This window comes from Nostoc sp. DedQUE02 (assembly GCF_034531035.1).
GTDB lineage: Bacteria > Cyanobacteriota > Cyanobacteriia > Cyanobacteriales > Nostocaceae > Nostoc.
Window position 1 is genome coordinate 1 of the sequence record NZ_JAVRBY020000018.1, and the last position, 57,671, is coordinate 57,671.

Annotated in this window: 45 protein-coding genes and 1 pseudogene; 32 read left to right on the top strand and 14 right to left on the bottom strand. The window is 39.9% G+C overall.

The features are described from left to right. From RMX98_RS15980 to RMX98_RS15995, 4 genes and pseudogenes are all read right to left on the bottom strand, one after another. Window positions 1–727 (bottom strand): annotated as a pseudogene (locus tag RMX98_RS15980) (WD40 repeat domain-containing protein); the annotation flags it as partial. A 1-nt stretch (window position 728) separates the two neighbouring features. Next, window positions 729–2,327 (bottom strand): AAA family ATPase, encoded by a 1,599-nt coding sequence (locus RMX98_RS15985; protein ID WP_322679922.1) that lies wholly within the window; start codon window positions 2,325–2,327, stop codon window positions 729–731. A gap of 594 nt (window positions 2,328–2,921) precedes the next feature. After that, window positions 2,922–5,372 carry a phenylalanine--tRNA ligase subunit beta gene (pheT, locus tag RMX98_RS15990; RefSeq protein ID WP_322676346.1) on the bottom strand — a complete coding sequence of 817 codons (2,451 nt, stop codon included), beginning with the start codon at window positions 5,370–5,372 and terminating at the stop codon, window positions 2,922–2,924. Between the two features lie 818 nt (window positions 5,373–6,190). Next, a complete protein-coding gene (locus tag RMX98_RS15995; protein ID WP_322676345.1) occupies window positions 6,191–7,597 on the bottom strand; it encodes a response regulator in 1,407 nt (468 codons plus the stop codon). 750 nt (window positions 7,598–8,347) lie between these two features. Between RMX98_RS15995 and RMX98_RS16000 the strand changes: the two genes are divergently transcribed. The 24 genes from RMX98_RS16000 to RMX98_RS16115 all read left to right on the top strand — a co-directional run bounded on the left by RMX98_RS16000 (window position 8,348) and on the right by RMX98_RS16115 (window position 41,240). Next, entirely contained in the window at window positions 8,348–9,022 is a 675-nt protein-coding gene (locus RMX98_RS16000) for a vWA domain-containing protein (RefSeq protein ID WP_190894050.1), read from the top strand. A 48-nt stretch (window positions 9,023–9,070) separates the two neighbouring features. Next, window positions 9,071–9,853, top strand: coding sequence for a PP2C family serine/threonine-protein phosphatase (locus RMX98_RS16005; RefSeq protein ID WP_322676344.1), 783 nt, complete (start codon window positions 9,071–9,073; stop codon window positions 9,851–9,853). Window positions 9,854–9,910: 57 nt separating this feature from the next. Then, the gene (locus RMX98_RS16010) at window positions 9,911–12,079 is read left to right on the top strand and encodes a tetratricopeptide repeat protein (RefSeq protein WP_322676343.1); all 2,169 of its coding nucleotides are present in this window, start codon (window positions 9,911–9,913) and stop codon (window positions 12,077–12,079) included. A 329-nt stretch (window positions 12,080–12,408) separates the two neighbouring features. Beyond that, window positions 12,409–13,182, top strand: a complete 774-nt coding sequence (rfbF, locus tag RMX98_RS16015; RefSeq protein WP_322676342.1) for a glucose-1-phosphate cytidylyltransferase — start codon at window positions 12,409–12,411, stop codon at window positions 13,180–13,182. Window positions 13,183–13,326: 144 nt separating this feature from the next. Continuing rightward, window positions 13,327–14,541 (top strand): L-2-hydroxyglutarate oxidase, encoded by a 1,215-nt coding sequence (gene lhgO, locus RMX98_RS16020; RefSeq protein ID WP_322676341.1) that lies wholly within the window; start codon window positions 13,327–13,329, stop codon window positions 14,539–14,541. A 433-nt stretch (window positions 14,542–14,974) separates the two neighbouring features. After that, a complete protein-coding gene (locus RMX98_RS16025; protein ID WP_322676340.1) occupies window positions 14,975–16,003 on the top strand; it encodes an SDR family oxidoreductase in 1,029 nt (342 codons plus the stop codon). Window positions 16,004–16,185: 182 nt separating this feature from the next. After that, window positions 16,186–17,454, top strand: coding sequence for a class I SAM-dependent methyltransferase (locus RMX98_RS16030; RefSeq protein ID WP_322676339.1), 1,269 nt, complete (start codon window positions 16,186–16,188; stop codon window positions 17,452–17,454). Between the two features lie 202 nt (window positions 17,455–17,656). Beyond that, on the top strand, window positions 17,657–18,610 hold the full coding sequence (locus RMX98_RS16035; protein ID WP_322676338.1) for a glycosyltransferase family 2 protein: 954 nt from the start codon (window positions 17,657–17,659) through the stop codon (window positions 18,608–18,610). An 89-nt stretch (window positions 18,611–18,699) separates the two neighbouring features. Beyond that, window positions 18,700–19,707, top strand: coding sequence for a glycosyltransferase family 2 protein (locus tag RMX98_RS16040; RefSeq protein WP_322676337.1), 1,008 nt, complete (start codon window positions 18,700–18,702; stop codon window positions 19,705–19,707). Between the two features lie 50 nt (window positions 19,708–19,757). Beyond that, window positions 19,758–20,609: a phytanoyl-CoA dioxygenase gene (locus RMX98_RS16045; protein ID WP_322676336.1), complete on the top strand. Its 852-nt coding sequence runs from the start codon at window positions 19,758–19,760 to the stop codon at window positions 20,607–20,609. 156 nt (window positions 20,610–20,765) lie between these two features. Further along, on the top strand, window positions 20,766–21,323 hold the full coding sequence (gene rfbC / locus RMX98_RS16050) for a dTDP-4-dehydrorhamnose 3,5-epimerase (protein WP_322676335.1): 558 nt from the start codon (window positions 20,766–20,768) through the stop codon (window positions 21,321–21,323). A 294-nt stretch (window positions 21,324–21,617) separates the two neighbouring features. Continuing rightward, complete coding sequence (locus tag RMX98_RS16055) at window positions 21,618–22,856, top strand: glycosyltransferase (RefSeq protein ID WP_322676334.1); 1,239 nt, start codon at window positions 21,618–21,620, stop codon at window positions 22,854–22,856. A 185-nt stretch (window positions 22,857–23,041) separates the two neighbouring features. Continuing rightward, on the top strand, window positions 23,042–24,355 hold the full coding sequence (locus tag RMX98_RS16060) for an NAD(P)H-dependent oxidoreductase (protein ID WP_322676333.1): 1,314 nt from the start codon (window positions 23,042–23,044) through the stop codon (window positions 24,353–24,355). 405 nt (window positions 24,356–24,760) lie between these two features. After that, window positions 24,761–25,861, top strand: coding sequence for a glycosyltransferase (locus RMX98_RS16065; protein WP_322676332.1), 1,101 nt, complete (start codon window positions 24,761–24,763; stop codon window positions 25,859–25,861). A gap of 123 nt (window positions 25,862–25,984) precedes the next feature. Further along, window positions 25,985–28,210 (top strand): polysaccharide biosynthesis tyrosine autokinase, encoded by a 2,226-nt coding sequence (locus RMX98_RS16070; protein ID WP_322676331.1) that lies wholly within the window; start codon window positions 25,985–25,987, stop codon window positions 28,208–28,210. 624 nt (window positions 28,211–28,834) lie between these two features. Beyond that, window positions 28,835–29,563 (top strand): heterocyst development glycosyltransferase HepC, encoded by a 729-nt coding sequence (hepC, locus tag RMX98_RS16075; protein WP_322676330.1) that lies wholly within the window; start codon window positions 28,835–28,837, stop codon window positions 29,561–29,563. 209 nt (window positions 29,564–29,772) lie between these two features. Continuing rightward, window positions 29,773–31,623: a heterocyst formation ABC transporter subunit HepA gene (hepA, locus tag RMX98_RS16080; protein WP_322676329.1), complete on the top strand. Its 1,851-nt coding sequence runs from the start codon at window positions 29,773–29,775 to the stop codon at window positions 31,621–31,623. A gap of 311 nt (window positions 31,624–31,934) precedes the next feature. Continuing rightward, window positions 31,935–33,095 carry a glycosyltransferase family 4 protein gene (locus RMX98_RS16085; RefSeq protein WP_322676328.1) on the top strand — a complete coding sequence of 387 codons (1,161 nt, stop codon included), beginning with the start codon at window positions 31,935–31,937 and terminating at the stop codon, window positions 33,093–33,095. A 300-nt stretch (window positions 33,096–33,395) separates the two neighbouring features. Continuing rightward, the gene (locus RMX98_RS16090) at window positions 33,396–34,388 is read left to right on the top strand and encodes a glycosyltransferase family 2 protein (protein WP_322676327.1); all 993 of its coding nucleotides are present in this window, start codon (window positions 33,396–33,398) and stop codon (window positions 34,386–34,388) included. A 139-nt stretch (window positions 34,389–34,527) separates the two neighbouring features. After that, window positions 34,528–35,730: a glycosyltransferase family 4 protein gene (locus tag RMX98_RS16095; protein ID WP_322676326.1), complete on the top strand. Its 1,203-nt coding sequence runs from the start codon at window positions 34,528–34,530 to the stop codon at window positions 35,728–35,730. Then, window positions 35,648–36,604, top strand: coding sequence for a glycosyltransferase family 2 protein (locus RMX98_RS16100; RefSeq protein ID WP_322676325.1), 957 nt, complete (start codon window positions 35,648–35,650; stop codon window positions 36,602–36,604). Before RMX98_RS16095 ends, RMX98_RS16100 begins: the two co-directional genes overlap by 83 nt. Before the next feature lie 97 nt (window positions 36,605–36,701). Then, on the top strand, window positions 36,702–38,171 hold the full coding sequence (locus RMX98_RS16105) for an O-antigen ligase domain-containing protein (RefSeq protein WP_322676324.1): 1,470 nt from the start codon (window positions 36,702–36,704) through the stop codon (window positions 38,169–38,171). A gap of 130 nt (window positions 38,172–38,301) precedes the next feature. Then, window positions 38,302–39,435: a glycosyltransferase family 4 protein gene (locus RMX98_RS16110; protein ID WP_322676323.1), complete on the top strand. Its 1,134-nt coding sequence runs from the start codon at window positions 38,302–38,304 to the stop codon at window positions 39,433–39,435. 155 nt (window positions 39,436–39,590) lie between these two features. After that, complete coding sequence (locus tag RMX98_RS16115; RefSeq protein WP_322676322.1) at window positions 39,591–41,240, top strand: GMC family oxidoreductase; 1,650 nt, start codon at window positions 39,591–39,593, stop codon at window positions 41,238–41,240. Here RMX98_RS16115 and RMX98_RS16120 read toward each other — a convergent pair. From RMX98_RS16120 to RMX98_RS16145, 6 genes are all read right to left on the bottom strand, one after another. Then, the gene (locus RMX98_RS16120) at window positions 41,237–41,365 is read right to left on the bottom strand and encodes a hypothetical protein (protein ID WP_322676321.1); all 129 of its coding nucleotides are present in this window, start codon (window positions 41,363–41,365) and stop codon (window positions 41,237–41,239) included. The genes RMX98_RS16115 and RMX98_RS16120 overlap by 4 nt on opposite strands. Before the next feature lie 348 nt (window positions 41,366–41,713). After that, window positions 41,714–41,911, bottom strand: coding sequence for a type II toxin-antitoxin system HicA family toxin (locus tag RMX98_RS16125; protein ID WP_322676320.1), 198 nt, complete (start codon window positions 41,909–41,911; stop codon window positions 41,714–41,716). Next, window positions 41,912–42,157: a DUF1902 domain-containing protein gene (locus tag RMX98_RS16130; RefSeq protein ID WP_322676319.1), complete on the bottom strand. Its 246-nt coding sequence runs from the start codon at window positions 42,155–42,157 to the stop codon at window positions 41,912–41,914. A 249-nt stretch (window positions 42,158–42,406) separates the two neighbouring features. Continuing rightward, entirely contained in the window at window positions 42,407–44,014 is a 1,608-nt protein-coding gene (locus tag RMX98_RS16135) for a GIY-YIG nuclease family protein (RefSeq protein ID WP_322676318.1), read from the bottom strand. Window positions 44,015–44,091: 77 nt separating this feature from the next. Next, window positions 44,092–44,631 carry a DOMON-like domain-containing protein gene (locus tag RMX98_RS16140; RefSeq protein ID WP_322676317.1) on the bottom strand — a complete coding sequence of 180 codons (540 nt, stop codon included), beginning with the start codon at window positions 44,629–44,631 and terminating at the stop codon, window positions 44,092–44,094. Further along, entirely contained in the window at window positions 44,628–45,746 is a 1,119-nt protein-coding gene (locus RMX98_RS16145) for an aminoglycoside phosphotransferase family protein (protein ID WP_322676316.1), read from the bottom strand. Before RMX98_RS16145 ends, RMX98_RS16140 begins: the two co-directional genes overlap by 4 nt. A 465-nt stretch (window positions 45,747–46,211) precedes the next feature. Here RMX98_RS16145 and RMX98_RS16150 point away from each other — a divergent pair, with 465 nt between their 5' ends. Continuing rightward, complete coding sequence (locus tag RMX98_RS16150; protein WP_322676315.1) at window positions 46,212–46,568, top strand: DUF4288 domain-containing protein; 357 nt, start codon at window positions 46,212–46,214, stop codon at window positions 46,566–46,568. Window positions 46,569–46,675: 107 nt separating this feature from the next. Here the strand turns inward: RMX98_RS16150 and RMX98_RS16155 are convergent, their stop codons facing one another. The 3 genes from RMX98_RS16155 to RMX98_RS16165 form a co-directional block, all read right to left on the bottom strand. Next, entirely contained in the window at window positions 46,676–47,980 is a 1,305-nt protein-coding gene (locus RMX98_RS16155) for a Tudor-knot domain-containing protein (protein ID WP_322676314.1), read from the bottom strand. Between the two features lie 285 nt (window positions 47,981–48,265). Continuing rightward, window positions 48,266–48,586, bottom strand: coding sequence for a GIY-YIG nuclease family protein (locus RMX98_RS16160; protein WP_322676313.1), 321 nt, complete (start codon window positions 48,584–48,586; stop codon window positions 48,266–48,268). A 306-nt stretch (window positions 48,587–48,892) separates the two neighbouring features. Next, window positions 48,893–49,252 carry a hypothetical protein gene (locus RMX98_RS16165; protein ID WP_322676312.1) on the bottom strand — a complete coding sequence of 120 codons (360 nt, stop codon included), beginning with the start codon at window positions 49,250–49,252 and terminating at the stop codon, window positions 48,893–48,895. Window positions 49,253–49,584: 332 nt separating this feature from the next. Here RMX98_RS16165 and RMX98_RS16170 point away from each other — a divergent pair, with 332 nt between their 5' ends. Further along, on the top strand, window positions 49,585–49,827 hold the full coding sequence (locus RMX98_RS16170) for a hypothetical protein (protein ID WP_409881527.1): 243 nt from the start codon (window positions 49,585–49,587) through the stop codon (window positions 49,825–49,827). Window positions 49,828–49,922: 95 nt separating this feature from the next. Here the strand turns inward: RMX98_RS16170 and RMX98_RS16175 are convergent, their stop codons facing one another. Further along, window positions 49,923–52,928, bottom strand: coding sequence for a caspase family protein (locus tag RMX98_RS16175; RefSeq protein ID WP_409881529.1), 3,006 nt, complete (start codon window positions 52,926–52,928; stop codon window positions 49,923–49,925). A gap of 255 nt (window positions 52,929–53,183) precedes the next feature. Between RMX98_RS16175 and RMX98_RS16180 the strand changes: the two genes are divergently transcribed. The 6 genes from RMX98_RS16180 to RMX98_RS16205 all read left to right on the top strand — a co-directional run bounded on the left by RMX98_RS16180 (window position 53,184) and on the right by RMX98_RS16205 (window position 57,309). After that, window positions 53,184–53,798 (top strand): hypothetical protein, encoded by a 615-nt coding sequence (locus tag RMX98_RS16180; protein WP_322676309.1) that lies wholly within the window; start codon window positions 53,184–53,186, stop codon window positions 53,796–53,798. A 13-nt stretch (window positions 53,799–53,811) separates the two neighbouring features. Continuing rightward, window positions 53,812–54,051, top strand: a complete 240-nt coding sequence (locus RMX98_RS16185; RefSeq protein WP_322676308.1) for a hypothetical protein — start codon at window positions 53,812–53,814, stop codon at window positions 54,049–54,051. 411 nt (window positions 54,052–54,462) lie between these two features. Further along, window positions 54,463–55,134 carry a hypothetical protein gene (locus RMX98_RS16190; protein ID WP_322676307.1) on the top strand — a complete coding sequence of 224 codons (672 nt, stop codon included), beginning with the start codon at window positions 54,463–54,465 and terminating at the stop codon, window positions 55,132–55,134. Window positions 55,135–55,331: 197 nt separating this feature from the next. Further along, window positions 55,332–55,490: a hypothetical protein gene (locus RMX98_RS16195; RefSeq protein WP_322676306.1), complete on the top strand. Its 159-nt coding sequence runs from the start codon at window positions 55,332–55,334 to the stop codon at window positions 55,488–55,490. A gap of 387 nt (window positions 55,491–55,877) precedes the next feature. Beyond that, complete coding sequence (locus RMX98_RS16200) at window positions 55,878–56,363, top strand: hypothetical protein (RefSeq protein WP_322676305.1); 486 nt, start codon at window positions 55,878–55,880, stop codon at window positions 56,361–56,363. A gap of 118 nt (window positions 56,364–56,481) precedes the next feature. Beyond that, window positions 56,482–57,309 carry a P pilus assembly protein, chaperone PapD gene (locus RMX98_RS16205; RefSeq protein WP_322676304.1) on the top strand — a complete coding sequence of 276 codons (828 nt, stop codon included), beginning with the start codon at window positions 56,482–56,484 and terminating at the stop codon, window positions 57,307–57,309. Window positions 57,310–57,671: the final 362 nt, after the last annotated feature.

Genomic DNA, 57,671 nt, shown 5'->3' on the forward strand with positions numbered 1-57,671 from the left:
TCTCTACACGAGTCTCTTCCGATCTCTGTTTGAGGGTGTTGTCATGTGAAGCAGAAACGGCTGTTTTTCCATCTGGGGCGATGGCTACTGCACTTACCGAGTCGTTATGACCAGTTAGGGTAGAGATTTCCTTTCCTGTCTGTAGATCCCACTGTTTGAGGGTGTTGTCATGTGAAGCAGAAACGGCTGTTTTTCCATCTGGGGCGATGGCTACTGCACTTACCGAGCCGTTATGACCAGTCAGGGTACGTAGTAAGCTGCCGCCTGGAGTGGTTAAGCTGGCTGTAATGGGGCGAAATCTAGGAATTTCACTTTTACTTTGTGCTGCATCTGCCAAAATTTGCTGAATTTCTGGTTGGGGAAAACTCTGCAACCTTCCCCATAATTGTCCTACTAATTGGGTTTGGTCTTTATTCAAAACATGGGCTGATAACTGTAGCGCACGTTGAATGAATTTCAGGGTTTTGACTTGTTCGGTTTCTAGTTTTTCGTCTTCTTCTAACTTCTCTAATATTTCCGGTTCTTCAATTAAGGCATAATCCCTAACTAGGGCTTCTATTCCAAATTTGGAATATTGATTTTTTAAAGAAATAAAATCAAAATCAGTGAGAGTTTGATAATAAATTACTGAGTTCCCCGCCTTTAATTGTTTTTCAGGATACTGGCCTAGAAATAAACTTTTAAATTCATCAGTTTTTAAGGCTAATTTATTGGCAAGTCCGCCCATTTTATGCTATCTCCTTTGCCATATAATTAGCCATACTCTTATTAACCTCTCTAAACAGTTTTCGATTGTTATCGAATTTATCTTGTCCTTTGAGAAATTCCAGAAAACTACGATGATAAATACTATAGTAAGTTTTTCGTTCTTCTTCATGTACTTTCGGTGTTACATACTCAATCCAATCATTTAACACCGATTTCACATCATATTCATCCTCATCAAGAATTTCTGCAATCATATTTAGAGATATTGGCTCACCTCTTTCTACCAATATGTACAGTATTTTTACCTTCTTTTCATTGGATTCATTATCCATCCCTATCCGATTCCAATAACTCGTATAATAATCATGAAGACCTTGTGGTAATCCTTTTAAAGTTAAATCATTATATTTACCTTCAGAGATTCCGGGTAACAGATAGCGCAAATATATAAAATTATTTTCACTCTTTACAGCTATTTCCTGAGTAAAATTATCCTCTGAAATATTGCGCTCATTAATCCAAATTCTTAATTTATGATCGTTCTGCAAAAACAAGTAAATATACTCTTTGACATCTTCTCGATTCAAAACTGTAAAATCACTTTTTGTCAAATCTAATTCATCTACAGGAGTATCTGGAGACAAATTTAAACGTTTTGTTTTTTGGTTATAAGGTCTTCTAGTCAGTAAAAAATAGACTCCATCGGGAAGATTTTGTGGTAAATCTAAAAGATTACTATTTCCTTCTTGTTCTACTTCATCTAGTGCATCAACAACAATGACAAGTTTTTGTCCTTTTAGTTCTTCACTGGCTTTTTGCAATAAAGTCCTTAAATCGGCATTTTCAGCATTTTGGAGGGAATAACGCTTAATTAACTGTTGACGAATACTTGCTAAAAATTTTTCTGGTTTGTTGCGTCCTTCTGCGAAAACATTAAAATAACAAGGAACCTTAGTAGCTAAAACATATTTAGCAGCGATCGCACTTTTACCCATCCCTGCATCCCCAACCACAGTAAAATAACCTTTGGGTTGAGTGGTAAAGAATTTTTGAATAGCCTTGAACACAAAATCACGACCGCAAAATAAGCGAGTTTTTTCAAACATTAAGGCTTTAAACTCTTTGGGATAAACATCTAAATTCCAATCTGGATAAGGCTGATATCGTGATGCTCTCGTTTGTTTAGCGATTGTAATAAAAACTTCACCAAATTCTTCTAATTCACCCAAAAAGTTAATTTTAGCATCGATTATCTGGGTTTTTAGTTCGTTATTTTGATGAATAAATTCTTTTGTTTTATCTTTAAATTTAACAGGATCATTATTACTGTAAGCATCCCAAAAATAATCTTTAATTACTTTCTCTTTAAACAGGTTTAAAATTGCTTCTGGCTTAAATACTCCATATTTTACTAGAGCGTGAACATAAACAGTATCAACATCATCAGGAATTTGCGTAGGATTGAGTTTTAATTCTTGTAAAATTTTGATAACAGCTTCGTTTTTTTGAGCTTGTTTGATGATTAGTTGACCAGCTTGTAAAGCAGATTTTTGAATTTGAGGAGCATGTTTTTTAATTATGGGAGCAATCACTGAAGTAATAGCGATAAAATCTATCATAATTTATTACCGAAAAATTATTTTTTTACTAGTCGCATCGGAGCTAACTATACAGTTAATACTGTTGATTAGTAGTATGGATGTAATATTACTTATTTAAGTAACTGGGATTAGTGTTATTAGATGCGATCGCCTCCTCCCCGTCTACCCATACACAATTATTATTAAGGAGATTTTGAGTATTTTAACTGATTGACAAAAGGCAATTTATCTTAAAATCTCACCGATGGGCTACGCCTACGCATTTGCTATTTCGGCGTACCCATTTGTTATTTCGGCGTACTCATTTGTTATTTCGGCGTACTCATTTGCTATTTCGGAGTACTCATTTGCTATTTCGGCGTACTCATTTGTTATTTCGGCGTGCCCATAACGCACCCTACTGGCGAATGGCACTTACTTAAGGGAACTCCAAGAAATAAATTATCCAATATTGTGGGGTGGGCATTTTGCCCGCCCTATGGACTGGGCGGGCGAGACGCCCACCCCACAAGAATTAATTAGATATTTTTTTATTTGGAAGTTCCTAAGCGGGATTTAGATCCCCGACTTCTTCAAAAAGTCGGGGATCTGAGCACCAACTTTATATAACTTCTAACTTCTCAAGTTCACGCCGAATTTTTCCACCAAGGCTTCGCGGACTTTATTGTGTACTGGTTCAACTTCAGCCTCAGTCAAAGTACGATCGCTAGCCCGATAAATTAACCGGAATGCTAAACTCCGTTGTCCTTCGGGGACATTTTCACCCCGATATTCATCAAATAATTCCACAGATTCGAGCAAATCTTTACCCGCTTTGGTAATTACTTTTTCAATTTCGGAAACTGAGATTTTCACGGGTGCGAAAAAGGCGATGTCGCGATCGCTAGCTGGATAGGTAGAATAAGGCTGGAATGTGGGAATGAGAACTTCATCTTCTCCCAGAGAATCTAAAAGCACATCTAGATCCAACTGAAAAACATAAACGGAATCTGGTAAACCTTTTTCTCGCCGCAGTTGGGGATGGAGTTGCCCAAAAATGCCCAGTCTGTTACCCCGAATCCACAGGGAAGCGGTGCGTCCTGGATGTAAGCGATCGTCGCGGCGATCAGGTTGAAATTCGATTTGCAAACTCAGTTGCCGAAATACACTTTCTAAAATACCTTTGGCTTCAAACCAGGTGATGGGTTCTTCGCGTCCACTTTTTGACCATTTACCAAGGGTGCGATCGCCTCCGATAATTCCCGCCAGGGCTTCTGTTTCTTGCAAACCTTCTTCTTCTCGCCAGAAAATCTGCCCGATTTCAAAGCCGTTGAGCGCACCATTACCCTGCTCTAAATTATATTGAAAAGCATCAATTAATCCAGATATCAAATCGGTTCGCAGCGCTGAATATTCGACAAATAAGGGATTGGACAGGACTATATTTCTGTCTTCTCCTGGTTTGACTAAAGAATAGTGAATTAATTCTGTCAATCCTTCAGCCCGGAGGAAAGCTCGTAATTTGCGAATCACTTCCTCATCTAAAGGCAGATAGCCAGCTTCCGCTTTTTCTGGTAAGGTATCGCAGAATTTGTTGTAACCATAAAGACGGGCGATTTCTTCAATTAAATCAATTTCGCGCTCTAAGTCGCGGTAACGATAAGGCGGTACGGAAACTGACCACGTAGGTTGATGGCTGCTATCTTCTCTTGAAGAAGTTAACTGACATCCTAATGCAGTTAGGATGCGCTCAACGTCTTGTTTTTGCAGTTCACCTGTGTCTTCTCCTAAATCTATCGGCCCCAATATCTGATTAACTCGTTCTAAACGCAGGGTGATAGAACGACTCCAGGTAGACGGGTCGGGGCGGGTGTCGGCAATTTCTTGCTGGACTATAATTCCACTCGCTAATTCGCTAATTAAGGATAAGGCGCGGCGATTGGCTATTTCCAACTCAGCTCGGTTAATTCCCCGTTCGTATCTGCCAGAAGCCTCACTTCTTAACCCAACACTGCGGGAAGAACGGCGAATTGCCACGGAATCAAATAAAGCTGCTTCTAAAACTAGACTTTGAGTACCTTGATGGACTTCTGTTTCTTCTCCACCCATGACTCCCGCCAGGGCAACGGGTTTTTCGTTAGCGGTGATTAACAAATTTTGGGTTGATAGGGTGCGAGTTTGTCCATCCAGGGTTTTGAGCGATTCTCCATTATTGACGAAGCGAACACCAATTGTTAAATTTTCGCTATTTGCAACAGATTTTAGGCGATCGCCATCAAAGGCGTGCAGTGGTTGTCCCCATTCCAACAAAACGTAGTTAGTAATATCCACCACATTACTAATAGGACGTACCCCAGCCGCCCGCAAACGCTGTTGCAACCATTCGGGAGATGGAGCAATTTTCACCTGTTCAATTACCGTACCGATATATGCAGGACAAGCTTGGGTATCGGCAATTTTTAAAGCTAAATTTCCGGCATTTTTGGGAATAGATACTTCAGCAGGTTCAGGAATGCTCAACTTTCCACCAGTTAAAGCTGCTACTTCTCTGGCTACACCTACCATACTTAGGGCATCAGCGCGATTGGCAGTTGCAGTTAAGTCTAAAATTACATCATCTAAACCCAACAATGGACGCACATCACTACCCAACGGTAAATTTTCCTGGGTAAAAATATGGATTCCGTCTACATCGGTGGGCAAACCGAGTTCCTTTAAAGAACAAATCATCCCCTGAGATGGGACACCACGGAGTTTTGCAGGTTTAATTTTTAAATCAATTTTAGGTAAGTAAGTACCCGTAGTTGCCACAGGCACATAGATATCTGCCTTCACATTGGCAGCGCCACAGACAATATTTAAAGTTTCACCTGTACCGATATCCACTTGGCAAACACTCAATTTATCGGCATTGGGATGGGGTTGACGCTCAAGCACTTTGCCGATCACCACGCCATTTGCCCAAGTGCGGCGGTCTTCAATCTCTTCAACCTCAAACCCCGCCATTGTCAGGGTTTCGGCTAATTCTTCTGGACTAAGTTTTATCTCTACTAGTTCGCGCAGCCAATTTAGAGAAATACGCATGGAGTGTGCTTGTTTTAGGAATCGTCTTTTGCTCTTATTTTAGGGTGTCTACTAGCGATCGATGGCTACTCATCCCGCAAGGCGTACCCTTTCACTTGAACAATCCTACTACGTTAGACTGACAGAACAACCTTTGTTGCTAATCTTTTCTTGGTGTCTTAGCTTCTGTGAATGTGGGAGATATGTTTGAGGCAACTAGATACACTAGCCTGCTTATTGCCACGAGTTTTTTAATCCTGCAAAGAAGTTAACAGCATTAGCGATCGCAGAGCTTGAATCTTCAAAACTCGATCAAACCTGATAAATAATATTTTCTTAAATACACTACAAAAATTCTGCTTCACTCTTTTTGTAGTGTAATTGCATTGTATTGTAGTACTCAATAGAGGTAAATTTGCCCTGTTTAAGCCGAAAAATATTGCTAAAACTGCCTCGAAAGCATTCACCACAAAAATTATCGGGCAATTTTGCTGAAATCTGCCTGCACAATATCAAAAGAATGGCCAATCTAATCTAAATTTTGTTCATTTGCAATGTAAATCTTATTTTATTACGATTACAAACAACGACTCGATAAACGAACTTTAACTGATACCAATAATCCTGTTAAATCAACTGATCGGATCTGTTGGCGGTGACACAGTGCATTAATTGGTGTTAGTACCTCTTGTGCTAACTAAGCTTTAATTACCCTGTGTCCACTGTCTCTTAAAAAACTATTGATTAACTCCAACTGAGAAGGAGCATCTTCGACAACTCAAAATATTGCCATATTGATTTATCCTCACTACCTCAAAGTCGTTAGATTTATCGTTAATTTAAGCCAAATGCATGAAAACTATTTTCAGTAATTCGGCGCGGGTAAACGGTTTAGTCAGATATCCAGATGCCCCGACCAATTTCGCTTTTACTTTGTCTACAATTCCTTTACTCCCAGTGACAAAGATGATCGGAGTCTTTTTAAATATGGAATTATTTCGTATAATCCGACACAACTCATAACCATCAATTCCTAGCATATTTAAATCTAGCAAAATTAAGTCTGGTTTGTGCCTTATAATTGACAAAACAGCTTTTAGTGGATCATTGATAGTCACTACAGAAAAATTTTCATTTTCTAAGAAATAACTGATTTCTTTAAGAATTGTCGGGCTATCATCTACAGAAACAATTTTGTGGACTTTTTGTGCCGTTACAGTAGCAGCCGTTACTCTTTGGGAGGCAGAATTTATGTTATTTGATATTGTTGGTTCCTGAATGTTTTCTTCTAAAGGGCTAGAAATCTGTGGTAATTGCTGAACAGGGGCTATATTTTCTTCAGAAATACTTGGGTAAGAGTTAACACTAATAGTTGGTTTTTCTTTCGTGTCAACTAACTCTGGAATTAATTTTGAGAAAAGCGTAGGCGTAGCCGGTCGTAGAACTCGCTCTTCAAAAATCCTTGGTAATTTATCAAATGGTGGATCGGGTTCATGCAAGATAATCGTACCCTTAAGGATGTAAGGGTATAAATTGCGAGCCAATTGGATCTCATCTTGATTCAAAATTGCAGCTAGATGACACAGGCTAAAACCCTTCATCCAATTAGTTAAATCTGGCTGAAGTTTTGGTAAATCTTGGTTCTCAATTTTGCTGTTCATCAACAGGTATGGACGTTGATATGGAGAAGAAATTTGAGGAACAAAAGCCTGCCAACTCTGTAATCTTGCTTGGCAACGTTCTAAAATTTTTTCTACATCTAGGCGGCAAATTTTAGGCATTCTATTAAGTGGCTCTACTAATTCATAAGTACCTTCTTGAATGAGTAAAAATGATTCAATCACATCTTTAACTAATTCTTGAACCAGCACTGCTGCTTGTGTAGAATGTAGATGTTGTTGACTAACCAGCCAGGATATAGCCTGATATTCAGGAGGATGGCTTCTGGAATTATTTTCATCTTCGATTAACTGACTGTGTGAATCAGGTTCAAACATCAGCCTTACTTGAACACGAACCTCATTGCTAAGGAGCGGAATTTGGTGGCTAAGACGACGCAAATGGCGTTCTAGTCGATCAAAAGGTTCCACTGAATGGGTAGCGTAAGTTATTTTTCCCTGTTCTAAGTAAATCGCCCAAGAAACTGAATTACTCAATACTTGTAAATAAGTACTGTCGGAGCAATTGGATAATTGTCTTAATAAACTTAGAGGACGTAGTTTGGTGAATGTACCTGAGTTATTCATATTTTTCAAGTTTTTTGCGGAATCAACAACCGAACATTTGTAGATGAAAATATCAGCTATGAATTATTTTCTTCTTTGTAATATTTCTCTAAGCACAAATTATTTCTTTAAAAATATGTACATATATTAAAAACTATAAGTTTTATCACCAATTTGTTACATTGGGCACGTCCTACTTAATTTATCTTAAAAAACAAGGAGTGAGTAGGAATAAAAGCAAACCATTATCATGGCTAGATTAACAGTAGATGTTAGTTGCTTCTAGGCTTTACTCACCACTGACAACTCTTGGATGAAGACCTTAATAATGAAGTTTATTTATGCCCACTTACTTCTAGAGGTAAATTTGATTCTATGTTCGCGTAGTTACACTGCTATACTTCTAAAGTTAATGAGCTTAATTATGGTGAATAACTTTTCTTTAAAGGAACGATTCTTCTACATAAAATCTTTAAAAACTTATCTAGGAAAGTTTACGTATTTATTGTACTGTAGGTTTAAGGGATATAAATTTTTGGTAGATCCATTACAACAGGTAACGCTGGGTTTTGATAAACTCTTTTTTGCTAAACTAAACTGTACTCAAGTTCATCTTAAATATATAGAGAACTTCATGAAAATAATTTGTTTAATAAAGATTAGAGCATCTACCACTAGACACTATATTCTATAAGTCGCCGAAGCGGCTGGAATTATATACTCTGAGCAAAGGGAAATAAAGCTTTGAATTTTAACATAACACAAAAAGTTATGCATGATACATTAAGACTTGATGAAGTAGTAGAATTTGCTGAGAACCCAGAACCACGTTGTCCTTGTGTACTTTTACTAGACACATCTGGGTCGATGCAAGGAGATCCGATTGAAGCTTTAAATCAAGGTTTACTAAGCTTAAAGGATGAATTAGTCAAAAACTCCTTAGCTGCAAGACGGGTGGAAGTGGCGATCGTCACTTTTGATAGTAATATTAATGTAGTACAAGACTTTGTGACTGCCGATCAATTCAATCCGCCGATTTTGACAGCACAGGGCTTGACTACGATGGGTGCGGGAATTCATAAAGCTTTGGACATAATTCAAGAGCGGAAATCTCAGTATCGTGCCAATGGGATTGCTTACTATCGTCCTTGGGTATTTATGATTACGGATGGAGAACCACAAGGCGAGTTAGAGCATGTGGTAGAGCAAGCATCACAGCGCCTACAGGGAGATGAAGCAAACAAGCGTGTAGCATTTTTTACAGTGGGTGTAGAAAATGCGAATATGACGCGTTTAAATCAAATAACTGTACGTACTCCTCTAAAGCTCAAAGGATTAAATTTTATTGAGATGTTTGTTTGGCTCTCAACAAGTATGTCAGCTGTTTCTCATTCCCAAGTGGACGAACAGGTAGCACTACCGCCGATTGGTTGGGGGACTGTTTAATTAAAATTGCAGCTTGATGTTTACACAGCTGGCTGCTAGCAAAAATATATGAACATATCAAAACAGATTGCTCAATGGCGGATTGTGGCTGCGTCTGTATGTGGTACAAGTCACTTAAAAAACAATCAATTATGTCAGGATGCTCATCATTGGCAGATATTGTCAGATAATGTTTTAGTGGCGGCGGCGGCAGATGGCGCAGGTTCTGCAAGTCTTGGGAAGGTGGGAGCGATGGTTGCTGTGGAGACAGCAATAGAAAACATTTCCACTAAAGGGCTGACTCGAAAAAGTTTGAGTGATGATGCTTATGTGCGATCGCTTTTAAATGATGCCATATTAGCCGCCAAAAACGCTGTGGAAGCTGAGGCAGCTACTTCTGACAAACAGCCTCAAGATTTAGCAACTACCTTAATTATGCTGGTAGCCACACCAGAAGTTGTCGCTGTGGTACAGATAGGTGATGGTTTGGCAGTAGCAAAAGATCATCTGGGCAACCTACTGGCATTAACTATGCCTGATAGCGGTGAATACATCAACCAAACCACTTTTTTAACTTCGCCCAGCGCTTTAGAAACAGCGCAGATGAGATTATGGCGCACAGACATAGTAAATGTTGGTATCATCACCGACGGACTACAAATGCTGGCCTTAAATATGGTTGTTGGCGAACCTCACAAACCGTTCTTTTTTCCCCTGTTTGAATTTGTAGCCAATACCGAGGATAAGACAGTAGCCAAGGAGCAGTTAGTAAAATTTTTACGCTCAGAGCGGATTACGCAACGCACCGATGATGATTTAACACTTATTATAGCCGCATTCAACGACTCGTAAGCAATAAATCTACAGGTTTCACATCTTAAAATAACTCCCGTTAGCGGTAATTTCATTATGCAGGTACTACGTTGTTCCCCTAGAAAAGAAATCCTCAGTCTCAATGTCAGTTTGGGACGTGGCGGTGAAGCTTGCGTTTATGCAGTGCCATCCGATAACGACTTAGTGGCGAAGATTTATCACAAACCAACCACTGCCCATGCTGATAAACTCCAGGCGATGCTTGCCAACCCGCCAGAAAACCCTACAGCAAGTTTAGGGCATATCTCTATCGCTTGGCCAGAGGATTTATTACGGGCGGCAGATGGCAAAAATAGCGTTCTAGGGTTTTTGATGCCCCGTATTCAGGGGATGCGTCCAATCATCGACTTTTACAACCCCAGAACCCGTCGCCAACACTGCCCCCTATTCAACTATCAGTACCTGCTCCGCACGGCTCGTAACCTGGCGGCGGCTTTTGCAGCTTTGCACGCCAGTGGATATTGTATTGGTGATGTGAACGAGTCCAATATCCTCGTCAGTGACACCGCACTGGTGACTTTGATAGACACAGATTCTTTCCAAGTACCCGACTTAAATAATAATCTTGTCCATCGTTGCCTAGTAGGAAAACCAGAGTTTACGCCACCAGAACTACAGAATAAAACTTTTGCCCAGCACGATCGCGAAATCTCTCACGATTTATTTGGGTTAGCGGTGCTGGTATTTCAACTCTTAATGGAAGGCACGCACCCATTTTCGGGGATTTTTCAAGGTGCGATTGAACCACCACCCTACGAAGCTCGCATTGCATCGGGTCATTTCACTTACAGCCAAAAGCGCTACGTACCCTACCTGCCAACACCTATTGCACCCCCTTGGGAAATTCTTCATCCCAGCCTACAAGAACTATTCATTCGTTGTTTTGAAGAGGGTCACAGCAACCCCCAACTGCGTCCCAGTGCCCAAACTTGGCTCTCAGCCATCGCTGAAGCCGAAGATTCCCTGATTACCTGCACGACAAATCCCCAGCATCGCTACAACAACCACATGCGTAGCTGTCCGTGGTGTGAACGTACCGTGCGATTAGGTGGACGCGACCCCTTTCCATCACATCGGGCTATAGAAGCTAGAGAACATTTACAACCGCGAATCAAACCGAGAAAGCGCTACACTCAGACCCCGCATTTTCCACAGCGAGGGATGTCACCGCAGCTAGCTAATTATTGGCAACCAATAATTACCCCCAATGGTACATCTTATAAACCTTCCAAAAAATCAAAGTTGTACCCAATTATTTGTTGCTTACTAGGTTTTGGTTTATTGGGATATGCGGACTTAATGATTAAATTTACTCAGCCGTTGGTTTCCCAAAACGCTTACACCCAGCAAACAATCAAATCTCCCAAGACAAATAACAAACTCAGCTTCGCTGATTCTTATGAGCAAGGTTATATTGCTTATAAAGATCGAGACTATGACAAAGCAATTGTCAACTTTAGCGAAGCAATTGAACAAGAACCCACACATGCCAGAGCAATTGTAAATCGGGGCAATGCCCGCTATAACCTGAAAGACTACGAAGGAGCAGTAGTAGATTATAGCCAAGCTCTGAAAATCAATCCTAATCAAATCAAAGCTCTGGTAAATCGGGGCAATGCCCGCTATATGCTTGCTGAATATAGCAATGATCCTGATAAAGAATATAACCAAGCGATCGCAGATTATAATCGAGCCATCGGTCTGGATAATAATGAAATCGAAGCTTATATCAGACGAGGGATTGTCCGCGCCCAAATGGCCAAATACAGTGGAGAATCTCAACAAGCTTACAAAAAAGCGATCGCAGATTTTACTCACGCCATAAAACTTAATCTATCCAAAGCTGAAGCTTACTTTCAGCGAGGTGTTGTCTATTATCAAATTGCTCAATATAGCAGCAATTATGAGCAAGAATATAACCAAGCGATCGCTGACTTTAACCAAGCATTAACCCTAAGCCCCAGACTAGCAAAAGCATATCTCAAACGAGGTATGGTTCGCTATGAACTAGCGCAATATGGCGGTAGGGAATCTAACAAAAACCAGGCGAAAGCTGTCGAAGATATACAGGCATCTGCCAAAATATTTCTTGAGCAAGATGACATGGATAATTATCAACAAGCACTCAGTAATATGTGTGTAGTCATCGAAAACAAATGCGATCCTTTATTTCAAGGCTCAAGTAATAGGGAAAAAACTAACTAGAAACAAGTAAGTTTTGTTACTAGCATATTATTGGTTTGAATCGAAAAAAATCAAGCCTGACTAGGGTTAGCGCCAGCTAGCCCTAGTTATTTTATAGGTGATATTTTGCTTTTATTGATGTAATTTTTTTCTGTATTTATAGATATTCATAGAGCTTTTATATAGAAAAGATTTTAATTTATCTTACCTTTATAATTTCACCGGAAATTACAGTTAGATTATTGACGGAGAAACAGAAATCAGAAATACATTTTTCTCCCTTTAAGTGCATCCTCTTCATCTCGAAAAAGTCGAATAATCATATCCCTACAAATCTCCGAGGTAATTGCATGAAAGCGGTGATTTTGGCTGGAGGTCTTGGTACACGCCTCAGTGAAGAAACCAGTGTTAGACCCAAGCCGATGGTTGAAATTGGTGGTAAGCCAATTCTCTGGCACATAATGAAAACTTACTCAGCCCACGGCATTAATGACTTTATTATTTGTTGTGGTTACAAAGGTTACATAATTAAAGAGTATTTTGCTAACTACTTTTTACACATGTCAGATGTTACCTTTGATATGCGATTTAACCAGATGAACGTGCATTCTGGTTATGCTGAACCCTGGCGTGTCACCTTAGTCAATACGGGTGATAATACAATGACAGGCGGACGCTTAAAGCGAATCAGCGAACATCTTGGTAATGAAACTTTTTGCTTTACTTATGGCGATGGTGTCAGTAATATTAATATCACCGAGCTAGTTAACTTTCACAAACAACAAAATAGCTTAGGAACACTTACAGCCGTTCAGCCAGCCGGACGTTTTGGTGCTATTTCTTTAGGACATGAGCAAACCAAAATCACCAGCTTTCGGGAAAAACCAGAAGGTGATGGTGCTTGGATTAATGGCGGTTATTTTGTGTTAGAACCAGAAGTAATCAACTTAATTGCTGATGACTCTACGGTATGGGAACAAGAGCCATTAGAAAAGCTAGCTGATATGGAACAGCTATCAGCTTTCAAGCATGATGGATTTTGGCAACCAATGGATACTTTACGCGATAAAAACTATCTCGAAGGACTGTGGAAAAACAACCAAGCTCCTTGGAAGGTATGGTAAGGGGACTGGGGATTGGGAAGATTTGAATGAAGATTCATATCCAAACCAAATCTTACTCATATTTTCTTACCCAGTACCCAGTACCCAGTATCCAATCCCAAATAACTTTATAGATTTACTGTAATTTGAAGTGCGATAATACTAATGTATGATTTTGCGATTATCGGTGGGGGAATAGTTGGACTCTCGACAGCGTTGGCTTTAGGAAAACGCTATCCCAATGCGCGTATTTTAGTACTAGAAAAAGAGAGCCAATGGGCATTTCACCAAACTGGCAATAATAGCGGGGTGATTCATTCTGGTATTTACTACAAGCCAGGGAGTTTCAAAGCTAAATTTTGTCGTGATGGTTCTCGTTCAATGGTAGAATTTTGCCAAGAGCATGGAATTGACCATGAAGTTTGTGGTAAGGTAATTGTTGCAACTGAAAAACAAGAACTACCACGCTTAGAAAATCTCTACCAACGCGGCTTAGACAATGGCATAGGAGTCCAGAGAATCAGCCCCGAAGAAGTCAAGGAAATTGAACCTCACGTAAAATGTGTAGGTGGAATTCGGGTATTCTCAACTGGCATTGTTAATTACAAGCAAGTCTGTTTGAAATATGCCCAGCTAATTCAACAGCAGGGCGGGGATTTGCACCTGAATACAAAAGTCCTGAAAATCTCTCCAAGTGGTAAAAATCAGGTATTGGAAACAAACAAAGGTAACTTTGAAACCCGCTTTGTAATTAATTGTACTGGATTGCATAGCGATCGCACCGCCAAACTAGGTCAAGTTGAACCCCAAGCCAAAATTGTCCCATTCCGGGGAGAATATTACGAACTCACCCCAGAAAAACGCCATCTAGTCAAAACACTAATTTATCCAGTACCCAATCCAGATTTTCCCTTCCTGGGTGTCCACTTTACCCGGATGATTGATGGTAGCGTCCATGCAGGGCCAAACGCCGTTCTATCGCTCAAACGCGAAGGTTACAAAAAAACCGACTTTGATTTACGGGATTTTCTGGAAGTCATCACCTATCCCGGTTTTTGGAAGTTAGCAGCCAAACACGCTGATGAAGGCATCCAAGAAATCATTCGTTCCTTTAGCAAAGCAGCCTTCACCAGAAGTTTGCAAAAACTAATTCCCGAAGTCCAAGCAGAAGACTTAGTTCCCACCCATGCAGGAGTTCGCGCTCAAGCCTTAATGAACGATGGCAAGCTTGTAGACGACTTTTTGATTGTTTCTGGTCAAAACTCGATTCATGTTTGCAATGCTCCTTCTCCTGCGGCCACATCTTCTCTAGAAATCGGCAAAGCGCTTGTGGCAGAAATTCCCCAACTTTCGCATCTAGAAAGTGTAGTCACTGCATAGATATCATAGTTATTATTTCCGGGACTACTGAATTAAGGGATGAATCTTGTATAGTGGGCATCTTTGCCAACTTGGAAATACAAGGGACGGGTAAGATATCCATCCCACAAGAATAAAAGTGTAGTGCATCAATTAAGAACCGCTATATAGCGCTGCTACCCAATGGGTTAGTCGGCAAACTGTGTAATGAGTGTTAGCCGATATATAGATAGCGCTTCTGGGTTGAGTCTAATGACCTAACCCCCAACCTCTTCCCTACAAGGTAAGGGGAGCAAGATTCAAAGCCTCTCTCCGCTTCGGAGAGAGGTTTGAAGAGAGGTCAAGATTGCATACAAACGAAAAATATAGCGGTTCCCTCTTGGATGCAACACCCAATAGGGCGAACATCTGTGCGCCCCTAATTTAACTCATCAATACAAAGGAATTAACCACAATGAAAATATTAGTAACTGGCACAGAAGGCTATTTAGGTTCACTATTACCACCTCTGTTAATTGAACGGGGACATGAAGTTATTGGTCTAGATACCGGGTTCTATAAAGTTGGTTGGCTATACAACGCTAATGGGGTGACACCCAAAACCCTCAACAAAGATATCCGCAACATCACCCCTGATGATTTGGAAGGTATTGAAGCAATAGTTCACATGGCGGAACTCTCCAACGACCCAGCCGGACAATTAGCACCAAATATTACCTATGAAATTAATCATGTAGGTTCAGTTCGTCTAGCTAGTCTGGCTAAGGCTATGGGTGTGCGTCGCTTCGTATATATGTCTTCGTGCAGCGTCTACGGTGTTGCTACCGCAGGTGATGTCACAGAAGAATCCCCAGTTAATCCCCAAACAGCCTACGCAGAATGCAAAACTCTCGTAGAAAGAGATGTCGCACCACTTGCTGACGATGACTTCTCTCCCACCTTTATGCGGAATGCTACAGCCTTTGGTGCTTCTCCCAGAATGCGCTTTGATATTGTTTTAAACAACTTAGCAGGGTTGGCATGGACTAGCAAACAAATCAAAATGATTAGTGATGGTACACCTTGGCGGCCATTAGTCCACGCATTGGATATTTGCAAAGCAATAGTCTGCACCTTAGAAGCACCACGGGACATTGTACATAACCAAATCTTCAATGTCGGAGATACAGCGAATAATTATCGCGTCAAAGAAATCGCGGAAATTATTGCTGATATTTTCCCTGATTGTAAATTGTCCTTTGGTGATAATGGCGCAGATAACCGCAGCTATCGCGTATCCTTCGAGAAAATCAACACAATCCTACCTGGATTTAAATGTGATTGGAATGCCCAACTTGGTGCTCAACAGCTATTTGATTTATTTAGTCAAATACACATGGCTGAAGATACTTTCTTGTTTAGAGGATTTACTCGCTTAAAACAATTAGAGTATCTAATTCGTACCGAGCAAATTGACAAAAATTTCTTCTGGAATAAAAAGTAGCTATTGGCTATTAGTATGTAAATCAAGAATTTAATCATCTGGATTGTTCGGAGTTTATGCTTTAGCAATCAAGTGCAAACTCCGAACCCATGAAAGAGATATACATACTAATAGCAGCCCAAAAAAGTTTTTTTCGACTTATTTTCTCCATCAAATTATTTGCAATCAGTGAGTTGAAGTTTATGGCGATCGCAAAATGTCGTTTTAGTGGTCTACCTCTGCATCAAACCTTTATTGATCTAGGAATGTCACCTTTAGCCAATGCTTATCTTAGAGCAGAGCAGCTAAATAATGCCGAAAAATTTTATCCTCTCCACGCTTATGTCTCTGAAGACACTCTCTTAGTTCAATTAGAACAGTTTGAAACTCCAGATCACATTTTTAGTGACTATGCTTACTTTTCTTCCTATTCAGTAAGTTGGCTAAAACATGCCAAAGCCTACACCGATATGATGGTAGAAAAGTTTGGCTTTAATCATCATAATCAAGTTATTGAAATTGCTAGTAACGACGGCTACTTACTGCAATACTTTTTAGAAAAAGGAATCCCCGTTTTAGGAATAGAACCAGCCGCAAATATCGCCAAAGTTGCTGAAGACAGAGGAATTCCTAGTATCAACAAGTTTTTTGGAGTTGAAACTGCCAAAGAACTCGTGATACAAGGAAAACTAGCTGACCTTTTGATCGGTAATAATGTTTTAGCTCATGTACCGGATTTAAACGATTTCATCGCTGGGATGAAACTCATCCTCAAACCTAATGGCATTTTGACGATGGAGTTTCCTCACATTTTAAGACTGATTCAAGAAAATCAGTTTGATACGATTTATCATGAGCATTTTTCTTACTTCTCATTCCTGACTATCGAAAAGATTTTTGCAGCGCACAACTTGCAGCTTTTTGATGTAGAAGAATTATCAACTCATGGCGGTTCACTAAGAATTTATGCCAAACATGACTACGCCGATCATCTCAGTGTTAGTGACCGAGTTAGCCATTTGAAAGCCAAAGAAATTGCTGCTGGACTGCATCGCATAGAGACTTACATTACATTTGGAGAAAAAGTCAAAGAAACAAAGCATAAGCTATTAAGTTTCTTATTAACCGCGAAAGCAGAAGGTAAATCAATCGCTGGTTATGGCGCACCAGCTAAAGGCAATACATTACTTAATTACTGTGGAATTGGGAAAGATTTTATCGATTACACAGTAGATTGCAATCCCTATAAACAAGGTTTATTTCTACCTGGAACTCATATTCCTATCTTTGAGCCAGATAAAATACGTGAAACTAAACCAGATTATATCCTAATTTTACCTTGGAATCTTAAGGAGGAAGTTATGGAGCAAATGGCATTTATTGGTGAATGGGGCGGACAGTTTGTAGTGCCAATTCCTGAAGTAAAAATTTATCCCTGTCCTATTCCGGATAGACTTTTAATAGCGTCGTAATTACTAAATATAAGCAAAAGATGCCTTTTGTTACTAATTAGTTAATTATTGTGAGATTAGACAATATTTAACAAGTAATTAAAAGGCGTACATCTGATAAAATCTTTGTCCTTCAATCGCAAAAATTAAACTTAAAAGCAGCTTTGTAATTGCCAAGCTGCTGTTAATCGTGATTCTTGTTAACTAGAGCGTTGGTTTTAATATGAATAAACTGCTTACTATTGCCATTCCTACATTCAATCGTGCCCAGCTTTTAGACAAACAACTTACTTGGTTAGCCAAATCTATTAAAGGCTTTGAGTCTGACTGTGAAATTTTTATTTCTGATAATTGCTCCACAGATAATACCCAAGAAATAATTAAAAAGTGGCAGATAATTCTCAGCAATGTAAAATTTACGTCAAACAAAAATAGTGAAAATATCGGGGTAATGGGTAATATTGCTTGTTGTTTAAAAGCCCCAACTAGCAAATATGTTTGGACAATTGGAGATGACGATCCAATTCAGGAGAGAAGCTTAGATTATGTGTTAACAACACTAAAAAAACATTCAGATTTAGCATTAATGTTTTTAAACTTCTCCGGTCGTCAAAAACGAACAGGTCAACTTGTTGTAGAACGCTGGTTGAATAGCGATAACGATGAGTTAAGAGTTGATGGTAAAACTGTGTTTCAAAGTTATCTCAACGAAAATTTTGGTGGTGTACTTTTTATATCAGCAGCAATTTATCGCACAGATTTAGTACAACGCGCTTTACAAAAGTGGCCATCTGCTACTAGTAATTGGGCATCTCAAGCATATTGGACTGCATTTTGTGCTGCTCATGGAAGTGTGATCATCACTAAAGATACTTATTTAGAATGTACTATGGGCGCTAGTCTTTTGGATCTTGACCCAACATGGAACTTTAGAATGCGATATGCGTACATACCTGAAGTTTACATAAAACTACTAAAGGCAGGATATCCTCATAAATTTTGTCAGAAAATGATTTGGCAGAATTTTCACCAAAAAACTGACTTAAAAATTTTACTAGGTGCTTTAAAACGTTGGCCTTTCTTGACAATTAAGATATTTATTCCTTACCTACGCTTGTTAAGTATATCAGCTTGGACTATTCTTTTTCCACCCAAACAACTAGAGACTAGCCTGTAACTTAGTGTATTAATTGCCAAGTTACTGTTAACACTATTTCTTGGCGATAACTACTCATATATCAATTTGATTAATTCTTATTTCTTACCATGCATAAATTGTTGACCATTGCTATACCCACTTATAATCGTGCTGAATTACTTGATAAACAGTTAGCATGGTTAGCTCAAGCTATCAAAGGTTTTGAAAACGATTGTGAAATTTTAGTTTCTGATAATTGTTCAACAGATAATACTCAGGAAGTAATCCAAAAATGGCAATTAATACTTAGCAACATCACCTTTAAATCAAATAAAAATCCTCAGAATTTAGGCGTTGTCAAAAATATTATGTATTGCCTAAATTCTACAACAACAAAATATGTTTGGACAATTGGGGATGATGACCCAATTCAAGATAGAGCTATTGTTTATGTCTTTAACAAACTCAGACAACATGAAGATTTATCATTATTGTTCCTCAATTTTTCTGGACGCAACCAAATTACTGGTGAACCAGTTCATCCACCAACAATTGTTGGTAATCGCTGGTTTGATATAGATAGTGAAGATGCTGATGGCGATGGTAAAACTATATTTGAACATTGTTTTTCAAAAAGTATTGGTGCAGTCATTTTTCTGACTGCTACAATCTATCGTACTGATTTAGTAAAACGCGCTCTCCAACAATGGCAAGATGCTGAGAATAACTGGATATCTTTAGCATATTTAGCCGGATATTGTGCTGCTAATGGTCGTGTAATTGTCACTAAAGAAACTTATTTAGAATGTATTGTTGGCGTGAGTTATTGGCAGAAAGAACCAAAATCTGCACTATTAATGCAATACAAACATATACCCGAAGTGATTTTGAAATTGGAGCAAAGTGGATATTCTAAGCAGTTTTGTCGGCGGATGCTTTTGCAGAACGGTAAAGAAGTCAACTTGAAAGTTTTCTTGGGTGCTTTAAAAAGATGGCCTATGTCCGCGATTAAGACAGTAGTTCCATTTTTGGCTTTAGTTGGTTTATGTGCTTTTGATGTCATGGTTTCTAAAGAATTGAGTTTAGCAGAATCAAGTAAAATCTCTACTCAAGAAATGCGGGGCTATAAGCCATAAGCTACTAATTTATCGATAAATGTACATCGAAACTAGAAGGGATTTACAACATGTTTAGTGTAATTAAACGCAAAATATCTACACTATCTTCTGACCTTGAATATTACATAGCACGTTGGAAGCATAGCAGAAATCTGCCAGCATTGGAAGGGCGCGATCGCAACATCCTTAATGCTCTCAAAAAAGATGGCGTTTACGTCACAACACTGGCAGATTTAGGGTTTAACTCTAGCTCAGAACTGCTCAAAGCTGCTTACAATCAATTGTCTCAGATGGAAAATCCTAACAACGGCCATCTAGATGAAAAGTTACCACAAATTTCCACAGTTACAGGTTTACCAGAATTTTATGCCTGGGGGATGGAGAAAAGGCTGCTCAATATAATCGAAAATTATATTGGTCTTCCTATTGCTTTTCATGGTGTACATTTACGCAAGGATTTTCCTAGCAAACATCAGTTTGGTACACTGCTATGGCATAGCGATGCCGAAGATCGTCGCATTATCAAAATCTTTATTTACTTGAATGATGTAGCAGAAAAAACTGGGCCTTTTGAATATATTCCCCGTTCTTTAACTTCCTTATTTAGTTGGAATTATATTCAGCTTTCCTACAAACTTTGGAAGTCAGGCTATATGGGCATTGATGATGAAGAAGTAAAACCAGTTATCCCCAAATCAGCTTGGAAATCCTGTCCAGGCCCAGCAGGTACAGTCATTCTTGTAGATACGAAAAATGCTTTGCATCACGGCACAGTTCGCACAGAAGAACGGTCAGCACTATTCTTTTGTTACACCGCTAACCCTCCCGAAAGACCAGACCTCTGCACCCAATATTGGGATGATACTTATCCCAGAGCAGAGTTACGTTCTGCATCAGATGCAGTTAAAGTTTCGACTTAGTAGCCTTTCGTAGAGTGCCCGAAAGCAGGAACAATGTAACGCACTTTACGAGGTTGTAGGTTATTAAATCCACTTCATTACTGTTATTTTCTGGCGCAAATACTAAGCAGATAGCAAATATTTTCTTTACTCAACATTCATTTCAAAAGAATCACCATGATTTTCACCGAAACCGCACTTAAAGACGCATTCATTATTGACTTAGAAGAAAAGCCAGACCACCGTGGTTTTTTTGCTCGGTCTTTCTGCGCTCAAGAATTTGAAGCACACGGATTAAAGCCAACAGTTGCTCAATGTAACCTATCTTTTAACTACAAAAAAGGCACTATCCGAGGAATGCACTATCAAATTTTGCCAGCAGCAGAAACAAAATTAATTCGTTGTATTAAAGGTGCAATTTATGACGTAATTATTGATATGCGTCCAGAATCTCCCAGCTTTTTATCACACATTGGTGTAGAGCTAACCCCAGAAAACCGCCGCGCTTTGTATGTTCCAGAAATGTTTGCTCACGGCTATCAAGCACTCACAGATGAGACTGAAGTTGTATATCAAGTGGGTGAATTTTACACCCCAGGGTATGAAAGAGGTTTACGCTATGACGACCCATTCTTTAACATTGATTGGCCTCTAGATGTGACTGAAATCTCCGAGAAAGATTTAAATTGGCCTTTGCTGAGAATGATGACTGTTGGCGGTACAGCTTCCAGATAACTCTAGGCTATTTCTTTCTCTGAGCCTCTGCGCGATGCCAGTTGCGACAACGCTCTTAACACTGGCTCTCTATATGAGGTAAAAAATTGAAGAAGAATTCAGAAGTCAGAATTCAGCAGTCAGAATTAATCAGTCGGGGATTCAGACCGGCGCAGGAATTGAAGACCTCCAAATCTCCGATTTGGAGGGGGTTTTAGACCCGTTTATTCATCCGCTAAATCGATTCAGAATTCATACTGAATTCTGGCTCCTGACTTCTGAATTCTGTTTGATAATTAATTAAGGTAGAAATAAATGTCCAATAATATTCTATCTCGTGTAGGAAATACTATCTCTTTTATTTCCAAAAAAGTCCAAGCTCGTATCACTTATGCTAAGACCTTACAGGTTGTTTCCCTAAAACCTAAACAGCCTTCCAAAGGAAATGTACTTCTTTCTTATCGGATTGAACCATTTCTCATTAAACCAGGTCAGCCTGTCCCCAATGACCAGAGTTGGAACTGGGAATGTTTACTAATCGCCCAAACTTTTTTAGACTTGGGCTATAACGTTGATGTTATCCAATTCCACAATGATAAATTCGTTCCTCAAAAACACTACGCATTTTTCATTGATATCCGTCATCGTCTAGAAGCGCTTGCACCAAAACTGAATAAAGATTGCATTAAAATTTTTCACGTTGACATTGCTAATATGATTTTTCGCAATGCAGCAGAATGCAACAGACTTCTAGAACTTCAACAGCGTAGAGGAATCACTTTACGTCCACAGCGATTTGAAACGCCCAACTTGGGAATTGAATATGCCGATTACGCTACTGTATTGGGCAACAATTTCACAGTTGATACATTCAAATATGCTAACAAACCAATGTATCGTATTCCGATTTCTTCGTCATTCGTTTATCCTTCTTCTAAAGATAAAGATTTTGAAGCGGTAAGAAAGAATTTTATCTGGTTTGGTGGTAGTGCTTTAGTTCTTAAAGGATTAGACTTGGTTTTAGATGCCTTTGCCCAAATGCCGGAATACCATTTAACAGTTTGTGGCCCGGTAAGCAATGACAAAGAATTTGAGCAAGCTTTCTATAAAGAACTGTATGAAACACCCAATATCCATACCTATGGTTGGATTGATGTTAGCAGCCCTGACTTTTTAAAGATTACAAATAATTGTTTGGGACTTGTTTATCCTTCCGTTTCTGAGGGACAAGCAGGTGCAGTAATCACCAGCTTACAAGCCGGATTAATCCCGATTTTAAGCTATGAATCTGGTGTGGATGTTCATGATTTTGGTGTGATTTTTGATAATCTTTCTCTTGAAGAAATTAAAGCGAAGGTTATAAGTATTTCCAATTTGCCTGTTGAAGACCTAAAGTTGATGTCTCTGAAAGCATGGGAATATGCAAGAGCAAATCATACTAAAGAAAAGTTTGCCCAAGCCTACAGAAATGCTGTGGAGCAAATTATCGAAAATCACAGCCAGAAAAAACAGCCTGCTTCTATAACATCTAGCAAACAGCTAGTTAACACTTAGCCCTGACGATTAGAAATCACACGCCAGTTGCTCATGGGGGAAACCCCCATCGGACTTGGCAGAAGATGTTGCTAATCTTAATTCCCTATGAAAATGTACTTAATATTTAGCTGTAACAAATTATTAAGTGCAAAATTATCGAGAATTTGTAACACAACAAACAGTTCCAAAAAGGAGTTTAGTTCATGATTATTATCGATCGCGCCTTACAAGCCCGTGCAGCAGCAGGAAATCCTATCAAGGTGGGAATGATTGGTGCTGGTTTTATGGGTCGAGGAATTGCCAACCAAATTGTCAATTCAGTGCCAGGAATGGAGTTAGTTGCTATCTCCAATCGCCAGATTGGTGCAGCTAAACAAGCTTATTCGGAAGCAGGAATTGAAGATATTCAAGTTGTTGCAACTGTCAGCGAATTAGAAGATGCGATCGCTAACGGTAAGTATGCAGTCACAGAAGACGCAAAGTTACTGTGTCGGGCTGAAGGCATCGATGCATTAATCGAAGTCACAGGTGCAGTGGAATTTGGCGCTCAGATCGTTATGGAAGCGATCGCCCATTGCAAACATGTGATTATGATGAATGCCGAACTCGATGGCACTATTGGCCCCATACTGAAAGTGTATGCCGATAAAGCAGGTGTGATTCTCAGTGCTTGTGATGGCGACCAACCAGGGGTACAAATGAACCTCTACCGCTTTGTCAAAAGCATTGGTCTAACTCCCTTATTGTGCGGTAACATTAAAGGACTCCAAGACCCCTATCGCAATCCCACCACCCAGGAAGGATTTGCTAAACGTTGGGGTCAAAAGCCCCACATGGTGGCTAGCTTCGCCGACGGAACCAAAATTTCCTTTGAGCAAGCGATCGTTGCCAATGCCACAGGCATGAAAGTCGCCAAACGGGGAATGCTAGGATATGACTTCAACGGTTATGTCGATGAAATGGCCCATATATATGATGTTGAACAACTCAAAGAACTGGGCGGCATTGTCGATTATGTAGTTGGAGCAAAACCAGGCCCTGGCGTATATGTATTCGCCACTCACGACGACCCCAAGCAACAGCACTATCTCAACTTATATAAATTAGGCGAAGGCCCACTTTACAGCTTCTATACTCCTTATCACCTCTGTCATTTTGAAGTTCCCTTGTCCGTAGCGCGTGCCGTCTTATTCGGTGATGCCGTTATGTCTCCACTAGCAGGCCCGCTAGTAGATGTTGTCACCACTGCCAAAATCGACCTGAAAGCAGGAGAAACCTTAGATGGCATCGGCTACTACATGACCTACGGACAATGTGAAAATTCCGATATTGTCCAACAGCAAAATCTTCTACCAATCGGTTTAGCTGAAGGATGTCGCCTGAAACGAGATATTTCTAAGGATCAAGTCCTCACCTACGAGGATGTAGAATTACCAGAAGGCAGACTCTGCGACCAACTACGAGCCGAGCAAAACACCTATTTCGCTTCAGAAAAAATCTTAGTAGCGGTTGGATAATATCGGCTCCAAAAACATTTACCACAAATCAATTGGCTGTAGGGGTGTACAGCTGTACGCCCCTATATGTTTGTCGCCAGAATTTCATCAAGAGGATAGAAAGCTATACTGCGGGACACTAAAGTTGTTGATAGTAATACCAATTTTAAAAAAGAATGCGACAGATAAATACCAATACGGTTCGGTTAAAGGGGAAAGGGTAAAGGGGAATAAAAAACCTTTAACCCAAAGTCAGTACCCTTTTCCTCAAACCCTATTCTGAGTTCAAAATGCTTATCTGAACTGTATTGAGATAAATACGGACATACCTTTGTTCTGTCTAACTTTCTTAATTTTGAATTTTGAATTGGTACAACTTGCTGGGGAGCGTTTAAACAAACCCGATCGAAACTTTAGGTCAAATTCATGAAAATTGCTCTCGTCCATGATTATTTAACCCAGCGAGGTGGGGCAGAGCGTGTGTTTGAACTGCTTTGTAAGCGCTATCCTGAAGCAGATATTTTCACATCTTTGTACGATCCCCAAAAAACTATCGATCTAGGCGATCGCATAGTTAATACAACTTTCTTACAAAAGATTCCTGGTGCAGTAAAATATTTCCGGTCAATGGCTCCTCTATATTTTCCTGCTTTTCGTGCCTTGGATCTGCAAGACTACGATTTAATTATTAGCAGTAGCACAAGCTTCGCCAAAGCAGTGCGAAAAAATCCCAATGCCCGCCACATTTGTTTTTGCCATAATGTCACCCGTTTCTTATGGGATACAGCAACCTATTTAAGAGAGTACGGAGACTATAGATATTTTGCTCCTTTAATCGAACAAATATTTCAAGTAATGAGAAAGGTAGACCTGAAATATGCACAGGAACCTGACCTTTACATTGCTAATTCTAGTGTTGTTGCCCGCCGTATTGAAAATATTTATGGCAAAAAGGCAATGATGGTGAACTATCCAATTGATACTAGTAAATTTGTTTTTTCAGATATAAAAGATGAATATTATCTGGTCTCCGCCCGGATGATCAGTTATAAGCGACTTGATATAATAGTTGAAGCTTTTAATTGGTTAGGGTGGCGGTTATTAATATCTGGTGACGGCCCAGAACAAACACGCTTAAAATCCAAAGCATTACAAAATATTGTGTTCTTGGGACACGTAAGTGATAAAACCCGCAAAGACTTGTTTTCCAAAGCCAAGTCTATTATTGTCGCAGCCCTAGAAGACTACGGATTAGTACCAGTAGAGGCTAATGCTAGCGGCACACCAGTCATCGCTTATGGAGCCGGTGGAGTATTAGATACTCAAATCCCAGGTGAAACAGGAGTCTTTTTCAAAAGACAAACACCCGAATCCTTACAAGTTGCATTACTAGAAGCCAACGGCATTGCTTGGGATTACGATCGCATCCGTAATCATGCAGTAGCAAACTTCTCAGAGAATGCCTTCTTTGGTAAGGTTGAGCAAATTATTAACCAAGCTTGCGGTGTGCATCAATTATTCATTTGATTTCTGAATCTCTTTCCACTATAAGATTACCTATTTATTTTCTCTCTCTTAGCGGTTTGTAGAAAAAATAGGTATTCTTCGGAGAATCTCTTAGCGTAAATTTCGAAGACAAGGATAATAAAAGTGGTTCAAGCTAGTCTAAATCCTCAGATAACTCCCGCTTCTGAAAATGAACCAAGTTACGGACAAATGTTTGCCGTATTTGTGCGGAGATTTCCGTGGTTCTTAGCAGTATTAATTAGTTGTATCGCTATTGCCAGCATAGTAACTGTAAAGACAAAACCTACTTATAAAAGTTCTATGCAACTGCTAGTAGAACCTAACTATCAAGGTAAAACAGAAGGTGCTGGGGTAGACAATCAGTTTACTGACTCTAATGTGGTCATCGATACTGCCACTCAGCTTAACTTGATGCAAAGTTCAGGACTCATTCAAAAAGCAGTCGAGAAACTTCAATCTGATTATCCAGATATAACTTCAGGTGAAATTAAAGCTTCTTTGGTCTTAACTCAATTAAGGAGCAAAGAAGATAATGTCGCTACTAAAATCTTTCAAGTTGAATATACTGCTGGCGATCCAGAAAAGACCCAAAAAGTTTTGGGTGCGATTCGACAAGTTTATGTGGAATATAACAAACAACAACAGAATTCCCGGTTGCAAAAAGGTCTGCAAATTATTCGGGAACAATTAAGTAAAGCCAGTGAAGAAGTAAACGCGGCTGAGACAAATTTACAAAGGTTTCGTCGAAATCAGAACTTAATCGATCCAGAGTCACAGGCCAAAGCAATTGAGACAGCTTTGAATAATATTGCCCAAGAAAGACAGACAACTCGTGCCCAATATGGCGAAGCTTTGGCACGCCAAAAATCTTTGGAAGAACAACTTAACCGTTCTCCTCAAAATGCTCTAGTTGCTTCTCGTCTGAGTCAATCTACTCGCTATCAAGGCTTACTGAACGAAATCCAAAAAACAGAACTAGCACTAGCACAGGAACGCTTACGCTTTACCGATCAAACTCCGAGTGTGCAAAAGCTCAAAGAACAGCTTCAGAGCCAAAAAGAACTATTGCAACAAGAGGTAGGAAGAACTTTAGGCGGAAAGTCTGCTGGTGGAGTCAATTCGGGAGATTCTCTTCTTGAACGAGGACAACTCGGTGAAATTGATCTTAGTCTTGCTGGTCAGCTAGTGGAAACGCAGACCACTATAGTTGCTTTAACTGCTCGCGATCAAAGTTTGGCTCAAAAAGAAAACGAGCTGCGTTTTGAAATCAAACGCTTCCCGCCTCTGTTGGCTTATTACAATCGGATGCTACCGCAGTTGCAATTTAGTCGTGAAAGGTTAGAGCAACTTTTAAGAGCAGAACAGCAATTGCGGCAAGAACTTTCTAAGGGTGGATTTAATTGGGAAGTGGTTGAAGAACCCCAAAAAGGCGCACAATTAGGCCCCAATCTCCAGCAGAATTTGCTCTTAGGTGCTGTGGTTGGATTAATGTTAGGAGGCATTGCTGCCTTTATTCGGGAATCGGCTGACGATGCAGTTCACACCACTGCTGAGTTAGAGAAACAAATGGCCATGCCGTTGTTGGGAACAACCCCCAAGTTACCGCCAGCCAAGCCCAAAGAATCAATGATTAAGTTGCCTTTTGGTAAGCCAGAAGTTCTCGCCCCCTGGACGATTCAAGTATTGCAATCTCCACCGCGTTGGGAATCGCTGGATCTGATTTACAAAAACATTGAACTTTTAAATACTGTTACTAATTTAAAATCTTTGATGATCACTTCGGCTTTAGCCGATGAGGGTAAATCAGCTCTAGCGTTGGGTTTGGCAATGAGTGCTGCCCGTTTACACAAAAGGGTGTTATTAATTGATGCCAATTTACGCGCTCCCAGTCTGCACGAACAACTGAATCTCCCTAATGAACAGGGGCTTTCAACTTTACTGGCGAGTGATGTAACTCTACCCAATCAAATTAGTCTTCAATACTCTGGTTCCGCCTACATCGATATTTTGACTGCTGGCCCCAAACCTGCCGACCCAGCTAATCTATTGAGTTCCCCTCGGATGATGCAATTAATGGCAGCGTTTGAGGAAAACTATGATTTGGTACTCATAGATGCTCCGCCAGTTCTCGGTTTGGTGGATGCTATGCTTACTGCATCATCTTGTCGTAGCGTGGTCATGGTGGCAAGCATTGGTATTGTGACCCGAAGTCAGCTTAATCAAGCTACAGCCATGCTAAGTAAGTTAAATCTGATTGGGGTTGTAGCTAATGGAGTATCAAATAGTAGTAATTACGTACCTTATACCAAACAACAGCAATTAGCTCTACGTCAAGCTGTAGAAAAGTAGCTAGTACTGCTAGATGATAAATCCCCGATTTCTTAGAGAAGTCGGGGATTTTGCGTTTCGCATTTGTAATCAAAATTTCATTTTGTTGCAATCAGGAAGATTTCAGTATATTTATGCTATCTTTATTGGTTTTCAGAGAAATCACTAGCTCTTTAAAGAATAAATAAAGAATTTATTTGAGCGATCGCTATTTCTATATAGTCTTATATTCTAGAGATTAAAGCACCTTCACAAAGGCTAGAAGACAAGAGTGGACTGGTTTTTAAATCTCTCAACACAATGAACACTTCAGCGTAATTAAACGTAAATATAGATTCATGGGTAATTTCCCTCTACACTTTTCTACTGTCAGTAGTTCCCGGAAAATCATGATTTACCCATGAATGTTAATAGTAGCGGTGATTGCTACATATCTAATTAGTATCTATCTAATTCGTACATCTCTACACCAGCAGTATTCTGCACGATATATGCTTGGCTGAGTGGCAAATAGCAATAACATATTTTTGCCCTCAATTATCTCCAAATTTTTGGACTTACAACAAGATTCGGATTTGGGTCTTTGGCATTTATAGCCTTTGATAACGCCTCAGTAATTCACTTCTGTATTAACCCAAAGACATTATGACAACTTCAATAATTCCAACTCTACAAAATTTATATGATGTAACCCAGCCACATCAAGATAATCGTGGATATTGCACACTCCAGTGGCGACGAGGTAAGCTTTTGGTGAAGCAGCCTGGACGAATTAAACAACCATATCTACCTTCATTAAATAGTAAGCGATCGCTAGTAAAATGCTTACAACATTCCCCTGTAAGTTTAGTAAGTATAGATCCAAAACTGGGCGAATCTTTGCTAAAATTTTGGGCTGATGCATGTGAAGAAGCTCAAAAACCAATATTTCTAAGCATACCTGCTGGCAATAAACTATCTAACCAACCCTCAAGACAATTACAGCGACTAATTGATTGGATTGCTGCTTTTGTCTTGCTACTATTAGTAAGTCCAGTCATGCTGGGATTAATTGTATTAATGCAGGTTTACTCGCCAGAGTCACTTTTTTGTCGTGAGTGGCGTGTTGGAGAACGGGGTAAATTCTTTCGGACAATTAAGTTTTGCACAACTACAAAGCACAACATTACACCATTAGGGCGTTGGATGCATAAATATGGTCTTGAGAATCTGCCCCAGTTATTTAACGTGCTGCGGGGTGACATAAGTTTGACCGGTTCTGGTTATTGGACTTTGGAAGATGCAGCACAGCTAAATAAACTACCAGAAACTACAACTTCATGGGAAGTAGAACCACAATCTCACCTGTTACATCTCGATAGCCAAACACTGTAATTCATTTGTGCGGTAATTGATGATTTCATTTACCGCACTTAGGCTCAAACAAAAATTGCTCACGTAGAATCTATAGCATCAGTTAAGTATTTCTTCCTTTGCGGTTCATTAAGAAAAATACAATTACTTGGACAAACAGTTAATCCTTAACTGAACCGTATTGATTTATAGCGGTCTATCTACCTTGCCAAACTATTATTATAAAATCCATGAATTTCAAGCTTCCAGAACCACTCAGCAATCTGCTCAAAGCTACCAGCTTCTGGCAGGACAACTATTTGATATTGCGAGAATTTAAACACTTTCGCAAAATTGCAATTTTAGCTCTAATATTCTCAATTTTTGCCGCAACCTTTGAAGGTGTGAGTATTGGATTTTTGCTTTCATTTTTGCAAAGCTTAACTAGCCCAAATGCTCAACCTGTCCAAACAGGAATAGGCTGGTTTGATATTTGGATTTTGGGAGCTAAGACATCGGCAATTAATCGCTTATATCGTGTATCTTTACTAATTTTATTGAGTACTTGGTTACGTGCTACCTTCAATTATTTCTCTCAAGTCTATACGGAATTATCTCAACTACATCTAGCCGATCGCTTACGTAAGCAAATTTTTGAACAGCTACAATCTTTATCGCTAAGTTACTTTGCCAAAACTCGTTCTGGTGAATTAATTAACACAATTACTACAGAAATTGAAAGAATCAGACAGGGTTTCAGTGGCGGAGCATTTTTAGTAACTAGAGGACTAACAACCTTTGTTTACTTAATATCAATGGTCTTGATATCATGGCAACTTACATTAATATCAGCATTACTCTTTACACTTTTAGGTGTGGGGTTGTCAAATCTGAATGCTAGAGTCAGAGAATCAAGTTTTGGCATGACAACTGCTAATGCTAATTTTACATCAACAGCCATAGAATTTATTAATGGCATTCGCACAGTTCACACTTGTGGTACTCAAGAATTTGAGCGTCAGCGTTACTATAAAGCTAGTGACAAGGTAATAAGTACTACAACAAAAGTTGTGTTTACCTGGACACTTGTGAAGCCAATTGCCGAAGGGGTAGCGACTACGGTATTGATTGGAATGATTATTTTGGCTTTCACTAGCCTTGTCACCAATGGAACACTACAAGTTGCTTCTTTACTAACCTTTTTCTTTGTGTTATTTCGCTTTATACCCTTTGTTCAAGATATTAATGGTACTAGAGCATACCTCAGTACTTTACATGGTTCAGCAGACAATATTAAAAATCTGTTGACAAGTGATGAAAAATATTATTTTCAAAATGGCAAAATTGAATTTAAGGGATTAAAAAGATCGATAGATTTAGTATCTGTAGATTTTGGCTATGATGAAGAAAATTTAGTGCTGCATAATATTACCTTAACGATTGAAAAGGGAAAGATGACAGCATTAGTCGGTGCATCTGGTGCTGGGAAAACAACTCTTGCTGATTTAATTCCCCGATTTTATAATGCTACCGATGGATATATTTACATCGATGAAGTTGATGTACGACAGTTTGAAATCAACTCCTTACGTCGCAGAATAGCTGTTGTCAGTCAGGACACTTTTATCTTCAATGCTAACGTTTGGCAGAATATTTCTTACGGGACTCCAGATGCGACTAATGATGAAATTCAAGCAGCAGCTAAACTAGCTAATGCATTAGAATTTATTTTGGAAATGCCCGAAGGTTTTGATACCCAATTAGGAGATAGAGGTGTTAGGTTATCTGGAGGACAAAGACAGCGAATTGCTATCGCACGTGCTTTACTGCGGAACCCAGAAATTTTGATTTTAGACGAAGCAACCAGTGCCTTAGATTCGCTATCTGAGCGCTTAATTCAAGATTCATTAGAAAAGCTATCTGTAGGTAAAACAGTAATTGCGATCGCTCACCGTCTTTCTACTATTTCTAAGGCAGATAAAGTTGTAGTTTTAGAACAGGGACGGATAGTAGAGCAAGGTAAATATCAAGAACTCTTGGAACTCAAAGGTAAGCTTTGGAAATATCATCAAATGCAGTATGAGGTAAGGCAATCGGATTAGAAATCATATCCAATTAGCAAAATAATTGCAACATATTTATCGGCTGTACATCCCTACAGCCGTAAATCCCTAACTAGGTATCAGTAATTTTGCAAAATAATAAAACAAGAGAATCTTAAATACTTATTATTTCTATAGGAATCCGGTTTGATTATTGAAATCGCTTGGCTTAGTAGGCAATAGGCAAAAGGCAATAGGCAAGAGGATTTCAGAAGATTAAGGTATACCGAATTTTTTTCAAAAATCAAATATGAATCCTATAGACATAAGTATTTAAAATTAAGGGTTTATTCTTAACAATAGCAGAAAATATGTATCAGAAAATATTTGACAAAGACCTGATTTATCAATGCTCCAATTTCCATATCGGTGGAAGCGGAGGTGTTGAAACTTATTTAGGTTCTCTGTTTGAACATCGACCACCTGATGTTAGCGATCGCGTGATCAAATCACTGAAAAATATCGATCAAAGCCAGTTTAAATTGCTGCACATTCATAGTCCAGATTTGCTATTGCAGCTTACAGGCGAATGTCCTGCTATCTTCAGCGTTCATAATCACTCATTCTACTGTCCTAGTGGCACAAAGTATTTAGCAGACCAACAGACAATCTGCGATCGCAACTTTTCTTACTTAGGATGTACCTGGGGTAAATTAGCAGATAAATGTGGTAGCCGGAAACCGTTAATAACTCTTAAAGAACTTCAAACTACTCATCGGTTTTTAAATGTATTAAAAAAGATAAAAATCACTTTTATTGCTAATAGCGAATATGTCCGCCAAGAGTTAATTAAAAATGGTGTACCTCCAGAACAAGCTGTAACAATACACTGTGGAATCTCTATACCGCAAATAGCAACTTCACCCTTAAGCTTAGAAGTACATCAAAATCATAGAATTTTGTTTGCTGGACGGATTGTTTCTGATAAAGGTCTGGAATGGTTACTCAAAACCTTAATACATACAAACCCGAAAATTCAACTTGATATTGCAGGTGAAGGTTGGGAACGACCACGCTTAGAAAAGTTAGCAAATACCCTCGGATTGAATAAGCGGATCACTTGGCATGGTTGGTGCGATCGCGATAAATTAAATCAACTTTATCAACAGTGTTTTGCAGTTATCTTTCCCAGTGTTTGGCCTGAACCTGCTGGTCTGGTAACTCTAGAAGCATACTCTCGTTATCGACCTGTAATTGGTAGTGCAGTCGGTGGCATTCCAGAACATTTACGAGATGGAGAAACGGGTATTCTTGTTCCCGGTAATAATATCCAAAAGCTAGCTGATGCCATTAATGAGTTGTATGTAGATTATCAAAAATGCCGATACATGGGTGAACAAGGTCATGCTTTATTGATGAAGGAATTTACAATGGCTGCTCATGTAAATAATCTCAGAACAATTTATGCAAAAACAATAGCTGAATTCCCTTCTAAAGCTAAAAAAATATATAGCATCTGTCCAGCTAAATAAGCTTAGTTTGATTAAACCACCAAATGGTGCATCTTTTATCTATAAAGCAGGAGTCAGAATCCAGAATTCAGAATCCAGAATTCAGAATTCAGAATACTTTACCCATTAAAGGTATAAAGTTTTAGCTTGTTGAATATTTTAATTTTTTCGCCCACCAGGGACGAAAGCGCGTAGCGTCTCCAAGAGTTGTACGGTTTTAATCAATATTCATTAACCACTCGTACAGAATTCATGCTGTTAACGGTAGCGGAGCGTTTAGCCCATTCTGAATTCTTCTTATAAAATATAAAAGGAAAAAATATGTCATTGCATCAAGAATCTCAACAACCTTTAGTCAGCGTTATTATCCCTACCTATAATCGACCAGAGTATCTTAAGCAAGCGATCGCTAGTGCTATAAAACAAATTTATCAAAATATTGAAATTATTATTTCTGATAATTGTAGTTCAGAAAATCCCCAAGCGCTTGTCGCATCTTTTGGTGATTCACGCATTAGATTTTGGCGACATCAGCAAAATGTGGGTATGTTAGCTAATCAGCAGCATGGCTTTAAGATGGCACGAGGTAAATATGTTGCTAGTCTCCATGATGATGATATCTGGAATGAAAACTTTTTAGCAAAGCTTGTACCAATACTAGAAGCAAATCCTGAGTTAATTATCGCTTTTTGCGACCAATATATTATAGATGCTAATGGCATAATTAATGATGCTGGAACTGAAGAAAACACACGCGGCTATAAGCGAGATAAATTAACAAAAGGAATTCATCAACCTTTTTATAAAATTGGGTTGGTAGATAAAAGCATACCGACTGCTGCATCTTGTGTGATTCGCAATAATTCTGTGGATTGGGATAGTATTCCCCTAGAAGCTGGTGGGATGTGGGATTTATATTTAACTTACCTTTGTTGTATATCTGGTCGTGGCGCTTACTACTATCCAGAAAGATTGACGCAATATCGTGCCCATGAGCAAACTGATACTATGCTCAGTGGTAGTCGAGATGTGCAAGCAAAAATCCGTAAAGCTAAAAGCGAAATGTTTTGTTATCAAACCTTTATGGAAGATACTCGTCTAGAAGAATTTAGAACTTATTTTCAACAGAAATGGTTAGAAGCTAATACAACTTTGGGAATTGGTTTGCTACGAAGTGAACAGATAGCAGCAGCACGTCCTTATTTTTGGCAAACATTGAAACAACAAAAATTTAATGCCCGAACTCTGGCAGCACTTGGACTTAGTTTTACTCCGCGTTTTTTAGCAAGTAAGTTAATGAAAATATCAAAATAATTGAGGAATTGCATTTAAATTACAAAATTTATCTTTTAAACTATCCGCAGAAACACAGAGGACACAGAGAGAATAAAAATATTTTCAAGTTTAAGTTTACATGTTTTATGTGAGTTTATTTTACTAAGGAAGATATTGGATGAAAATTTGTATTGTTACTCATAAAATCAAAAAAGGTGATGGTCAGGGGCGAGTAAACTATGAGGTTGCTAATGAAGCAATTCGTCGTGGTCATAACTTGACATTATTAGCTAGTGAAGTTGCAACAGAACTAGAAAATAATAACCAAGTTAATTGGATTAAAATTCCTGTCAAAGGCTATCCTACAGAATTTGTACGTAATTTTATATTTGCCCAAAAAAGTGCAGATTGGTTACATAAACATCGCTCTGAAATTGATTTGGTGAAAGTCAATGGAGCAATTAATATGGCTGCGGCTGAGGTGAATGCTGTACATTTTGTCCACAGTTCATGGTTGCGATCGCCTGTTCATATTTCCCGCAACCGTCGCGATTTATATGGTTTCTACCAATGGCTGTTTACGGCTTTTAATGCCCGTTGGGAAAAGCAGGCTTTCCAAAAAGCACAGGTTGTGGTGGCTGTATCCGAAAAGGTAGCCCAGGAATTAGTTAACATTGGTGTACCGCGTTCTCGGATTCAGGTAATTGTCAATGGCGTTGATCTAGAAGAGTTTACCCCTGGTGAAAGCAATCGCCAAAAATTAGGTTTACCGGAGAATGTCACCTTAGCCCTATTCGCCGGAGACATCCGCACACCTAGAAAAAATTTAGATACAGTCCTAAACGCCTTGGTGAAAGTTCCCGATTTACATTTGGCGGTGGTAGGTCATATCGAAGGTAGTCCCTTTCCAGAACTAGCGGCTTCTTTGGGGTTGAGCGATCGCGTGCATTTTGTTGGATTTCGCCGTGATATCCCCGAAATTATGCGGTCAGTAGATTTATTTATTTTTCCTTCCCGATATGAAGCTTGTAGCCTCGTATTGTTAGAAGCACTTTCTTCAGGACTACCAGTAATTACTGCCACAGCTACCGGGGGTGCAGAGTTGGTGACACCAGAATGTGGCATTGTCTTACCCGACTCAAATGATATCGATGCTTTGGCTGTGGCGATGATGTCCTTGGTAAGCGATTCTGCTCTGATGCAACAGATGAGTCAAGCAGCTCGTTCTGTGGCAGAACAACATAGCTGGACTACTATGGCACAAATTTATGTGGATCTATTCGAGGAGTTAAGCAAGAATGCGGAACACAGTTCTGATACCGACTTATCGCCGTCCACAAGACCTCTCACGCTGCCTTTTGGCGCTACAGGAGCAAACTAAATCAGTTGCTCAGGTGATAGTGGTTGTCCGTGATACCGATGCAGAAACTTGGCAATTTCTTGCCCAATACACAGCGCACAATTTACCACTGCATACTGTGACAGTGACACAACCTGGTGTAGTCGCAGCCCTGAACGCCGGACTAGCAGCAGTGGAGGGCGATATTGTTTCCATTACTGATGATGATGCCGCACCTCACCCCGATTGGTTAGAGCGCATCGCTGCCTACTTTACCTGTGATAGTCGCCTCGGCGGTTTGGGAGGGCGTGATTGGATACACCACGGCAGCAAATTAGAAGACGAATCTCGTTTAGTAGTTGGACAGTTGCAATGGTTTGGGCGAGTCATTGGCAACCATCATCTGGGAGTGGGAGAACCCCGCGAAGTCGATATTCTCAAGGGCGTAAACATGAGTTTTCGTACCCAAGCAATCGGACAACTGCGCTTTGACGAGCGGATGCGTGGTACTGGAGCGCAAGTACATTTTGAAATGGCGTTTACTCTAACATTAAAGCGGGCTGGTTGGAAAATAATTTACGATCCTAACGTTGCTGTAGATCATTATCCAGCACAACGTTTTGACGAAGATCAGCGAAATAATTTTAATGAAATTGCCTTTATTAATTTAGTCCATAATGAAACCTTAGTTTTATTAGAGCATTTGCCATTTATGCACCGGATTGTATTTTTATTCTGGGCAGTATTCGTGGGTACATGCGATAGTTTGGGCTTAGTACAATGGCTGAGATTTTTACCTAGTCAAGGGCAGTTGGCAGGGAAAAAGTTATTAGCATCTTGGCGTGGACGTTGGCAGGGATATCAAGAATTCAAAATTCAAAATTCAAAATTCAAAATGAATTCAATTTCTTCTTAGTTCTAGTTACTAGGTTCTAACTGGAAATTAAGACGCGTGGGCTGCTGTCTCTAAAGAGCCAGCAATCCAAAATCTAAAATCCAAAATCCAAAATTGAATGAATTCTAAGCAGATACTTTTCAATAGTTTTCTTCTAAAAAACTATTCTCCCGAAGAGCGATCGCTACAGGGTTGGATGGCGATCGCAGGCTTTATATTACTGACTGTAGTTTGCTATTTTGCTGGTGCTACTGCCGCATTGCGCCTAATTTACCCGGTGACAGCTTTAGCAGTAGCGGTATTTTTATATTTGCGGCATCCCATTCTCTACGTCAGTTTTACCTGGTGGATCTGGTTTCTCACACCCTTAGCTACCCGCTTAGTTGACTATCGAGTGGGCTGGGACCCTACCCGTCAAATGCTCATAGCACCCTACTTAGTGGTGTTTGTCACCATAGCAACATTCTTCCGACACTTTCCCCGCGCTTCTCGTCAAGGGGCTTTGCCGTTTGTTTTGGCTTTTATCGGAGTGTTTTATGGCTTTCTCATCGGTCTGGTTTATAACCCACCTATCCCTGTAGCACGCGGTTTAATGGATTGGCTCAGTCCGGTTATCTTTGCTTTTCACCTATTTATCAACTGGCGGGATTATCCTAGTTATCGCCAAAACATTCAGCGAACATTCCTTTGGTGTGTGTTGATTTTAGGAACTTATGGCGTATATCAATTTGTGGTAGCTCCTGAGTGGGATAGGTACTGGCTAATACAATCAAAACTATTCATGAGTTCGGGAAATCCTGTACCTTTTGGGATGCGCGTCTGGAGTACATTGCACTCAGTCGGTCCCTTTGGTTCCGTTATGCAGGCTGGGTTACTGTTATTATTTACCAGTTCAGGAAGCTTAATTTTTCCGGCTTCGGCTGTTGGTTACTTATCTTTTTTATTGACACAAGCACGGACTAATTGGGGAGGCTGGTTATTTGGAATAATTATGATTATGGGTTCAGTCAAAGCCAAAATTCAAATGCGCTTAATTACCATAATTGTAGTCATGGCAATTTGCGTTGTGCCGTTGACAACCATCGAGCCAATTGCTGGGGTGGTAGCAACTCGCTTGGAAACTTTTTCTAATCTTCAAGAAGATGGCAGCTTTAAAGATAGATCGGGAAGTTATGACAAAAATCTTGGTTTAGCCCTTTCTAATGGTCTCGGTAACGGCTTAGGAAATATTTGGAAGGTCAACGAAAAAACTGGTCAAATTGAAGTAGTAGTAATTGACAGTGGCATCTTAGATATGTTTTTCACCCTTGGTTGGTTTGGAGCCATCTTTTATATGGGTGGATTAATTTTGTTAATTGTTAGTGTTAGCAGCTATGGTGAAGGTCGTTTCGATAGCTTTATCAGTGCTGCTCGTGCCATTGGAATCAGTTCTGCTTCACAGCTAGTTATTGGTAGCGGTATGTTGAGCGTAGCCGGGATGATTCTCTGGGGATTTTTAGCTATGGCGATGGCAGGACATAAGTACTATGGCAATCCTCAAATGCTCTCCAATATTCCTAACTTCTCTAAGAAGTCAAGAATCTTTTGAAAGAGGCAGGAGGCAGGTGGTCACTTCGACTACGCGGAAATCGAGCGAAGTCGAGATTCAGTGACCTACTACCTTCTGCCTCTTGCCTTCCTCGATAAATCTTACAACTTAAATAGGACTGATATAAATTATGAAAGTAATTATTGTAATGCCACTAGCCGAGCAACGAGGCGGCGGTGAAATGATGCTTTGGGATTTGGTGCAGCAGGGACGTAATGCTGGTGTCGAATGGCTGGTGATATTTTTAGAAGACGGCCCGATGGTCGAACAAGTAAAGTCCCTTGGTATTGATGCGCGAGTTGTGGAAAGTGGACGTTTACGCCAAATTCACCGTTTTATTGGTGCTGTTTTGCGGATAGCTGCGATCGCTCGTCGCGAACGTGCAGATATAATTGTCAATTGGATGTGGATCACGCATATATCTGGAGGTTTGGCAGCACTGTTGGCGGGCTTGCCTGCTGTATGGTATCAACTAGAAGTACCTAGCGATAAAACTTGGTTGGTACGAATCGCAACTTTAATCCCTGCGCGGGCAATTATCACTCTCTCCCAAGATGGCAAGCAAGCACAGGCAGAAATTTGGCCCCACAGACCAACACCTTTGGTTTATCCTGGTGTTGCACTAGATCGATTTGAGCCTAATGCTTTACCAACTCCAGAAGAAGCACGGCGCAAACTCGGCTTACCTTTACACGGGCCGTTGATTGGAATTGTGGGACGATTGCAACGATGGAAAGGAATGCACGTATTGGTGCAAGCGATGCCCAAAATCTTACAGAAGTATCCCGATGCTCATTGTGTTGTGGTTGGCGGTAAGCACGATTTAGAACCAGACTATGAAGACTTTTTAAAAGCAGAAATTACAAACTTGGGCTTGAAAGAGCAAGTAATTATGGCTGGACTACAGCGTAATATCCCGGAGTGGGTGCAGGCGATGGATGTATTTGTTCATGCATCAGATAAAGAGCCGTTTGGGATTGTGATTATTGAGGCGATGGCGTTGGGTAAACCTGTAATTGCTGGTAATGCAGGCGGGCCGACAGAGATTATTACCGATGGCATGAATGGACTATTAACACCTTACGGCGATGCGGAGCAATTAGCGATCGCAATTCTCCGCTATCTTGACGAGCAAGAATTTGCCCGCAGTGCCGGAGTAGCTGCCAGACAACGCGCCTTAGATTTTTCAACGCAGAATTATGCCCAAAATTTTATTAATACAATTCGTTCTGTAATGCCTAGTCCTCTATCGCAAAAGTTTTGATAGGTTTGTAGTAAGCACTTTAGTGCTTAAAAATCCAGGACTAAAGTCCTTACTACAAACGCATTTACGCCTCATAATTAATGCGAGAAATCATTATAAAACTCTCTGCACGTCTGCGTGAGACAAAAAATATTTATGCAAAAGGAATTAAATCAATGTTGATTGATAGCCGCAAATTACCAATAGATGAAATTATCAATACTGAAGTTTGTATAGTTGGTGCTGGCCCAGCAGGAATTACACTTGCACGAGAACTAATTGGGCAAGATTTTCGAGTTTGCTTACTAGAAAGTGGTGATATTGAATTTAATCAAGAGACTGCATCTCTTGGTGAAGGTGAAACGGTTGGAGATCCTTTTCCACCACTGCAAGATATGCGCCATCGTCAATTTGGTGGACTGGCTAATGTCTGGAATATTGAAATAAATAAAAATCAACTTGGTCTGAGGCATGTACCATTAGACGAAATAGATTTTGAAAAAAGAGATTGGGTTCCATATAGTGGCTGGCCTTTTAGCAAATCTCATCTGAATCCCTTTTATGAGCGCGCTCAAGCAGTCTGTAAACTCGGTTCTTTTGCTTATGAAGCTGAAGCTTGGGAAAATGCTCAATCTCCTCGGACACATTTCACAAGCGACCGAGTTACTACCAGTATGTTTCAGTTTGGCCCACGCGATATTTTCACCAATGAATATCGTCACCAAATTAATCAATCTCCAAATATCACTACATTCCTTAACGCCAATGTGGTAGAAATTGAGGCAGATGAGGTAGCCAAGACGGTGAAACGTGTGCAAGTAGCGTGTTTATCTGGTAATAAATTTTGGGTGACTGCAAAAGTATTTATTTTCGCCGCAGGTGGTATTGAGAACGCACGTTTATTGCTGCTATCAAACCGAATTCAAAAGAATGGATTAGGCAATCAACATGATTTAGTGGGTAGGTTCTTTATGGATCATCCTTTTATCCGTTGTGGTATGCTTGTTCCGCAAAATCGCAAAATCTTTAATTCGATGGCTTTGTATGACTTACGTCGGGTGAATAATGTCACCGTGATGGGAAAATTTGCACTGACGGAACAAGTGATGCGCCGCGAAAAATTACTAAATATGACGGCGTTGTTATATCCCAGAGATGAAAGGTTTAGATCGGCGGCAAAGGCTTCTGCAAAAATTATATTCTCTTCAGTTCGACAAAGACAGTTACCTAAGAATGTTCTTCAACATTTGCAAAATGTTATTACGAATATTGATGATTTAGTTACTGATTGGTATAAGTATAATGTCAAAAAAGAATATTTGTTCCCGGATTTGAGTCATGGAGGATGGTCTGAGCATGAAGGTAATGAACAGAAATATACAAAGTTTGAAGTTCTCAGCCAAACTGAACAAACCCCAAATCCAGATAATCGGGTAACACTCAGTAATCAACTAGATAAACTTGGTTGTCCTCAAGCAAAATTAATTAATCATTGGAGCGAAATAGATATTTGCAGTGTGAAGCGATCGCAGTTAGTATTTGCACAAGAGTTTGCGAGTGCAGGGCTGGGTGAGTTGCAGATTGAATTGGATGGAGATCGGCCAGTTGCTTCGCTGAGTACCCATCATAATATGGGAACAACGCGTATGCATCACGACCCAAAACAAGGAGTAGTCGATGCAAATTGTCAAGTTCATGGCATCTCTAATTTATTTATGGCAGGTAGCTCTGTTTTTCCTACAGGAGGCTATGCTAATCCGACGCTTACCATTATCGCCTTGGCAATTCGATTAGCTGACCATCTGAAAGCTGAATTGTCTCACTAAGTATAACTTTGCGTAAAATCGTTACGTTTTAGATGTAGCGATCGCAATTCTCCGCTATCTTGACGAGCAAGAATTTGCCCGAAGTGTCGGAGTAGCTGCCAGACAACGCGCCTTAGATTTTTCAACGCAGAATTATGCTCAGAATTTGGCGTTGCTGAATTGAAGTATGAATCTAGATGTAGAGACGTAGCAGTGCTACGTCTATACAAGGATTTTGGTATTATGCAAAATCGTTTTCATATATGGAATCAGCAACGCCCAGAATTTTATTAGTGCAATTCGTTCTGCAATACCAAGTGTTTCATCTGCTGATTGAAACAGTAAACTTTTTACAAAAGTCAATTTTATGAAACAGATTCACACTGATTAATTATCTATGTGCATCTGTGGTTAAAAATAATAAAAGTGTCAAGCGATCGCTACTCTCAAAAACTTGTACAGTATTCAGGCTCTCGACACACAAATTATTAAAATTAGAACGCTTTAGACAGTCCGGCTTGTTTCAAAACTGCGTTAGCTGTATGGCGTGACTTGATAGAGCTATCTACCACAAAACGGCGGTCTGTAATTGGACTATACCAAATTTCATGATCTCCCTTTCCTTGCCTTTCAAAGTAGCAACCAGCTTCCGAAAGCATCTTTTTCAACTCAGGAGTTAAAGACACACCCATTTATGAAGCCACCTCTATTAACTCTTGTCGATGGCTGGTTAATTCAAAGCTAATAGAACCCACATAATCAGAAGGTACAATTTGATTCAGGACAAGGAGTTCTGGTATTATCTGTCTGAGCTTTTGCGTAAGAGACTCAATCGTAGAAGCTTCTGTTACCAATCCTGGCACGTTTTCACTAGTTGCAACCCAAACTTCTGCATCTTTATCCCAAAATGCATCAATCTTCAATGTGTTTTGTGTCATGATCAAGAGCTAGATACGAATTTACGGCGGTAATTCAAGTTTAAAACAATTTAATAGCTGCTGCCGTGAAGTAGTATAGCATTATCGAGTTAAACGTAGCTAAATGCTTATTTTAGCTATGGGTAATGCACTAACAAGTTAATAACTCCAAATCAATGCGATCGCAATCTAGTTTTAAAACACTAAACTACAGACGAGTAAATGGATAGCACTCGCTTTTCTCACTTTTTAAGTGCAATATGCTATTAGCTAACTACGCACAGACTCTGATTTAAAAGAAAATCTGAGTTTAGGTATTCCACTTTCCTGTAAACGATTTTTAATAATATCTATAACTTGTTTATATGCAATACCATTATTACAACCGAATGGAATATTGCTTTTCCACTTTCCATTTAGTGTAATCGTCATTATAGCAGGTACTAACACTCTTCTTGCAGAAAAATAGTGTTTATTTACATACCCTTCATTTTCCTGAAGCTTGACTTTAGTAAAATCTGAAAGGTAGGGTTCTAGCAATAACCAAAATGCTCGGTCTACTTTAGCTGCGAGGTAAACTTCTTGATAAGGGCAGTCTACTACATTTTGCAATTGGTATACCTGACCTTTATCTCCTAGTATTAAGCTGGAGGAATGACCTGGTTTACGGAGATCCCCGTACATAAAAGATTTGACATAGACAGTCATTCTTCTATCATAATTACTGTCAACATAGTTTTCATCTTTTGGTATGGTTTCTAGGTATTTGTTAACTTTATAGCAATTTAAATCAACATCACGCTGTGTTAACAATTCAATCAAGTATTTTTTCTTTGCAGCAAGGTTGGCTAATCTAGCAGAAAGACCAATATAGCTCTCTTCTGAAAGATTGTCATTTTTTATAGTTTTACTTACTGGTGGCAAAATTTGCAGTTTTTGTGTATTGATATTTTCGTTAAATAGCAATTTAACAATATCTTTTTTATATGGGAATAATCGTTCTATTGCCTGATGATAAAGTTTATAGTATGGATAAGTTTGGTTTTCTGAAGGAGCATATATTCCCACAACACTTAATAGACACTGAGACTTAAGTAAAACTAAAGAGCTTTCATTTACCACCCTAATATTCACTCCAGCTAATTGAGCCAATTTATAACCTTGAATATATTTAAATATTTCTTCATGAGCTTTGTATACTTCGACAGCAAAGCCATTAACTAAAAGTCTTCTTAGAAAAAAAATACCGAACTTTTCATCTTTAGCTTGACCTTTACAAGCCCAGTTATCTGAATAGTTAGGGCGTTGCTTGAATACCTGTTTTAAAAAACGATTAACAGACCGCCAATCCTTAGTAAATTCTTCCAACTCTTTTAAATTTATACAAACGTGTATTACACTCAGGGGCAATACAGCTTTCTGAACTCTCCAATTATCTCGCCAATATATAGAATCGTTAATCAGCTTAGGATCTTGTTTTCGTGGGGGTTCCACACCTAGTACAAAACTATATGGTGCAAGGATAGTTAGCGTTTCTCGTAATAGTGTTTCTGTTGGATGTAGTTTCTTTATTTTAATTTTAGTTCCGTTCAGTTGCGGATTATACTCATTAATACGCTGTCGTTCTATAGCATTAAGATGTGATTCAGCAATCAATTCATAGTATATAACAAATTGCTTCTTTCGCTGTTTTTGTAGCTGATACAGTCTGTGATGACTATCACCTGCCCAACGATTACGTAAATTTTTAGCCTGCCCTACGTACCAAACAATAAATTGTTCATCTAATACGTAATATATTCCTGATTGTTCAGGAAGTAGCTCTCTGTTTTTTATATTTGTATGAGGGAGCTGTAAGATATGTTCGTCTGCTTTCATATTTACCTTCTGTAGTTACTAAGGCAAACCTCTACAGCTAGTATTCCCAATTTTGCAAGCTACAGTAATAATATCTTTCACAACTTAATCATAAAACTATCCCGCAAATGAAAATCAGCCTCTGCGCCTAGATGAGTTAACGCCCAGTAAGTCACCGAACCACCTCTATCTTTAACAACAGTAGTAATGCCAATTTCAATTTCTTGGTTTGCCGAGATAATTTTATCCAAATCGACATCTAACGCAAGTGCAAAACCATCGGCTTGATTATGAACGCTAAACGGTAGGTTTTCAAAAGCTGTTTCTTCTTGCATTCCTTGACGGTATCCATCCAAGCGATACACATTCCAGTGTCCGGCGGGGGAGAGGTTAAATTCCCAATACCGTTGAGAATCTTTGATGCCAAGAAAGAACTCAAAGCAAGTGTCTTCCCATAATTTATGCTTGCGTAATGGTGTGTTTGATGGGAGAAAAATTGCAATTTCTTTTAAATCACCTTCAAGCATATAGCGGATGGCAAGTTGATTACCATTTCGCGTAATATTGCCTGAAATTTTCAAATTAGGCAGTGATTCATTAGAAGGAAAGGGTTGTAGAGAAAATGTCTGGTTGCTCATTTCATATCTTCAATAATTTTACGAATCTGCGTTTCTTGAGATTCAATACTTTCGGTAAGCTTAAACTGGACGATCGCTCTTGCTAAGTTATGTTCTGGGTGCTTAACTTTGAAGTAAACATTCCCTGCTAAATAATCAGCAAAAAATCTCAGTCCTAGTTCAAAAGTAATTAGACGAATAGCATCATAGATGTATGCATAATCATTTTCGGTCAGAAATGCCTTAGCCACAGCAAGATAACCCTGGAGGATTTCTTGACACAGATCGGTATCAAAATAAATACTTTCCCAATTCTCGGTTTCTTCGCCAGCCGGATTACAACCCGATCGCAAACAATCACCAATATCGTAATGTACTAAGCCAGGTTTTACGGTGTCGAGGTCGATGACGCTAACGGCTTGCTGGGTAACAATGTCAAACATCACGTTATTGATTTTTGGATCGCCGTGCATCAGACGCAGAGGTAGCTTGCCTTCAGCTTTGGCATTTTCTAGGATATGTGCAAAGGTTTGGCGATCGCTAACAAACTGTAAACAATAATTAACTTCCAAAGATTGACGTACACTAGTTTTCGCCAAAACTTCCTCGTAATGCTGGAGATAAAACGGTGTAATATGGAACCCTTCGAGGGTATCAGCAAGTTTTTCTGCTGGCAAATCGCTGATTAGATTGTGAAACATTCCCAAGGCATAACCGATTTCTTTGGCGTGTGAGCGATCGCGCATACTATCAAAAGACTGGGAGCCTTCAATAAAGCTAATTGCCCGCCAAAATGAGCCATCTGCATCCTTACAGTGGTCTTGAGCGTTTTTGGTCAACAGAACGCGTGGCACTTCCCAGCGACGATTCAGGGGGATATCCTGCAACCTTTTTTGAACGTGTTCAGTTAAGGTACGCATATTTTGCATAATCAGTTGTGGCTGACGAAACACCTGTGTGTTAATGCGTTGCAGGACAAAATGTTGTTCCTTTGAGGAATCTTGAGTTGCTAAAAAAGTGTCATTTATATTACCACTGCCAAAAGCTTTAACGCCTGTAACCTTTCCCAGTTGTGCGAATTGGTTAGCGATCGCCACCAGATTCTCTGCGACCTGTGTATTGAATTCTTCTATCATATTTTTGATCTGTCCTACTCCTCATATACATTGCATCAAGGCAATAGGGGATATCGTAGCGCAAGTGTCAAGATAATTCGTAATTAAAAAGGGTTAGTTTCCTGATGCTACAAAAACCTCTACCCAACCCACTGGTCGGTCTTTTCGTTGTGGGGTTGGTTCTGCAACCGATGGCTAGCCATTCCCAGACTGTAACATATTCATTGAATGCAAATTTATTTAAGCTGTCCTTGGTAATAAGTCAAGTTAGACCAGGTGGGAGTTGTGAAGCAAACGACAACTTAAGTTTATTTGCTGATACTTTTATTAGTACCTGCTGCAAAGCATCAATTAGACGGGAGTTTCCCAGTCAGTATTTAAACTCTTATTTAGAAGACATCAAAAATGATAAATCAGCCCCCGGTAAAAGGGCTTGGAAGTTATTGAATGATGGTAGATTCAAGAAGTAGTCTTGGAGGAAATTGGATGAAACCCGAAAGTGCAGAGCAAACGGAATCCTTCTACATTGCCGTAATTCTTTATGAATCATCCTCCGATGCACCAGATTATCAACCGTTGTACCAAGAATGCTTTGTTTTGCTCAAATCTAGTTCTTTAGAAAAAGCCAAAGAGAAGGCTATAAATTATGCTAAAAAAGAAGAAGGAAGCTATAAAAATGAGGATGGAGAAACTATTACCTGGTCTTTGAAAAAGGTAATAGACGTGAATTCAGTGTTAGATGATGGCTTTGAATCGGCTAGTGATGGTATTGACTTATACGCTAGACATTTTCGTAATTATGAGGCTTATCATTTATTTGAACCATTCTTATCTCAACATTAATAGGACTAGTGGTCTGTCGTATTAATTCTGTAGGGCTGCTAGATACCCGACTTCTTCAAGAAATCGGGTATCTCATAGCACTCGTTGAACTCACGTTCATTCAACAATTAGGAAATCTCATCGCTATCAACCCACTCGTCATAAGATGAGTCATAACCAACGTAGTGAACAAAATATTGCTGACCTTGGATTTGCTCAATCGTTGCAGAATACCAAGCCTCTTGGTCATCATCCCAACATTTTACCTTTTGACCTACTGCATATCCATTATCATCAGTGGAGCGCAGATCGCGAGTCCGAATGTCATCTTCGCCTACCCACTCGTCATAAGATGAACCGTAACCAAGGTAATGAATAAAGAATTGGTCATCTTGGATTTTCTCAATGGTTCCCTGATACCAATCTTCCTCATCATTATCCCAAACTTCTACTGTTTTGCTTATTTCATACTGATTTTTATCTGATTTAACAGCAGATGAAACATCTTGAATCGGCTTTTGTTCTTCTTGTTTAATTTCCTCTTTTACTAGAGTGTATGCTTGCAAAATCAAACTGCGAGCGACAGTTTGAATTCCTGTATGCTCGTAGTAATTGGTAGTTTGATCTAGAAATGCTGCAACAAAATCTAAATTATCATCAGCAATCTGAATAAAATTACCCAGATTACTAGAAATTGATTGCGGAGTGATGCCTGTCTTGGATACTAAATTATTCATCCAGCCTTGCACGGAGTTGAAACCCTGACTGATAAAACCAACTTTATCAGAAGGATTACTACCTGGAAGAAAGTTATTAACGGCTAGGAAAACCGGATTTTGAGTTATTGCACTAGCATCAGTGCCACTAATCACTCCATGAATTTTATTGAGGAAATCGGGGCCTAAGGGTAGAATTCCATCTAGACAAACTAGAGCCACCATCCGCATTAGGGATGCATTTTGATAGTTGTTAGCAAGGGAATTAGCAAACTCTTGGGGATTAGGTTGAGGAATGCCATTTAGTTTGCAAAAGGCAATGATTTCGACAGCAATTTTTAATACTAAGTCAATGGATTGAGTGACATCAGCTTTGGGAGTAATTTTGCCTAAAAAAGAAAGAAAGCCAATTTTCTCACTAACTTTATTTGCTAAAGCTGCGGCTGCCATAGCTGTGTCTGCCTTATCAATTGTTTGATAAAGTTTGATTGCAAACTGGTAGCCTTGTTGAGGATCTTCGTATAAATTAGCGGCGCGATCGCGGATTTTCTGGATTACCTTAGCATCGGTTTCTCCAGTAATAGTGCGAATACTATTGTTAAACCCTGTCAAATTGCTCCATTCACCTGGTGCCACATAATCAAGAGCCTTTAAAACTTTGACAGTGATATTGTCAGTCGGTAACTCGTCAACCAACTGAATAATTGATTTATCCATCAGCCGCTCCTCAAAACTCCAGATATCGTTACAACACGGTTTAGATCAGCCCACATCCAGCGCTGGGCAATTACTGAACCGTATTTATAGAGTTCCCCTAGCTAACCAAAAAATAACGATGTTAGTAAGAAGCGTTACACCTAAATATATTGATGTGCAACTTAAATGCGTAACAACTTACCCGATCCGCTCCCTTCGACTCTGCTCCCTGAGCGAAGTCGAAGGGAGCGTTCTTGTGATGGTTGAGGGAAGTAATGCACTGAGCGGCTGGTGAGCAGAGTCAAACTATACCGAAGTGTCAAAGCTAGTCAATCTACTGTAATGAGTTTCATTTTGACATTCGGCTAACTTATGCAATAAATTTGTATCTCCTGAAATCAAAGCTTGCTTTTTTTTTCGACTCCAACCTTGCACCTGTTTCTCACGCTCAAAAGCATCCACCACGGACTGATAATACTCGCAAAAAACTAGCTTCACAGGCAACCGTTTTGCCGTGTGGTTTGCGCCCTGACCTTGTTGATGTTGCCACAGCCGCCGCTCAAGATTTGTTGTACTACCCGTGTAGTAACTACCATCGGCACATTCAAGAATGTAGATATAAGCCATAACTTGATTTGCGCGATCGCTTTCTATTAGAAAAAGTTTTCCTTAAGTGAAGTGTTCCCTTCGACTTCGCTCAGGGAACAATTTATTTACTAGTTAAATAAAAAACTGCTGACTAAACTAAGTCGAAACTTAAGCTAACCGTTCCCTGAGCGACTTGTACTGAGTTTCGACTACGCTCAACTACCGCGTAGTCGAAGTAAGTCGAAGCTTAAGCCAACCGTTCCCTGAGCGACTTGTACTGAGCGTAGTCGAAGTAAGTCGAAGGGAACTTCAAAAGTCGAAGGGAACTTGGTTTAATTGCACTACTTACTTTGCCAAACCCACACTTTGACGCACACTCCGCTTGCGATCGCTTTTCCGAGTACCTCCAGCCATCTGATACTCATGGCTATTATTACCAAATTTATAAGCAATCCCATTTAAGATTTTTTCAGAATAGTCTGCTAAATCTTGTTCATTTTCAATGATTTGGGTTCGTAATACATCAATAGTAGAGAGAGTGGTGTTGTATGCTTCTAAAGATTTTCTCAGGCTGGCAATTTTTTCAGTATAATCTTTGACTGTTAATCCTTCTCCAACATCAAGAGTTGGACTAATAGATTTAATGCTTGCTAAACGTACTTCAGCTTTGCCAAGAGTACGTGAGTTGCGTTTTAGTCTCGCCATATTTAATACTCATTTTCCAATTTACTGATAACTCTATAGTGGACAATTTTGGAAAAGGTTGTCATACGTAAAATTGTTGATTTTTGAGAAAAAACCTCAGTTATAGCAGAAGTTACTATAGCGGTTCTCAGTTTAGTACGGTACAGACCTAACCCCCAACCCCTTCCCTTCTAGGGAAGGGGAGTAAGATTCAAAGCCTCTCTCCTTTTAGGAGAGAGGTTTGGAGAGAGGTCAAAACTGTACTGCACCCAAGCGAGAACCGCTATACAAGCTACGCAAAACACGGAAACGTGAAGGCGGAAGTTGCTCCAAGGTACGCAAAACACGGAAACGTGAAGACGGAAGCTGCTACAGGGTACGCGAAACACGGAAACGTGAAGACGGAAGTTGCTGCAACGATCGCAGAAGTTGTTACAAGGTACGTAAAACACGGAAACGTGAAGACAGAAGTTGCTGCAACGATCGCGGAAGTTGCTACAGAGAACATAAACAGCGATCGCCCCAGAAGTTTCCCGAAAGTGCGATCGCCATTTTGTCATCGCGCATCATCAAAACCTGTGCGATTGTCGCAGTAGCAGTAATTGATTTCTCTAAACAAAACGTTCCCTGAGCAAAACGTTCCCTGAGCGGACTTGTACTGAGCGTAGCCGAAGTAGTCGAAGGGAACATTCTAATCGCTCTTAGTACCAACACCATCGCAGAGGTGCTTGTCGCTCACATTGGGATTTGATTGTAAATAACCACGTAGCCTGTTGCAACTGTAGACGATTAAATCATCTAGGTTATTTAGGTACTGCCAGACTTTCACGGTATTGTCAAAACTAGCAGAAGCGATGGTCTTGCCATCGGGGCTAAATGCTACGCTATTGACCCCAGAGCTATGCCCTTTGAAGGTGGTGATTTCTTTTGCTGTTGCCGCATCCCAGACTTTCACGGTTTTGTCCAAACTAGCAGAAGCGATGGTCTTGCCATCGGGGCTAAATGCTACGCTATAGACCGCATCGCTATGCCCTTTGAAGGTGGTGATTTCTTTAGCTGTTGCCGCATCCCAGACTTTCACGGTTTTGTCCAAACTTGCAGAAGCGATGGTCTTGCCATCGGGGCTAAATGCTACGCTATAGACCGCTTCGCTATGCCCTTCTAAGCGGTTTCTCTCTTGAGTATTGTAAATTCCTCGCTGTAGTGCCAATATAGCTTGTTGGTTAGCCTCTTGTTCTAAATTGGCATTTTTAATTGGTCTACCTAAAATTTGTCTACCTGACTGTGTAGCTGCAATCATAGCCTCAAGTTGCCTGTCAGAAAGTAGAGCAGTCTCTGAACTTTGCGCCAAAGCAATGGTAGTTTGTTGTGTTGCTTCCTTAGCTTTGTTCTGAGCGTTCCACCATTGATAACCCGCAAAGATAGCTACTCCAGCTAACCCCATACTAAACAAAGTGACAACTCGATTTTGCCGCCGTGCTGCTGCCAACTTTTCTTGTTGGCGTTCTTTTTCTTCCCGCTCAAGGCGATTTCGCAGTTCTTGACTCTCCTGAATGTACTCCTCGGCCACCCCATTCAGCATTTGCCAATCACCAAATCTAGTTAAATATGCTTCTGCTACTGCTAACCTGTCATCTTTCCTCAGAAACCCTGGCTTTTTCTCATTCCGCTCCCATTCTTGGGCTTCCGCTTCTATCTGTCGCTCAATGGCTATACCCAACTTATATTCCTCTTTCCAACCCCGCAACATTTGCCAATGGCGGATAAGGGCCTCGTGGACAACATCTAAAATTACATCCTGGGAATCCGGCTCATCTGTCTTCGTAATTAATCGTGCATCTTTATCGGCTAACTTCTCACTCACCTGTTGCAAAAGTTCCAAGGAATGATGAGAATTAACCAACTCGCCCAAACGCACGCGCCGCCGGACATCTGTGGTTTCTCCCATTTGCGTCAATTCCAGAAAAATCCGCCGCGCCACAGTTTTTTCTGTTGCTGAAAGACTTTCGTAAACTGCATCGGCGCGTTTTTGTAGCGTTCCTTCCACCCCGCCTAAATCCTCATAAGTTTTCAGGCTGAGAACCTCATCGCCTTGATTTTTTGACTCACGCCACAATTCTGTCAAGGTATATTGCAGCAAAGGCAAACTTCCGGGGTAATCCTCAACATCATTAATTAGTTGCTGTTTTAATCTTCCCTCTATGCCTAAACCTACCCAATCAGCCGGTTTAGTAATCGCTTCTTCAATTTCCTGACGGTTGAGGTGTTCGACGTTGATGTAAGGTTTATGGATTCTGCTGGCAAATTTGGGATATTCTCGCCATCTCCCGCGAAAATCCGATCGCATCCCAATGAAAATATAGAGATTATCCGTACAATCAATTAATTCCCGCAAACAGTCAAAGAATTCTTGACGCTGGCTGTCATCGCACATGGTAAAGCATTCTTCAAACTGGTCGATAATCAAAATGACTGGTGTGTTTAATGCTTTTAACCCCTCGCCGATAACATGGGCAATATAGCGGTTCTCACTTTGTTGCAATACAGTCCCAAGCCCACCCCGCATTTGCTGACGTAAACGCTCCCCTCCCTGTTCACGGGGAGGGGTTAGGGGTGGGGTTGATGTTGTCTCTGGATCGGAAAGATTAGGCAAGGAAAGTGCCAAAGCCTCCTGTAAACTGTTAACAGGAGATTCTTTCGGCGTAAACGGTGTAATATAAGCCCAGCGATCGCTCCCTGGAATATCTTGCCCTAACTTCAACTGGTATAATAACCCAGCCCGTAATAGAGATGATTTCCCACTACCGGAAGCACCTAAAACAGCAATCAGGCGATGCTTATCTGTTACCTGTTTAATCAACTGCCTAGTTAGCGCACTCCGCCCATAAAAAACCTCAGCATCTTCCTTTGTCTCCTTAAAATACGACAAAGAACGATAAGGACACTTATCCTGAAAGCTTTTTTGAGAAAACTTAGTAGTCAGCAGAATTGCTCGTGTAGAATTGGCAATTAACGGACGCTGGGCTGTATCCGGCATTCGACTGATAATGAAATCTGCCAATTTGTGGCTATTAACGATCCCATCTGCGTCATTTTCCGGGTTCAATCCTGCGAGTAACGCCTGCGTCAACAACCCCTGCCTGTGGGGAATTTCCACACCAGTTTCATAAGAACGGGTTGCAGTAATAAAACAGTAGTCTTTATCTGTGGGAATAAAGTTCAACAATTCACCGCTATAGCAGCAATCAAGCCAAACAACGACTCGTTTCGTCTGACTTATTTGCAACTGCTCACCCAACCAACTTAAAGGAATACCATAGATTTCTGCTTCAGGTAAAACATCACTGGTAGCTAGAAATACTTCTTCTTTGCCTGCCACAGTTCTGCACCACCCATGTCCTGAAAAGAAGAATAACGCTGTTTCTGGGCTGGGGTTAGGAGGAGGAGGATTGAAAAGATTAGCTATGGCCTCTCTTAATTCTTGCACCTTTACCGCCCCTTGGCGATCGATTTTGCTTTCTCCCTTCGGGTTTAAAGTTCTAGGTAAAAACTGAGCGCGAAAAGGTCTATAACCGTATTGTTCTAATTGTTGGGCAATTTTCTCAGCATCTTCTGCTGCTGCTGTTAGCGGCTTTAGGGTGGTGTACTCTGGGTAATAATTAATTCCAATAACAATAGCCGCCCATTCCGATGCCATTTTTATTACCTAGCTAACCATTAGAGCTTTTTGTCGAACTGTAGGCTTCATCAGCACACAGCTTTAATACCTAATCCACAGCATTCTTTAGCTTCTACGGAAAATAACTAAAAAACCGTGCAATCAAATATCTTAGGTTTACGCAATAGAAGGTATAATAAGCAACGGATTTTTTGCGTCAATTATTCTTTCCAAATATAAAAAATCAAAGCTAAACATCACATATCTACTATAGACCTCTTGCAAAAGTAATTTTTGCAAGAGGTGGGAAAAGGGAAAAGGTTATGGTTCGGCAAGCTCACCAACCAGGGAAAAGGTTTTTATTGTTCCCTTACCCTTTTACCGACTTATGCAAGAAGTCTTATAATCATCTCACTTAAAATTATGTTTATAGCGTTTCCTAATAACAAAACTGACAATACTATCATCGCTTTTCTATTAGCCTTTCAAGACTTAAAAACCGCCCTCAAAGAACAAGAGAAACAGAATTTAAAAGAAGTTGCCAAGCAATTAGACACCCAACCAAAAGCATGGGAAGACTATATTAAAAAACGTTTATTAGAAATAATTACCCCGAATCCTGACTTAAATCAGTCCTATCAACTTTATAAATCTCAATTAGATAAAGTAGAAGAAATTCCAGATGATTTACTTCCGACTGAAGTTGAAATTAGTAGGCTTATTTCTCGTGACAAGGCTGAAATAACTAGAGGTTTTAAACCAAAAAATGAAGCTACAGGCTACGAGAGCCAACTCAATAATGTTGTAGTCATTGTTGGTAGCTCTGAAAAACCAGAAGAAACAGTTAAACAAGCCACATTCTTAGAAAAATGGAAACAATATTTATCTCAATCCCATTCATCAAATTAGTTTTTCCCTTCTCATGAGCGATTTAATCTATCCTACCCTCGATTTATTTTTATATGGGTTAAAAACATCTTTAAATACAACTGACGCAGAAACACAAAAAAACAAAGCTGCTTTTTTAGCTCAATTACCCTCTGATACTCAATTCAACGATCCTGACATTGAAACCGAGTATTTAGAGCTTACCCATCCTGCTCAAATTAACTTTATTTCTCACAATCAAACAGTAGAAGGATACTATTATCCTGTGAGATAAAATGATACTTATGGTTTACAAATAGATTGTTCGATTAATAATCAAACCGAAACTCAACCAGCTAAGTCTTTTACAATTTTAAAAACTGAAATTGAACAAAAACTAAACAAAGAACTAGCAACAATTGGACAAACGTGGTTACTGTCTGGTTGGCTACCAGAAAACTCGTCTCAAAATTATGAAGATATTGCCAAAGATTGCTATTATGCTTTATTTAAAGATACTTACTGGCAACCAGAAAAAGGTACTTTTTTAGACGGAAAAATTTTTGAAATATGGCGATCGCAAAATATAAATCAGCGTGCAGAAACATTAACTACTTCTCTAAATAGCAACGAAAGTCATGTAATTATTGCTATTTATAATAATCGAGAGAGTGCAGAAAAAGCTGCGGAATTCTATAAAGATTGGATGGGGTTATTTTGTTACCGAAGTAAGATATCGTGGGCTTATTGGCAAAGCCGTTTAGTTAAAGAATCTCTGCTAAATCATTATAAACAGATTGAATCAAATAGAAAAATTACCAACCTAAGCAATTCTTGGCAAGAAAAGCAAAGTATTACCAATAGTCGCAAGATTTTAAACAATATTGACAACATTCTCCAGCAATATACAATTGACTTACTAAATCTGTCTTTTCAAAAACAAATAATTGAAATTAATGTATCTAATTATCAACTTCGGTTAGCTTTGATTCAAGAAAAAGCAGGTCAAAATAATCAGGTAGATTTTTTAGAAAAATTTAGCGAACTAGCCAACAAAAAATATTTACCACAAATTAACAAAGATATCGAAAATATGCAGCTTGGGTTGCAGCTTTTAGAAGATACAATTAACGCTACTCGCAGTCGCATAGAAGTCGAAAAATCTGAACGAGAGCGTAGCTTCCAAGAGCTTATAGCTTTTGCGGGTGCTGGGATAGCAACCGTAACTTTACTAAAAGATCCTGCTAAAGAGTGTCAAGATAATTTTATTAAATCTAAAGTTCACTTCTTGTGCGACTACCCTTTCAGTGCCAGTCTGATGATTGGAATCATTGTTGGTTTTATGGTTTGGTGGCTGAGAAAACGATTGCGATCGTGAGAAGATGTAACTGCTTTGTGATGGCTATCCGCCCGCCAAGAGCGGTCGCTGTGCCTGACAGAGACAGTGAAATTAGATGTACGGGTTGCCCAAAATTTCTTTGAGATAAGAAAAGCTTACTTATTCATGAAATACTTTCATTGATACGAATAAGCCAACAACTTTAATCCCCCTGACAAGTGTAGGTTTTTTACACGATGGCTAAAACCCAGATTACTTTTACCGCATCTGATTTAGCACAAGTTGATATTCATACTTGGCTCGAATTACGCTCTCAATTGCAAAAACACCACGCATTGCCAGAATTGAACAGTATCGATTTTGCAGAGATCCCAAGGCTTACTTGGCTAATCTAGAGAGTCGTCTCTCTAGTAAATTTTACCACACCAAGTGTAAATAATTACTCAATATTCGCATGATGTAGCGATTTTTACTGTTATTACTAACATTACCCTAGCAAAATTACTGACATCGTGATGGGGAAGTTCAGTAAAGGCGTAGAGCTACAGATGACACCCTTGTTTGAGGTCATTGATTGCTAAAAGCATTACTGAATTCAGGATAAGCGAGTTCATTAAACGCGTAGAGCTACGAATTACAAAGTTACTTGGGGTCATTAAATTAGAGAAACGAGCGTGACTGAAAAGCAAAAAGGTTGAGAGCATCACGCTCAATGCCTCTGAGACATCAGGCATCTCTGGAACATCATTCAACATCCATTCAGTTAACTTGAGGAATTCATTATGCGTCGTATTTTACTACTCTCGGCAATGATTCTTGGTAGCACGTTTGCGTTCAGCTCTGTTGCTCAAGCAGGGAGTACCGATGTTCATTTTAATGGAAATGTCCTTTCCTCCTGCACATTTAGCAATGTCCAGAATGGCACATTAGGATTAGACGTTGCTGGCACAACTCTTAGCAGTCTGCCAACCAGTGGCGGCACTTCTGGTCAAGCCAAACTCACCTGTAATAACATCCTGGCAACCCTTTCGGCATCTGCACCCCAACAAACCACTGCACCTGCTGGCTATGACCATACTACAGCCGTAAAGACGGTTGCAGTTACAGGCACAGGCGCAAACCTTGTTGCTATTGTTGCACCCTCTGTTCCTTTTCCTGTGCCCCTGCCAGGTGTCACTAATTTGAGTGTGAATATGACAACCACAACCCTTGGTCTAATCCCCAGCGGTGCCTACGATATGTTTGTGACGTTGACAGTGACCCCTTAATAAAGCAACGTACAAAGATACAGATGGGGGAATTCTATAACTTGTTTACTTCCCCCATAAATCATTCTTTCATTCCTTCTAATCCTTAGATTTATTCGCAAAGCCAGGATCGGTCATCATGTTCTCCCGTGTTCGCAAGCCCGCTTCATCCACGACTTTAAAAGCCATTCAACTGAGTGGCTGGTTACTATCAGCAGCTTGTTTGGTCAATGGTGCTGCTTGGGCAAATCTGGGAGCATCTCCTCTGGTGATTGAAGCCCAGGCAAACCGGGGACAAGTAAAAGCAGTGCTTAACGTGATCAACTCTGGAGATACGCCGTTGCGGGCGAGGGTTTATACGGAGCCATTCACTTACAGCCGCGATCGCGGGTTCCAAACAATACCTTCTGATTCAAGCTATCTGGGTTCTTATATACAGTTTTCTCCTAGAGAATTGATTGTGCCACCCAGAAGTAGCCGTCGGGTTCGTATGGTGGCTCTGCTTGCTCCCAGCTTACCGAATGGTGAATACCGGGCAGTCATCTTTACAGAAGCCTTGAATGAGTCAACAGACACAATCGGACGGAAAGTTGGTATTATCACTCGAGTCGGTACGACTGTTTACGTCCGTAAGGGGGATATAGCGCCGAACTTAGTTGTCGAGCGTGCCAGTTTCAATGCCAAGCAAAACCATCTCGAACTATTCGTCAAAAATATAGGCAATGCATCTGTGCGCCCAATGGTTCGCTGGTCGTTGAAGCAAGCCAACAAAGTATTTCGGAGTGGAGAATTGCCACCTACTGCCATCATTGCTCTGGGCGATCGTAATTTAGCTTTAGCCGTTTCAGAAAAAGATCCATCGCCCTTACTCCCTGGTAACTACCAACTAAGTGGACAGTTGCTCTGGGGTGAGGACAACGCTCAGACAGTGCCATTTTCGGTGGATTTGATAGTACCTGCAAAATAGGAACTGCACAATAGACCTGTTGCAAAAGTAACTTTTGCAAGAGGCGGGAAAAGGGGAAAGGTTTTTTTATTCCTTTTCCCTTTTCCCTACTTCTGCAAGAAGTCTAATTAATTACACAACGCCATTGCGAATGAAGTTTCCCCGCAGCTGACTTTTCACGTTATGTGGAAAATTCCACGAAAATCTAACCCCGTAACCCCCTTTCCGACACGGGAAGGGGGAAAATTCAAAGTCTCTCTTCTAAAAGGAAGAGAGAAATAGAAGTGAGGTTTTTCAGATACCGTGAAAAGTCAGTCCCCGCAAGGGTACGCTTCATTAACAATGACTGTAAATATTCTTGTCCAACTACTTACGACGATGAC

Bases quoted from the DNA above. Each gene is read 5' to 3' on its own strand.
- hepC (WP_322676330.1), top strand. From the start codon at position 28,835: ATGACAACTTCAATAATTCCAACTCTACAAAATTTATATGATGTAACC.
- RMX98_RS16095 (WP_322676326.1), top strand. From the start codon at position 34,528: ATGAAAATTTGTATTGTTACTCATAAAATCAAAAAAGGTGATGGTCAG.
- lhgO (WP_322676341.1), top strand. From the start codon at position 13,327: ATGTATGATTTTGCGATTATCGGTGGGGGAATAGTTGGACTCTCGACA.
- rfbC (WP_322676335.1), top strand. From the start codon at position 20,766: ATGATTTTCACCGAAACCGCACTTAAAGACGCATTCATTATTGACTTA.
- RMX98_RS16160 (WP_322676313.1), bottom strand. From the start codon at position 48,586: ATGGCTTATATCTACATTCTTGAATGTGCCGATGGTAGTTACTACACG.
- RMX98_RS16045 (WP_322676336.1), top strand. From the start codon at position 19,758: ATGTTTAGTGTAATTAAACGCAAAATATCTACACTATCTTCTGACCTT.
- RMX98_RS16205 (WP_322676304.1), top strand. From the start codon at position 56,482: ATGTTCTCCCGTGTTCGCAAGCCCGCTTCATCCACGACTTTAAAAGCC.
- hepA (WP_322676329.1), top strand. From the start codon at position 29,773: ATGAATTTCAAGCTTCCAGAACCACTCAGCAATCTGCTCAAAGCTACC.
- RMX98_RS16105 (WP_322676324.1), top strand. From the start codon at position 36,702: ATGAATTCTAAGCAGATACTTTTCAATAGTTTTCTTCTAAAAAACTAT.
- RMX98_RS16110 (WP_322676323.1), top strand. From the start codon at position 38,302: ATGAAAGTAATTATTGTAATGCCACTAGCCGAGCAACGAGGCGGCGGT.
- RMX98_RS16090 (WP_322676327.1), top strand. From the start codon at position 33,396: ATGTCATTGCATCAAGAATCTCAACAACCTTTAGTCAGCGTTATTATC.
- RMX98_RS16150 (WP_322676315.1), top strand. From the start codon at position 46,212: ATGAAACCCGAAAGTGCAGAGCAAACGGAATCCTTCTACATTGCCGTA.
- RMX98_RS16030 (WP_322676339.1), top strand. From the start codon at position 16,186: ATGGCGATCGCAAAATGTCGTTTTAGTGGTCTACCTCTGCATCAAACC.
- RMX98_RS16115 (WP_322676322.1), top strand. From the start codon at position 39,591: ATGTTGATTGATAGCCGCAAATTACCAATAGATGAAATTATCAATACT.
- RMX98_RS16125 (WP_322676320.1), bottom strand. From the start codon at position 41,911: ATGGGTGTGTCTTTAACTCCTGAGTTGAAAAAGATGCTTTCGGAAGCT.
- RMX98_RS16040 (WP_322676337.1), top strand. From the start codon at position 18,700: ATGCATAAATTGTTGACCATTGCTATACCCACTTATAATCGTGCTGAA.
- RMX98_RS16140 (WP_322676317.1), bottom strand. From the start codon at position 44,631: ATGAGCAACCAGACATTTTCTCTACAACCCTTTCCTTCTAATGAATCA.
- RMX98_RS16135 (WP_322676318.1), bottom strand. From the start codon at position 44,014: ATGAAAGCAGACGAACATATCTTACAGCTCCCTCATACAAATATAAAA.
- RMX98_RS16200 (WP_322676305.1), top strand. From the start codon at position 55,878: ATGCGTCGTATTTTACTACTCTCGGCAATGATTCTTGGTAGCACGTTT.
- RMX98_RS16010 (WP_322676343.1), top strand. From the start codon at position 9,911: ATGCAGGTACTACGTTGTTCCCCTAGAAAAGAAATCCTCAGTCTCAAT.
- RMX98_RS16145 (WP_322676316.1), bottom strand. From the start codon at position 45,746: ATGATAGAAGAATTCAATACACAGGTCGCAGAGAATCTGGTGGCGATC.
- RMX98_RS16190 (WP_322676307.1), top strand. From the start codon at position 54,463: ATGGGGTTATTTTGTTACCGAAGTAAGATATCGTGGGCTTATTGGCAA.
- RMX98_RS16025 (WP_322676340.1), top strand. From the start codon at position 14,975: ATGAAAATATTAGTAACTGGCACAGAAGGCTATTTAGGTTCACTATTA.
- RMX98_RS16085 (WP_322676328.1), top strand. From the start codon at position 31,935: ATGTATCAGAAAATATTTGACAAAGACCTGATTTATCAATGCTCCAAT.
- RMX98_RS16055 (WP_322676334.1), top strand. From the start codon at position 21,618: ATGTCCAATAATATTCTATCTCGTGTAGGAAATACTATCTCTTTTATT.
- RMX98_RS15995 (WP_322676345.1), bottom strand. From the start codon at position 7,597: ATGAATAACTCAGGTACATTCACCAAACTACGTCCTCTAAGTTTATTA.
- RMX98_RS16000 (WP_190894050.1), top strand. From the start codon at position 8,348: ATGCATGATACATTAAGACTTGATGAAGTAGTAGAATTTGCTGAGAAC.
- pheT (WP_322676346.1), bottom strand. From the start codon at position 5,372: ATGCGTATTTCTCTAAATTGGCTGCGCGAACTAGTAGAGATAAAACTT.
- rfbF (WP_322676342.1), top strand. From the start codon at position 12,409: ATGAAAGCGGTGATTTTGGCTGGAGGTCTTGGTACACGCCTCAGTGAA.
- RMX98_RS16195 (WP_322676306.1), top strand. From the start codon at position 55,332: ATGGCTAAAACCCAGATTACTTTTACCGCATCTGATTTAGCACAAGTT.
- RMX98_RS16100 (WP_322676325.1), top strand. From the start codon at position 35,648: ATGCGGAACACAGTTCTGATACCGACTTATCGCCGTCCACAAGACCTC.
- RMX98_RS16185 (WP_322676308.1), top strand. From the start codon at position 53,812: ATGAGCGATTTAATCTATCCTACCCTCGATTTATTTTTATATGGGTTA.
- RMX98_RS16035 (WP_322676338.1), top strand. From the start codon at position 17,657: ATGAATAAACTGCTTACTATTGCCATTCCTACATTCAATCGTGCCCAG.
- RMX98_RS16060 (WP_322676333.1), top strand. From the start codon at position 23,042: ATGATTATTATCGATCGCGCCTTACAAGCCCGTGCAGCAGCAGGAAAT.
- RMX98_RS16155 (WP_322676314.1), bottom strand. From the start codon at position 47,980: ATGGATAAATCAATTATTCAGTTGGTTGACGAGTTACCGACTGACAAT.
- RMX98_RS16130 (WP_322676319.1), bottom strand. From the start codon at position 42,157: ATGACACAAAACACATTGAAGATTGATGCATTTTGGGATAAAGATGCA.
- RMX98_RS16175 (WP_409881529.1), bottom strand. From the start codon at position 52,928: ATGGCATCGGAATGGGCGGCTATTGTTATTGGAATTAATTATTACCCA.
- RMX98_RS16065 (WP_322676332.1), top strand. From the start codon at position 24,761: ATGAAAATTGCTCTCGTCCATGATTATTTAACCCAGCGAGGTGGGGCA.
- RMX98_RS15985 (WP_322679922.1), bottom strand. From the start codon at position 2,327: ATGATAGATTTTATCGCTATTACTTCAGTGATTGCTCCCATAATTAAA.
- RMX98_RS16005 (WP_322676344.1), top strand. From the start codon at position 9,071: ATGAACATATCAAAACAGATTGCTCAATGGCGGATTGTGGCTGCGTCT.
- RMX98_RS16165 (WP_322676312.1), bottom strand. From the start codon at position 49,252: ATGGCGAGACTAAAACGCAACTCACGTACTCTTGGCAAAGCTGAAGTA.